General features: G+C 73.1%; 48 protein-coding genes, 1 tRNA gene and 1 riboswitch. Of the genes, 16 read left to right on the top strand and 33 right to left on the bottom strand.

What is annotated here, in order from left to right:
• Positions 1 to 107: 107 nt before the first annotated feature.
• Positions 108 to 350 (bottom strand): DUF5302 domain-containing protein, encoded by a 243-nt coding sequence (locus ACFV46_RS31975; protein ID WP_361925355.1) that lies wholly within the window; start codon positions 348 to 350, stop codon positions 108 to 110.
• Positions 351 to 713: 363 nt separating this feature from the next.
• On the opposite strand from ACFV46_RS31975, the gene ACFV46_RS31980 reads away from it, so the two are divergent.
• Positions 714 to 1,544, top strand: a complete 831-nt coding sequence (locus ACFV46_RS31980; protein WP_385500793.1) for an SDR family NAD(P)-dependent oxidoreductase — start codon at positions 714 to 716, stop codon at positions 1,542 to 1,544.
• 27 nt (positions 1,545 to 1,571) lie between these two features.
• On the opposite strand, the gene ACFV46_RS31985 is transcribed toward ACFV46_RS31980, so the two are convergent.
• The 4 genes from ACFV46_RS31985 to ACFV46_RS32000 form a co-directional block, all read right to left on the bottom strand.
• Complete coding sequence (locus tag ACFV46_RS31985; RefSeq protein WP_385500794.1) at positions 1,572 to 2,450, bottom strand: SMI1/KNR4 family protein; 879 nt, start codon at positions 2,448 to 2,450, stop codon at positions 1,572 to 1,574.
• A complete protein-coding gene (locus ACFV46_RS31990) occupies positions 2,447 to 2,779 on the bottom strand; it encodes a deoxyxylulose-5-phosphate synthase (RefSeq protein WP_376727856.1) in 333 nt (110 codons plus the stop codon). Before ACFV46_RS31990 ends, ACFV46_RS31985 begins: the two co-directional genes overlap by 4 nt.
• A gap of 66 nt (positions 2,780 to 2,845) precedes the next feature.
• On the bottom strand, positions 2,846 to 6,760 hold the full coding sequence (locus ACFV46_RS31995) for a glycoside hydrolase family 2 TIM barrel-domain containing protein (protein ID WP_385500795.1): 3,915 nt from the start codon (positions 6,758 to 6,760) through the stop codon (positions 2,846 to 2,848).
• Positions 6,761 to 6,854: 94 nt separating this feature from the next.
• Positions 6,855 to 8,792, bottom strand: coding sequence for an ABC transporter ATP-binding protein (locus ACFV46_RS32000; protein ID WP_385500814.1), 1,938 nt, complete (start codon positions 8,790 to 8,792; stop codon positions 6,855 to 6,857).
• Between the two features lie 143 nt (positions 8,793 to 8,935).
• On the opposite strand from ACFV46_RS32000, the gene ACFV46_RS32005 reads away from it, so the two are divergent.
• Together ACFV46_RS32005 and ACFV46_RS32010 are read left to right on the top strand one after the other, a co-directional pair.
• Positions 8,936 to 9,700, top strand: coding sequence for a crotonase/enoyl-CoA hydratase family protein (locus ACFV46_RS32005; protein ID WP_385500796.1), 765 nt, complete (start codon positions 8,936 to 8,938; stop codon positions 9,698 to 9,700).
• Between the two features lie 299 nt (positions 9,701 to 9,999).
• On the top strand, positions 10,000 to 11,094 hold the full coding sequence (locus ACFV46_RS32010; protein ID WP_361925344.1) for a mechanosensitive ion channel family protein: 1,095 nt from the start codon (positions 10,000 to 10,002) through the stop codon (positions 11,092 to 11,094).
• A gap of 41 nt (positions 11,095 to 11,135) precedes the next feature.
• On the opposite strand, the gene ACFV46_RS32015 is transcribed toward ACFV46_RS32010, so the two are convergent.
• Positions 11,136 to 12,701 (bottom strand): M1 family metallopeptidase, encoded by a 1,566-nt coding sequence (locus ACFV46_RS32015; RefSeq protein WP_385500797.1) that lies wholly within the window; start codon positions 12,699 to 12,701, stop codon positions 11,136 to 11,138.
• Between the two features lie 245 nt (positions 12,702 to 12,946).
• On the opposite strand from ACFV46_RS32015, the gene ACFV46_RS32020 reads away from it, so the two are divergent.
• Positions 12,947 to 15,166: an NADP-dependent isocitrate dehydrogenase gene (locus ACFV46_RS32020; protein WP_385500799.1), complete on the top strand. Its 2,220-nt coding sequence runs from the start codon at positions 12,947 to 12,949 to the stop codon at positions 15,164 to 15,166.
• A 147-nt stretch (positions 15,167 to 15,313) separates the two neighbouring features.
• Complete coding sequence (locus ACFV46_RS32025; protein ID WP_376727862.1) at positions 15,314 to 16,111, top strand: N-formylglutamate amidohydrolase; 798 nt, start codon at positions 15,314 to 15,316, stop codon at positions 16,109 to 16,111.
• 120 nt (positions 16,112 to 16,231) lie between these two features.
• Here the strand turns inward: ACFV46_RS32025 and ACFV46_RS32030 are convergent, their stop codons facing one another.
• Genes ACFV46_RS32030 through ACFV46_RS32040 form a run of 3 tightly spaced genes read right to left on the bottom strand, consistent with a single transcriptional unit; the run spans position 16,232 to position 18,785 of the window.
• Positions 16,232 to 16,723, bottom strand: a complete 492-nt coding sequence (locus ACFV46_RS32030; RefSeq protein ID WP_376727863.1) for a hypothetical protein — start codon at positions 16,721 to 16,723, stop codon at positions 16,232 to 16,234.
• On the bottom strand, positions 16,720 to 17,295 hold the full coding sequence (locus ACFV46_RS32035) for a sigma-70 family RNA polymerase sigma factor (RefSeq protein WP_361925339.1): 576 nt from the start codon (positions 17,293 to 17,295) through the stop codon (positions 16,720 to 16,722). Before ACFV46_RS32035 ends, ACFV46_RS32030 begins: the two co-directional genes overlap by 4 nt.
• 59 nt (positions 17,296 to 17,354) lie before the next feature.
• Positions 17,355 to 18,785: a S8/S53 family peptidase gene (locus ACFV46_RS32040; RefSeq protein ID WP_385500800.1), complete on the bottom strand. Its 1,431-nt coding sequence runs from the start codon at positions 18,783 to 18,785 to the stop codon at positions 17,355 to 17,357.
• Between the two features lie 146 nt (positions 18,786 to 18,931).
• Between ACFV46_RS32040 and ACFV46_RS32045 the strand changes: the two genes are divergently transcribed.
• On the top strand, positions 18,932 to 21,499 hold the full coding sequence (locus tag ACFV46_RS32045; RefSeq protein WP_361925377.1) for a CHAT domain-containing tetratricopeptide repeat protein: 2,568 nt from the start codon (positions 18,932 to 18,934) through the stop codon (positions 21,497 to 21,499).
• 61 nt (positions 21,500 to 21,560) lie between these two features.
• Here the strand turns inward: ACFV46_RS32045 and ACFV46_RS32050 are convergent, their stop codons facing one another.
• Positions 21,561 to 23,351: a LuxR C-terminal-related transcriptional regulator gene (locus tag ACFV46_RS32050; RefSeq protein ID WP_385500801.1), complete on the bottom strand. Its 1,791-nt coding sequence runs from the start codon at positions 23,349 to 23,351 to the stop codon at positions 21,561 to 21,563.
• A gap of 95 nt (positions 23,352 to 23,446) precedes the next feature.
• Here ACFV46_RS32050 and ACFV46_RS32055 point away from each other — a divergent pair, with 95 nt between their 5' ends.
• A complete protein-coding gene (locus ACFV46_RS32055; RefSeq protein WP_385500802.1) occupies positions 23,447 to 24,532 on the top strand; it encodes a M12 family metallopeptidase in 1,086 nt (361 codons plus the stop codon).
• A 95-nt stretch (positions 24,533 to 24,627) separates the two neighbouring features.
• Here the strand turns inward: ACFV46_RS32055 and ACFV46_RS32060 are convergent, their stop codons facing one another.
• The 8 genes from ACFV46_RS32060 to ACFV46_RS32095 form a co-directional block, all read right to left on the bottom strand.
• Positions 24,628 to 26,040 carry an NtaA/DmoA family FMN-dependent monooxygenase gene (locus ACFV46_RS32060; RefSeq protein ID WP_385500803.1) on the bottom strand — a complete coding sequence of 471 codons (1,413 nt, stop codon included), beginning with the start codon at positions 26,038 to 26,040 and terminating at the stop codon, positions 24,628 to 24,630.
• Between the two features lie 18 nt (positions 26,041 to 26,058).
• Complete coding sequence (locus ACFV46_RS32065; protein WP_385500804.1) at positions 26,059 to 27,243, bottom strand: LLM class flavin-dependent oxidoreductase; 1,185 nt, start codon at positions 27,241 to 27,243, stop codon at positions 26,059 to 26,061.
• 77 nt (positions 27,244 to 27,320) lie between these two features.
• Positions 27,321 to 28,343: an ABC transporter substrate-binding protein gene (locus ACFV46_RS32070; RefSeq protein WP_361925327.1), complete on the bottom strand. Its 1,023-nt coding sequence runs from the start codon at positions 28,341 to 28,343 to the stop codon at positions 27,321 to 27,323.
• A 64-nt stretch (positions 28,344 to 28,407) separates the two neighbouring features.
• Entirely contained in the window at positions 28,408 to 29,193 is a 786-nt protein-coding gene (locus ACFV46_RS32075) for an amino acid ABC transporter ATP-binding protein (RefSeq protein WP_385500805.1), read from the bottom strand.
• Positions 29,190 to 30,173: an amino acid ABC transporter permease gene (locus tag ACFV46_RS32080; protein ID WP_361925323.1), complete on the bottom strand. Its 984-nt coding sequence runs from the start codon at positions 30,171 to 30,173 to the stop codon at positions 29,190 to 29,192. Before ACFV46_RS32080 ends, ACFV46_RS32075 begins: the two co-directional genes overlap by 4 nt.
• 174 nt (positions 30,174 to 30,347) lie before the next feature.
• Positions 30,348 to 30,497 carry a hypothetical protein gene (locus tag ACFV46_RS32085; protein ID WP_192806277.1) on the bottom strand — a complete coding sequence of 50 codons (150 nt, stop codon included), beginning with the start codon at positions 30,495 to 30,497 and terminating at the stop codon, positions 30,348 to 30,350.
• 30 nt (positions 30,498 to 30,527) lie between these two features.
• A riboswitch (SAM riboswitch) is annotated at positions 30,528 to 30,635 on the bottom strand.
• 38 nt (positions 30,636 to 30,673) lie between these two features.
• Entirely contained in the window at positions 30,674 to 31,570 is an 897-nt protein-coding gene (locus tag ACFV46_RS32090) for a glutathione S-transferase C-terminal domain-containing protein (protein ID WP_376727870.1), read from the bottom strand.
• Positions 31,571 to 31,709: 139 nt separating this feature from the next.
• A complete protein-coding gene (locus ACFV46_RS32095) occupies positions 31,710 to 31,808 on the bottom strand; it encodes a putative leader peptide (protein WP_318841309.1) in 99 nt (32 codons plus the stop codon).
• 150 nt (positions 31,809 to 31,958) lie between these two features.
• On the opposite strand from ACFV46_RS32095, the gene ACFV46_RS32100 reads away from it, so the two are divergent.
• Complete coding sequence (locus ACFV46_RS32100) at positions 31,959 to 32,699, top strand: class I SAM-dependent methyltransferase (protein ID WP_361925319.1); 741 nt, start codon at positions 31,959 to 31,961, stop codon at positions 32,697 to 32,699.
• Positions 32,700 to 32,716: 17 nt separating this feature from the next.
• On the opposite strand, the gene ACFV46_RS32105 is transcribed toward ACFV46_RS32100, so the two are convergent.
• The 9 genes from ACFV46_RS32105 to ACFV46_RS32145 all read right to left on the bottom strand — a co-directional run bounded on the left by ACFV46_RS32105 (position 32,717) and on the right by ACFV46_RS32145 (position 41,163).
• Positions 32,717 to 33,175 carry an Rrf2 family transcriptional regulator gene (locus tag ACFV46_RS32105; RefSeq protein WP_062739843.1) on the bottom strand — a complete coding sequence of 153 codons (459 nt, stop codon included), beginning with the start codon at positions 33,173 to 33,175 and terminating at the stop codon, positions 32,717 to 32,719.
• 72 nt (positions 33,176 to 33,247) lie between these two features.
• Entirely contained in the window at positions 33,248 to 34,504 is a 1,257-nt protein-coding gene (locus ACFV46_RS32110) for an acyl-CoA dehydrogenase family protein (protein ID WP_385500806.1), read from the bottom strand.
• 90 nt (positions 34,505 to 34,594) lie between these two features.
• A complete protein-coding gene (locus ACFV46_RS32115) occupies positions 34,595 to 35,749 on the bottom strand; it encodes an LLM class flavin-dependent oxidoreductase (RefSeq protein WP_385500807.1) in 1,155 nt (384 codons plus the stop codon).
• Between the two features lie 43 nt (positions 35,750 to 35,792).
• Positions 35,793 to 36,350 carry an NADPH-dependent FMN reductase gene (gene ssuE / locus ACFV46_RS32120; protein WP_361925313.1) on the bottom strand — a complete coding sequence of 186 codons (558 nt, stop codon included), beginning with the start codon at positions 36,348 to 36,350 and terminating at the stop codon, positions 35,793 to 35,795.
• A gap of 76 nt (positions 36,351 to 36,426) precedes the next feature.
• Entirely contained in the window at positions 36,427 to 37,704 is a 1,278-nt protein-coding gene (locus ACFV46_RS32125) for a sulfite oxidase (protein WP_385500808.1), read from the bottom strand.
• Between the two features lie 54 nt (positions 37,705 to 37,758).
• Complete coding sequence (locus tag ACFV46_RS32130; protein WP_385500809.1) at positions 37,759 to 38,523, bottom strand: amino acid ABC transporter ATP-binding protein; 765 nt, start codon at positions 38,521 to 38,523, stop codon at positions 37,759 to 37,761.
• A gap of 26 nt (positions 38,524 to 38,549) precedes the next feature.
• Positions 38,550 to 39,503: an ABC transporter substrate-binding protein gene (locus tag ACFV46_RS32135; RefSeq protein WP_385500810.1), complete on the bottom strand. Its 954-nt coding sequence runs from the start codon at positions 39,501 to 39,503 to the stop codon at positions 38,550 to 38,552.
• Positions 39,500 to 40,039 carry a GNAT family N-acetyltransferase gene (locus tag ACFV46_RS32140; protein WP_361925306.1) on the bottom strand — a complete coding sequence of 180 codons (540 nt, stop codon included), beginning with the start codon at positions 40,037 to 40,039 and terminating at the stop codon, positions 39,500 to 39,502. The genes ACFV46_RS32135 and ACFV46_RS32140 overlap by 4 nt, the downstream gene beginning before the upstream one ends.
• Positions 40,036 to 41,163: an LLM class flavin-dependent oxidoreductase gene (locus ACFV46_RS32145; RefSeq protein ID WP_361925304.1), complete on the bottom strand. Its 1,128-nt coding sequence runs from the start codon at positions 41,161 to 41,163 to the stop codon at positions 40,036 to 40,038. The genes ACFV46_RS32140 and ACFV46_RS32145 overlap by 4 nt, the downstream gene beginning before the upstream one ends.
• 559 nt (positions 41,164 to 41,722) lie before the next feature.
• Between ACFV46_RS32145 and ACFV46_RS32150 the strand changes: the two genes are divergently transcribed.
• From ACFV46_RS32150 to ACFV46_RS32170, 5 genes are all read left to right on the top strand, one after another.
• Complete coding sequence (locus ACFV46_RS32150; RefSeq protein WP_385500811.1) at positions 41,723 to 42,727, top strand: amino acid ABC transporter permease; 1,005 nt, start codon at positions 41,723 to 41,725, stop codon at positions 42,725 to 42,727.
• Positions 42,724 to 44,700 (top strand): FAD/NAD(P)-binding protein, encoded by a 1,977-nt coding sequence (locus ACFV46_RS32155; protein WP_385500812.1) that lies wholly within the window; start codon positions 42,724 to 42,726, stop codon positions 44,698 to 44,700. Before ACFV46_RS32150 ends, ACFV46_RS32155 begins: the two co-directional genes overlap by 4 nt.
• Positions 44,701 to 45,021: 321 nt before the next feature.
• Positions 45,022 to 46,131, top strand: coding sequence for an ABC transporter substrate-binding protein (locus ACFV46_RS32160; RefSeq protein ID WP_361925298.1), 1,110 nt, complete (start codon positions 45,022 to 45,024; stop codon positions 46,129 to 46,131).
• 41 nt (positions 46,132 to 46,172) lie between these two features.
• Positions 46,173 to 46,970: an ABC transporter ATP-binding protein gene (locus ACFV46_RS32165; RefSeq protein ID WP_361925296.1), complete on the top strand. Its 798-nt coding sequence runs from the start codon at positions 46,173 to 46,175 to the stop codon at positions 46,968 to 46,970.
• A complete protein-coding gene (locus ACFV46_RS32170) occupies positions 46,957 to 47,868 on the top strand; it encodes an ABC transporter permease (RefSeq protein WP_361925295.1) in 912 nt (303 codons plus the stop codon). The genes ACFV46_RS32165 and ACFV46_RS32170 overlap by 14 nt, the downstream gene beginning before the upstream one ends.
• Positions 47,869 to 47,892: 24 nt before the next feature.
• On the opposite strand, the gene glpK is transcribed toward ACFV46_RS32170, so the two are convergent.
• Positions 47,893 to 49,407: a glycerol kinase GlpK gene (gene glpK / locus ACFV46_RS32175; protein ID WP_361925293.1), complete on the bottom strand. Its 1,515-nt coding sequence runs from the start codon at positions 49,405 to 49,407 to the stop codon at positions 47,893 to 47,895.
• A 37-nt stretch (positions 49,408 to 49,444) separates the two neighbouring features.
• Positions 49,445 to 50,212 carry an IclR family transcriptional regulator gene (locus ACFV46_RS32180; RefSeq protein ID WP_361925291.1) on the bottom strand — a complete coding sequence of 256 codons (768 nt, stop codon included), beginning with the start codon at positions 50,210 to 50,212 and terminating at the stop codon, positions 49,445 to 49,447.
• Between the two features lie 146 nt (positions 50,213 to 50,358).
• On the opposite strand from ACFV46_RS32180, the gene ACFV46_RS32185 reads away from it, so the two are divergent.
• Positions 50,359 to 50,781, top strand: coding sequence for an ATP-binding protein (locus ACFV46_RS32185; RefSeq protein WP_385500813.1), 423 nt, complete (start codon positions 50,359 to 50,361; stop codon positions 50,779 to 50,781).
• A 70-nt stretch (positions 50,782 to 50,851) separates the two neighbouring features.
• Here the strand turns inward: ACFV46_RS32185 and ACFV46_RS32190 are convergent.
• Both ACFV46_RS32190 and ACFV46_RS32195 read right to left on the bottom strand, forming a co-directional pair.
• A tRNA-Pro gene (locus ACFV46_RS32190) sits at positions 50,852 to 50,925 on the bottom strand.
• 41 nt (positions 50,926 to 50,966) lie between these two features.
• Positions 50,967 to 51,218 (bottom strand): hypothetical protein, encoded by a 252-nt coding sequence (locus ACFV46_RS32195; RefSeq protein ID WP_361925287.1) that lies wholly within the window; start codon positions 51,216 to 51,218, stop codon positions 50,967 to 50,969.
• 244 nt (positions 51,219 to 51,462) lie between these two features.
• Between ACFV46_RS32195 and ACFV46_RS32200 the strand changes: the two genes are divergently transcribed.
• Positions 51,463 to 51,807, top strand: coding sequence for a cupin domain-containing protein (locus ACFV46_RS32200; protein WP_361925285.1), 345 nt, complete (start codon positions 51,463 to 51,465; stop codon positions 51,805 to 51,807).
• Here ACFV46_RS32200 and ACFV46_RS32205 read toward each other — a convergent pair.
• Complete coding sequence (locus ACFV46_RS32205; RefSeq protein ID WP_361925283.1) at positions 51,797 to 52,801, bottom strand: LacI family DNA-binding transcriptional regulator; 1,005 nt, start codon at positions 52,799 to 52,801, stop codon at positions 51,797 to 51,799. The two genes, ACFV46_RS32200 and ACFV46_RS32205, sit on opposite strands and share 11 nt — an antisense overlap.
• Positions 52,802 to 52,934: 133 nt before the next feature.
• On the opposite strand from ACFV46_RS32205, the gene ACFV46_RS32210 reads away from it, so the two are divergent.
• Positions 52,935 to 54,095 carry a Gfo/Idh/MocA family oxidoreductase gene (locus tag ACFV46_RS32210; protein WP_361925281.1) on the top strand — a complete coding sequence of 387 codons (1,161 nt, stop codon included), beginning with the start codon at positions 52,935 to 52,937 and terminating at the stop codon, positions 54,093 to 54,095.
• A gap of 9 nt (positions 54,096 to 54,104) precedes the next feature.
• Here ACFV46_RS32210 and ACFV46_RS32215 read toward each other — a convergent pair whose 3' ends face one another.
• Complete coding sequence (locus ACFV46_RS32215; protein ID WP_361925279.1) at positions 54,105 to 54,716, bottom strand: TMEM175 family protein; 612 nt, start codon at positions 54,714 to 54,716, stop codon at positions 54,105 to 54,107.
• Positions 54,717 to 54,856: the final 140 nt, after the last annotated feature.

Below are 54,856 nucleotides of genomic sequence, written 5' to 3' on the forward strand. Positions count from 1 at the left end.
CGGGGGGGGCCAAAAATATATATATGGGTCGTCACCGGGGGACATAACGGTGCGGGCGCGCCCCCCACGGCCCGGCCCCCTCTTCGGCTCTCTCCCCGGAGGTGGGATCAGCCGCCGCTCTTCCGGCGGAACGACCGCTGGCTCGCGGCCGGGCCGTGGGCCGAACGCACCTTCGACGCGTTCGCGTGCCCGGCGACCTCGGCCGCGTCGGCCTGGGCACCGCGCCTGCGCGCCAGGGCCTCACGGAACTTGCGCTTCAGGTCGTATGCGCCGTCGTCGTCCGGTGTCAGCGAGGACGTCTCGGCGTCGGCCGGTTCCGAACCTTCCGTGGCGGGCTGCTCTGCGGTCATGGTGACCTCCTGGGTTCGGCGGGACGGGCGGGCCCAGCTTGTCATGCCGGGACGCCGTCAGGGGCGTTCGCGTGGCCGTTCCAGGTGATGCCCCGTCATTCCGGCCACATGGCGGGGGCGTTCAGGCCACGGGCCTCCGCCACGGCCGCCGACGGTCCCGCGCATCACCGCGCAGGCGTACGAGCGGTTCGGCACACCGGGCCGCCTCCACACGTCGCCCACGCGGTGGCCTCGCCCGACGGTCGTCCGTGCGGCGCGCCGCCACGTTTCACCTCCGGCCCGCCGGGTCACCCGGCGCCGGCGGGCGCCCGCTCCGGGAACCCCGCCGGCCCGGCGCCCGGCGACGACGGAGGGATCACACGCATGACATCGCACGACGCACCCGGCACGGCCCTCGTGACGGGGGCCTCCTCCGGGATCGGCTGGGAGTACGCGACCCGGCTGGCCGGACGCGGCCGGAACCTGGTCCTGGTGGCCCGGCGGGCCGAGCGCCTGGAGGCCCTGGCGCGGGACTTGCGCGCGGACGGCGTGACCGGCGTCGAGACGCTGGTGGCGGATCTCGCCGACCCGGACGACCTGGCCCGCGTCGCGGAGCGGGTGTCCGGCGACGACGTGGACCTGCTGGTGAACAACGCCGGCATCAACGGCTACGGACCGTTCGCCGAGGCCGACGCCACCCTCCTCGACCGCGTGCTGAGGGTGAACGTCGTGGCCCTGACGGCGCTCACACGGGCCGCGGTGCCGGGCATGCTGACGCGCGGCCGGGGTGCCGTGATCAACGTGGCGTCCCTGCTGGCGTTCGCCGGCGACCTGCCGCCCGACCCACTCCCCCGGCGGGCCGTCTACGCGGGTACGAAGGGCTACGCGGTGACCTTCACGCGCACCCTCGCCGCGGAACTGGCCGGCACGCCGGTACGGCTCCAGGTCGTCTGCCCCGGTCTGACGGCGACCGAGTTCCACCTGGGCGCCGGGGCCACCCCGGTGAGCGGCGAACGCCGCACCCACGACGAGGGCGGCATGCCGCCGGAGGACGTGGTCACGGCCTCCCTCGCGGCCCTGGAGACCGGCGAGGTCGTCTGCGTCCCCGGCCTGACGGACCCGGACGCGGTGTCCCAGCTGGCCTCGGCGGAACTGGAAGTGCGCAGGGGGTCGGGTGGGCGGGCGGCGGAGCGCTATCGGCGCGGGGCTGCGTAGCCCGGTCCCCCGCGACCCTCCGGCCGGCTAGGTCTCTCTGGGTGTGTCCTCCGTCGCGACCGCTCCCCAGGCGGGAAGCGCCTCACCCCGGGACGCGCTGATCCGGGTCACCTCGCACCGCATCCTCCGGACGGCGGCGAAGAGGCGCCGACCGGCCTCCGGAGCGTCCTCAGGGGGGAACGAGATCCGGATCTGGTGCGGACGGGCCATGTCGTACGTCAGCAGCCAGTCCGTACCGACGGTGGCGAAGTGATCCTGGCCCGCGTCGCCCTGTTCCGATCGCCAGGTGCCCCGGTCCACGGTCGGCGCCAGCGCGTCCCGCAGGATCGCCAGGCGTCGCTCGTGATCGAGGGGGCCCTCCGTGAGGCGCAGGCAACGGTGAAGACGGGGCCGGAACGCGGTGAACCAGGGGGCCGGCCCCGGCTCCATGTCCGCGAGCAGCCGGGAGCTCACGCGTCCCCTGGCCCACTCCTCGATGAACGCCGCGGTACCCATGGGATGCGTCTCGTACCGGCCGTCCCTGCTCCACACCACGACGGGCCAGCGGTCGGGGGTGCCCGTGGTGAGCCAGCAGAGCCGGTCGGCGTCGATCGTGCCGCCCCAGATCAGCAGTCCGCCCGGAGCCGGATGGAGAGGGTACGGGGAGCGTTCCCGGTCCCTCTCCGCCGTACCCGACCGCCTGCCGCTCTGCCATGCCAGACCGTTGTACCGGCTGGTGCCGAACGGGGTGTGGAGCCGGAGGTAGTCGCAGAACTCGCCCCAGCCGTAGGCCGCGACGAGGTGCCTGTAGTCCCCGGGCAGCCGTGTCCCGAGCGCGGCCTCGCCGGCCGGCCAGTCTCCTCGGGCGTCGACGGGCACCGTGGGTGGGGTCACGAAGCGTGCCAGGCTCGCGGCGGTCTCCGTCATGGCACGTCGTAGCGCACGAGCGCACGGGCGAAGGGCTCGCCCGTGCGGCGGGCGTACGTCAGCCGTGCGCGTACCTCCCGCAGCGTGCGCGGACGGAACCCCGGCCCGCCGCAGCAGCTCTTGTGGAAGCGGACGCCCGCGTGGAGCAGGACGCCGAGCACGCGCCACGCCTCGCGGTCCCGGCGTGGCGGCGCGGCGAACGCCGACCCCGCGTGGATCAGCGTCCGCGCACAGCGCGGGCAGACCCGGCGGGGCCGGTCCCTGTCGTAGGGCTGCTTGTACGAAGCCCTGCAGGGGAGGCAGACGAAGGCGGTTTTGCCGTGGGACATGCCGTCAGACTAGGTGTCCGCCCGGACGCACTCGACAGATTTTCCCGGCGGCGCCGCCTCGCCCCGTCACTCCAGCGCGGTGGGCCGCCGCCACGCGCGCATCGCCTCCGACGCGTTCCGCAGCGGGCGCAGGCGGTACGTGTAGGAGTAGTCCCGGTCGGCGAACAGCTTGTACTCGTCGTGCGTGTGCGCGCCCCAGCTGTCGTCGCCGCCGACGCCCATCTGGCGGTGGGCGATCCGCAGGACGGCCTCCTCGCGCGGGGTCAGCTGGTAGGCGTGGCGGGCGCCGGTCGACAGGTCCTCGGGGGTGAAGTGCGAGGCGTTGACCTCGACGAGGGGTTCGCCGGTGACGAGGAGGCCCGGGCCGTGGCCGCCGGTGAGGGCGAACCAGCGGACGTCGGTCCGGTTGCCGTTCTCCTGCGGGCGCAGATAGGGGGTGCCCTGGCCCGGGACGGTGCCCGAGTACAGGCCGACGTCGGTGGCGTCGTTACGGTCCCAGTGGTTCTCCTCGGGGCCGCGTCCGTAGTAGCGCAGCTTCTCCAGCCGGGCCGGCAGGAGGAGAAGGGTGCCGACCTCGGGGATGTACGGGAGTGAGGCCGCGCCCGGGTGGAGGGTGTTGTCGACCTTGATCTCGCCGTTGCCGAAGACGGTGTACGTGGTGGTGTACGTCGACGGGGTGGTGGTGGGCAGGGTGCCGGTGACCTCGATCTCCACCGCCCGGTCCCGCACGGCGCGCACGGTGACGTCCGTGACCTCGCGGTGGGTGCCGGCGTCGCGCCAGGTCTGGTTGCGGGTGTGCTGGCCGTTGCCCCGGTCGTTGTCGGTGGGGGCCCGCCAGAAGTTCGGGGCGGGGCCGGAGACGAGCAGGGGGGCGCCGTCCGCCTCGTACGACGTGATGACGCCGGTCGACTTGTCGATGGTCGCCGAGAAGTTCCGGCCCTTGACGGTGACGGCCTTCTCGCCGTCGGTGTGGCGCACGGCGGGGACGCTCGCGAGCGGGACCGGGGTCACCGCGGGGGCGTCCGCGTCGACCGGGAGCTGCTTCCCGGCGATCTCGAAGCCGGGCTCGGCCCATTTCGTGCGTTCCCGGGTGGTGAACGACAGCCGCAGGAAGTACTCGGTGCCCGGTGCCGGCTTTCTCGGCACGTCGAAGGGGACGGTGATCCGCTTGCTGGACAGCGGTGCCACGTCCAGCTGGGACCGGCTGAGGCGGCCGTGCCGGACGACCTCGCCGTCGGCCACCAGCTCCCACCGTCCGTCGAAGGCACGGAGGTTCGTGAACAGGTACTCGTTGGTGAGGGTGAGCGCGGCGCCGGGCGCGAGCGCCTCGCCGTCGGCGGGGGCGGCGTCGATCGCCTGGTACACCCGCTTGACCTCGGCCGACTTGCCGGTGAGTGTCCGGTCGGCGGTGACGATGCCGTCCCCGGAGAACGCCCCGTCGTTGGGGATGTCGCCCCAGTCGCCGCCGTAGGCGAGGAACGTCTTGTCGCGGGGGCGGCGTTCGGTGACCTGGACGGTGGCCGCGTCGAACCAGAACCGTACGCCGTCGTCGCCGCTCCCCCGTCCCTCGTCGGCCAGTTCGGCGGCGCTCAGGGCGCGGGCGTACACGCGGGCCCGTCGTACGGTGCCGCTGAACTCGCGGGTCGGGTTGTCGACGTCGGTGCACAGGGCGAGCGGCGCGGTGTTGTTCGCGGGGCGGCGGGTGGTGGTGCGGGTGGCGCGGACCTGTCCGTCGACGTACAGGGTGAGGGTGCCGGCGGTCGCGTCGAAGACGCCCGCGACGTGGTGCTCGCGGCCGGTCCAGTCGCCCGGCAGTCCCCAGTTCACCGCGGTCCACTGCCCGTCGGAGTACAGGAAGAACTCCAGGGCCCGGTCGCTCTGTTTGAGGGCGTACTGGGTGTCGCCCTTGGCGATGACCGGTTGGTGGCCGCCGGTGTGGCGGGGGGTGATCCAGGCTTCGAGGGTGAGGGAGCCGGTGAGGTCGAGGCCCTTGTCGCGGGCGAAGACGGTGCCGCCGGAGACGCCCTCGCCGCGGGTGAACGTGCCGGCGGGGGCGACGGTCTCGCCGCGCAGGGCGGCCGGGCCGGACTCGGTGAACAGGGTGCGCGCGGGGGTGGGCCACTCGAGAGCCTGGTCGGCGAAGTCCCAGATCCAGCCGCCCTGGAGGACGTCGTGGCGGCGTACGACGTCCCAGTACTTCTTGAAGTTGCCGCTGGAGTTCCCCATGGCGTGCGAGTACTCGATCATCACGTACGGCCGCCGGTCGGCGGTGTCCGCGGCGCGGGCCTCGACGCGTGCGGGGCTCTCGTACATCGCGGAGCGGATGTCGCTGACGCCGGGCCGGTCGTCGCCCTCGTACTGGATGACGCGGGTGGGGTCGTAGGAGCGGATCCAGTCGTGCATGGCGCGGAAGGTGCTGCCGCCGCCGGCCTCGTTGCCCAGCGACCAGATGACCACGGCGGCGTGGTTCTTGTCGCGGTGGACCATGGCTCGGGCCCGGGCCACGCACGCCGTGGTCCACTCGGGCTGGTCGCCGGGGTAGCGGTCGCGGATGCCGTGGGTCTCCAGGTTGGTCTCGCCGACGAGGTACAGGCCGTACTCGTCGGCGAGTTCGAGCCACTGCGGGTTGTTGGGGTAGTGCGAGGTGCGGACGCTGTTGATGTTGAGGCGTTTGATGACCTCGATGTCCTTGACCATGTCGGCGCGGGTGAGGGCCGAGCCGTGGACCGGGTGCATCTCGTGGCGGTTGGTCCCGCGGAAGGAGACGGGCTTGCCGTTGATGCGCATCAGGCCGTCCTTGAGGGCGAACTCCCGTACGCCGACCCGGTGGGAGAGGGTCTCCACCACCTTGCCCGCCGGGTCGCGCAGGCGGAGCACGGCCGTGTAGAGGTACGGGTCCTCGGCGGACCAAAGCCGCGGGTGGGGCAGGGACTTCGCGGCCTCCACGGTCTTCTCGCCGCCGGCGTCGAGGGTGGCCGTCTGCCGTAGCGGCCGGGACCACACCGGGTGCCCGTCCGCGTCGTACAGCTGGGTCTCCACGGTGTACTCGCCGGCGCCCCGCCCGCCGTAGTCGCGGACGCTCGCGGTCACCGACAGTTCGGCCGCCGTGTAGTCGTCGCTCAGCGGTGTGGTGAGGCGGAAGTCGCGCAGGTGCACGGGCGGCGTGGAGTACAGGTGGACGGACCGGAAGATGCCGCTGAGGCGGATCATGTCCTGGTCCTCCAGCCAGTCGCCGTCGGAGTAGCGGTAGACCTCGACGGCGATCTGGTTGGTGCCCGGCCGCAGATACGGGGTGATGTCGTACTCGGCGGGGTCGTAGGAGTCCTCGTGGTAGCCGGCGAGCTGCCCGTTGATCCATACGTAGTGGGCGGACTTGACGCCCTCGAAGTGCAGGAAGGTCCGGCGTCCCGCCCAGTCGCGGGGGACGGTGAACGTGCGCCGGTACTGGCCGACGGGGTTGTAGCGGGTGGGGGCGGCGGGTGGCTGCGCGTCCTCGCCGAGCCCGTTGGGGCCCCACCAGGGGTAGGTGATGTTGACGTAGATCGGCCGGTCCCAGCCGTGCAGTTGCCAGGCCGACGGGACGGGGATCGTGTCCCAGTCGCGGTCGTCGAGGTCGGTGCGGTGGAAGTCGGTGTCCCGGTCCTCGGGCCGCTCGGCGTACGCGAACTTCCAGGTGCCGTCGAGGCTCAGCCGGTACGGCGAACGGGTGCGGTCGGCGGCGAGGGCCTGCCGGACGTCGGCGTACGGCATGAGCGTGGTGTGCGGGGGCTCGGCGCCGACCTGGAAGAGGCCCATGGCGCCGTTCCATTCGGGCGGTTCGGCGCCGGTGCCGCTCCCGTCGGCCGCGTACGCCGCGGCGGAGGTGCCGGACACGGCGAGCGCGCCGAGCAGGGCGGCGCCGCCCTCCAGCAGACGGCGGCGGCTGACCGGGACGCGGGGCAGGGGCGACGGGCCGGCGGGAGTGGGGGGAGTGATCGGCATCGACGGCGGCCTTCCTCTGGACGACGGTGCGGCGCTGCACGGTGGTGAGGGAGCGTCAGATCATGTGCGGTGCTGTGGGGAAACCGAACGCACCCTAGGTCGCCGACCCGGTGGAAGCAATGATGCTGTCGTTGTCTGTTGGTTCCTGAGGGGTGTGCGGGCCGACCTTGGCCGAAAGCGGTTGCTGGAACTGGGTGCGGTACAGCTCGGCGTAGCGCCCGCCGGCCGCCAACAGCTCCTCGTGCGTGCCGCGTTCGGCGATCCGTCCGCCCTCGACGACGAGGATGAGGTCCGCCGTGCGCACGGTGGACAGCCGGTGGGCGATGACGAGCGCGGTCCGTCCCTGAAGCGCCTCGGCGAGGGCCTCCTGGACGGCCGCCTCGGAGGTGTTGTCGAGGTGGGCGGTGGCCTCGTCGAGGACGACGACGCGCTGGCCCGCCAGGAGCAGCCGGGCGATCGTCATGCGCTGCCGCTCGCCGCCGGACAGGCGGTAGCCGCGCTCGCCGACGACGGTGTCGAGGCCGTCGGGCAGGGACCGGACGAGGCCGTCGAGGCGGGCGCGGCGCAGCGCGTCCCAGAGCGCGGTGTCGTCCGCCGAGGGGCGGGCCAGCAGCAGGTTGGCGCGGACGGTGTCGTGGAAGAGGTGCCCGTCCTGCGTGACCATGCCGAGCGTGGTCCGCAGCGACGCGGCGCTCAGGTCGCGCACATCGACCCCGCCGAGGCGTACGGCGCCCGCGTCGACGTCGTACAGGCGCGGCAGGAGCTGGGCGATGGTGGACTTGCCGGCGCCGGACGAGCCGACCAGGGCGACGGTCTGTCCCGGTTCGGCGCGGAAGGAGACGCCGCGCAGGACCTCGTCGCCGCCGCGGGTGTTCAGGGTCGCGACCTCCTCCAGGGAGGCGAGGGAGACCTTGTCGGCGGACGGGTAGCCGAAGCGCACGCCGTCGAACTCGACGGACACCGGGCCGTCGGGAACGTCCCGGGCGTCCGGCTTCTCCTCGATGAGCGGCCGCAGGTCGAGCACTTCGAAGACGCGCTCGAAGCTGACGAGGGCGCTCATGACCTCGACGCGGGCGCCGGCGAGCGCGGTGAGCGGCGCGTACATCCGGGTCAGCAGGAGCGCGAGGGAGACGACGGCGCCGGCCTCCAGGGTGCCGCGCAGCGCGAACCAGCCGCCGAGGCCGTAGACGAGGGCGAGGGCCAGGGCGGAGACCAGGGTGAGCGCGGTGATGAACACGGACTGGGCGGTGGCGGTGCGCACCCCGATCTCGGCGACGCGGCGGGCGCGGGCGGCGAACTCCTCCGATTCCTGTTCCGGGCGTCCGAACAGCTTGACCAGGGTGGCGCCGGGCGCCGAGAAGCGTTCGGTCATCCGGGTGCCCATCGCCGCGTTGAGTGTGGCCGCCTCGCGCTGCATCCGGGCCATGCGGTGGCCCATGCGCCGCGCCGGGACGACGAAGACCGGGAGCAGGACGAGGGAGAGCAGGGTGATCTGCCAGGAGAGGGTGAGCATGACGGCCAGGGTGAGGACCAGGGTGACGAGGTTGCTGACCACGCCGGACAGGGTGTTGCTGAAAGCGCGCTGGGCGCCGATGACGTCGTTGTTGAGGCGGGAGACCAGCGCTCCGGTGCGGGTGCGGGTGAAGAAGGCGACGGGCATGCGCTGTACGTGGTCGAAGACGGCCGTGCGCAGATCGAGGATGAGTCCCTCGCCCAGCCTGGCCGACAGGCGTCTGCCGAGGATGCCGAGGGCGGCCTCGGCGACCGCGATCACCGCGATCAGCAGGGCGAGGCGGACGACGGCGTCCTCGTCGCCGCCGCGGACGATCGTGTCGACGACGTCCCCGGCGAGGACGGGGGTGGCGACGGCCAGCAGCGCGGTCAGCACCCCCAGCACGACGAACAGCGCGATCCTGCGGCGGTGGGGGCGGGCGAAGGCGGCGATACGGCGCAGCGTGACGCGACTGAAGGGGCGGCGCTCCCGTTCGGCGCTCATGACGCTGTGCAGCTGGGTCCAGGCGGTCGTTTCCATGCTCATGCGGGAAACCTAGGACCTCGAGCAATGTTGAGGTCAAGGCCGACGCGATCCGGGCAGGTGTGCGATCTCCGGTGGTAGGCGGCCGGGCCGCTCAGTACCGTACGAGATCCGTCCAGGGACAGGGAAAGGACCCCGCCATGCCGGTCCGCGTCGAGCGTCAGGGGCACGTCACCACGGTCGTCCTCTCCCGTCCGGAGGTGCGCAACGCCGTGGACGGGCCGACGGCCACCGCGCTCGCCGCGGCCTTCCGCGCGTTCGAGGCGGACGACGAGGCGCGGGTGGCGGTGTTGTGGGGTGAGGGCGGCACGTTCTGCGCGGGCGCGGACCTCAAGGCGATGGGCGCCGGGCGGGGCAACCGGGTCGCCGAGGACGGCGACGGGCCGATGGGGCCGACGCGGCTGCGGCTGTCGAAGCCGGTGATCGCGGCGGTCTCCGGACACGCCGTGGCGGGCGGTCTCGAACTGGCCCTGTGGTGCGATCTGCGGGTCGCCGAGGAGGACGCCGTGTTCGGCGTGTTCTGCCGCCGCTGGGGCGTGCCGCTGATCGACGGCGGCACGGTACGGCTGCCCCGCCTGATCGGTACGAGCCGCGCGATGGACCTGATCCTGACCGGGCGGCCGGTGCCGGCGGCGGAGGCGCACGCCATCGGGCTGGCCAACCGTGTCGTCCCGGCGGGGCGTGCCCGCGCCGAGGCGGAGGAACTGGCCGCCGCCCTGGCCGAGTTCCCCCAGGACTGCCTGCGGGCCGACCGGGCGTCGGTGCTCGACCAGGAGGGGCTCGACGAGACGGCCGCGATGCGGAGTGAACTCCGGTACGGCATGGAGGTGTTGGCGGAGGGCATGGAGGGTGCGGCCCGCTTCGCGGCGGGCGCCGGACGGCACGGGTCGTTCACGGACAGGTGACGAGGCACGGGCGCCGGGCACGCGCCCCGACCGCGCCTCTGTACGACACCGATGCCCCGGTCGCGCCTCGAAGGCGGCGGGCGTTGCGGGGAGAATGCCCGGAAGCGGCCGGTGCGGCCGCCGCCGGGCACGAACTGTTGTGCGCGATACGGCAGGATGAGCCCGCGCGCCGGACACGGGGGACGACGGGGGCGGCGCGACGGCACATCGCGGAATCGAGCAGGGGACAACGTGACGACACCTCATATCGCGCCGCCGGCGGCGCCGCCGGCCACCGCCTTCCACCCCGGGGGTGACCGGTGAAGCGCGCGCTCACGGTGGACGACCTGGTGATGGGCGGGATCGCGCTCGCGGCGGGCCTGCTGGCGGCGCTCGCGCTGCGCGTCCTGTTCCGCTGGCTGCGCAAGCACGCCGACCGCACCCGCTGGAGCGGTGACGACCTGATCGTGGACGTGCTGCGGACCGTGGTGCCGTGGGCGGCGTTCCTCGGCGGCGCTGCCTCGGCGGGTGCGGCGCTGCCGCTCACCCGGACGGTGCAGCGGCACGTGAACCAGTCGCTGACGGTGGTGCTCATCTTCGTGGTGACGCTGGCGGCGGCGCGCGGGATCGCCGGGGTGATGCGGTCGGTCACGCAGTCCCGCCCCGGGGTCGCCGGCTCCGCGACGATCTTCGTCAACATCACCCGGGTGCTGGTGCTGGCCATCGGGTTCCTGGTGGTGCTGCAGACGCTGGGCATCTCCATAGCGCCGATGCTGACCGCGCTGGGCGTCGGTGGTCTGGCGGTGGCGCTGGCGCTCCAGGACACCCTGGCGAACCTCTTCGCGGGCATCCACATCCTGGCCTCGAAGACGGTCCAGCCCGGCGACTACATCCGGCTCGCCAGCGGCGAGGAGGGCTACGTCGAGGACATCAACTGGCGTCAGACGACCGTGCGGGCGCTCTCCAACAACCTGATCGTCATCCCCAACGGGGCGCTCGCGAAGACGAACATGACCAACTTCATGCGTCCCGAGCAGCAGTTGACGATCCTGGTGCAGGTCGGTGTGGCCTACGACAGCGATCTCGACCTGGTCGAGCGGGTGACCGCCGAGGTCGTCGCCGAGGTGATGAAGGACGTCGAGGGGGCGCTGCCGGACCACGAGCCGGTGATCCGCTTCCACACCTTCGGCGACTCCCGGATCGGCTTCACGGTGATCCTCGGCGTCGGCGAGTTCAGCGACCAGTACCGGATCAAGCACGAGTTCATCAAGCGGCTGCACCGGCGCTACCGCCGGGAGGGCATCCGTATCCCGGCGCCCACCCGCACGGTGGCGATCCAGCAGGGCGCGGTGGCCATCCCGCAGCAGCGCCTCGCCGGGGAGGCGGACGAGATCGCTCCCGTCCGCCTCGACTGACGGCGGGGCCGCCCCTTCGGGGTGGCCCTACCGGGTTGCCCTTACAGGGTGGCGGAGTTGTCGTGGCTCCGGGCGGGCGTACGGCGGCCCGGGGCGAGCGAGGCGCTCACCGGGGTGACCGTCCAGTCCGGGTGGCCGGGCATCCGCGGCGTCTTCGTGCCGTACAGCCAGTCCCGGAGGAATCCGCCGAGGTCCTGGCCCGCGACCTCGGAGGCGACGGATATGTAGTCCTCCGTCGACGCCGACGCGTTGCGGTGGCGGGCGAGGAAGGTGCGCTCCAGGGCGTTGAAGGTGGCCTCGCCGACGAGGTTGCGCAGCGCGTACAGCACGAGGACGCCGCCGAGGTAGCGCTGGCTGTCGAACAGGTTGGCGGCGTTCGGGGCCGCGACCGGCCCGGAGGTCCGGCGCCACTGGTCGCCCTGGGCGTAGGTGTTCTTCATCCGGGCCTCCATGGTGGAGAGCCCCAGGGAGTCGGTCCAGCCGCGCTCGTAACGGTAGAGCAGGCCGTAGAAGTCGGCGTGGCCCTCGTTGATCCACAGGTCGGACCAGTCGGCGGGGCTGACGCTGTTGCCGAAGTAGGAGTGGACCAGCTCGTGCATCATGTGCGAGCCGATCTTGGACTCCTCCTGGAGGAGGTAGTTCGGCTTGTACAGGGTGAGGGTCTGGGTCTCCAGGCCGGTGAAGTCGAAGGCGTTCGGGGCGTCCGAGTTGCAGGGCAGCAGCCCGTACGTCTCGAAGGGGTAGGCCCCGAGGCGCGCCTCCAGCCACTCCACCAGGCCGGGCGTCAGCGCGAGGGCCGGCTCCAGCGCGGCGGCGCGGGCGGCGGGGACGACGTCGCGCAGGGGCAGCCCGTGCGGGCCCTGCCGCTCCTTGATCACATAGTCGCCGACGGTGATCTGCACCAGCTCGGTGGCCATGGGCTCGCGCGAGCGGTAGGTGTACGCCGTACGTCCACCGGACAGGGTCTCGGTGCGCACGAGCAGGCCGCTCGCGACGCCGCGCAGCCCGGCCGGGACGGTGACGCGGAAGGTGAAGTCGGCCTTGTCGGTCGGGTGGTCGTTGCAGGGGAAGACGGTGTGGGCCAGGTTCGGCTGGCCGCAGACCGCGAACCCGTCGAGGGTGTCGACCCACCCGGTGAGCGGCTGCGGGATGCGGCGCGGGTCCGCCGAGTACTCCACGCACACGGTCGTCGCGGACTTGTCGGGCAGCGTCCGCGCGGGCGTGACGCGCAGCTTCTCGCCCACCTGCTCGAAGGTGGCCGCGCGGCCGCCGACGCGGACGGAACGGATGTCGAGGCCGAGGCAGTCCAGGGCGAAGCGGGACAGCGCCTGGGTGGTGCGGATCCTCAGGGTGACCTTCGCGTCGACCAGGCGGGTCGCGGGGTCGTAGGAGAAGTCGAGGTCGTACGCGCCGACGCGGTAGCCGTCGTTGCCGAGAGCGGGATAGACGCGGTCGCCGAGGGTCTCCGCCCCCGGGGTGCCGGACTTCTTCGTGGCCGCCGGCTCCCCCGCCGTCGGTGCGGCCTGGGCCGAGGGGGCGCCGGCCAGGGCCGCCGCGGTGCCGATGAGGGCGGCCGCCGGGGCCGTCACTCGGGTGCGATATCTCATGGTCCGCCTTCGCTGGGGCGGCCGGGTGGTCAGGACCGGCCGCCGGTCGGTGATCTCCCTACATGACTGCCGAACCGCGCGATCAGGTTGCACGGAGGCCATCCGTCCGTTTGCGTGGATCCGGACGGGGACCGATCGGGCCCCGCGCGGCATCCGGCGCCCGTGGCCGGACCCCTGTCGAGGACGGGTCGGTCACGAGATATCTTGATGTCGAGCAATGTTGCAGACGTGGAGCGGAGCACCCGGTGACTGACTCGACCATCATCTATACGCACACTGACGAGGCCCCGGCCCTGGCGACGTATTCCTTCCTGCCGGTGGTCCAGGCGTACGCCTCGCAGGCGGGCGTGCCCGTGGAGACGCGGGACATCTCGCTGGCCGGACGCATCATCGCGGTGTTCCCGGAGTACCTGACCGAGGACCAGCGCATCCCGGACGCCCTCGCCGAGCTCGGTGAGCTCGCCAAGACGCCCGCGGCCAACATCATCAAGCTGCCGAACATCTCGGCGTCGATCCCGCAGCTCAAGGCCGCCATCGCCGAGCTCCAGGGCCAGGGCTACGCGCTCCCGAACTACCCGGACGACCCGAGGACCGACGAGGAGCGGGAGATCCAGGCCCGCTACGACAAGGTCAAGGGCTCCGCGGTGAACCCCGTCCTGCGCGAGGGCAACTCCGACCGCCGCGCCCCCGCCTCGGTGAAGAACTACGCCAAGACCCACCCGCACCGCATGGGCGCCTGGACCCCCGAGTCCAAGACCAACGTGGCGACCATGGGCGAGAACGACTTCCGCTCCACCGAGAAGTCCGTCGTGATCTCCGAGGCCGGCGCGCTGCGCATCGAGCACGTCGCCGAGGACGGCACCACCACCGTCCTGCGCGAGTCGGTGCCCGTCCTGGAGGGCGAGGTCGTCGACGCGTCCGTGCTGCGCGTGGCCGCGCTGCGCGAGTTCCTCACCGCGCAGATCGCCGAGGCCAAGGCCGAGGGCGTGCTGTTCTCCGTGCACCTGAAGGCCACGATGATGAAGGTCTCCGACCCGATCATCTTCGGTCACGTGGTGCGTGCCTTCTTCCCGAAGACCTTCGAGCGCTTCGGCGCCGCCCTCGCCGCCGCCGGCCTGTCCCCGAACGACGGCCTGGGCGGCATCTACAAGGGCCTGGAGTCGCTGGCCGACGGCGCCGAGATCAAGGCGTCCTTCGACGCCGAGCTGGCCGAGGGCCCGGCCCTGGCGATGGTCGACTCCGACAAGGGCATCACCAACCTGCACGTGCCGTCCGACGTCATCGTCGACGCCTCCATGCCGGCCATGATCCGCACCTCCGGCCACATGTGGGGCCCGGACGGCCAGGAGGCCGACACCCTCGCGGTGCTGCCGGACTCGTCGTACGCCGGTGTCTACCAGGCCGTGATCGACGACTGCCGCGCCCACGGCGCCTACGACCCGTCGACGATGGGCTCCGTCCCGAACGTCGGCCTCATGGCGCAGAAGGCCGAGGAGTACGGCTCCCACGACAAGACCTTCGAGGTCAAGGCCGCCGGCACGGTCCGCCTGGTCGACCAGGGCGGCGACGTGCTGATCGAGCAGCCGGTCGCCGCGGGCGACATCTTCCGCGCCTGCCAGACCAAGGACGCGCCGATCAAGGACTGGGTGAAGCTGGCCGTCACCCGCGCCCGCGCCACCGGCGACCCGGCCGTCTTCTGGCTGGACGAGACCCGCGCGCACGACGCCAACCTGATCGCCAAGGTGAAGCAGTACCTGCCGGAGCACGACACCGAGGGCCTGGACATCCGGATCCTCGCCCCCGTCGAGGCGACCAAGCTGTCGGTGGAGCGCATCCGCCGCGGCGAGAACACCATCTCGGTCACCGGCAACGTGCTCCGCGACTACCTGACCGACCTCTTCCCCATCCTGGAGCTGGGCACCAGCGCCAAGATGCTGTCGGTCGTCCCGCTGATGGCGGGCGGCGGCCTGTTCGAGACGGGCGCCGGCGGCTCCGCGCCGAAGCACGTCCAGCAGCTGGTCAAGGAGAACTACCTGCGCTGGGACTCCCTCGGTGAGTTCTTCGCGCTGGTGCCGTCCCTGGAGCAGTTCTCGACGGCGACCGGCAACGCCAAGGCGAAGGTCCTCGCCGACACCCTCGACCGCGCCACGGCGACCTTCCTCAACGAGGACAAGTCCCCGACCCGTCGCGTCGGCGGCATCGACAACCGCGGCAGCCACTTCTACCTGTCCCTGTACTGGGCGCAGGAGCTGGCGGCCCAGACCGACGACGCCGACCTCGCCAAGGCGTTCGCCCCGCTCGCGGAGACCCTCGCGGCGAACGAGCAGAAGATCGTCGAGGAGCTGAACGCGGTCCAGGGCGAGCCGGTCGACATCGGCGGCTACTACCAGCCCGACCCGGCCAAGGCCGCCGCGGTCATGCGCCCGTCCGCCACGTGGAACGAGGCGCTGGCGTCCCTGAGCTGACGCCTTCGCCGCACGATTCCGCCCCGGCCGGTCCTTCCGGCCGGGGCGGAGCCGTGTCCGGACCGTCCCGCGTGCGCCGGGGCCGTTGTCAGTGGCGTGTGGCACCTTGATCGTCGTACCTCACCGACAGCACCTTCGGAGCAGCGCATGAGCGTCGTGCCGCCCTCGTTCGACCACCTTCCCGGCGACCCCGCGTCCCCGGTGATCCTGCACGTGCCGCACTCGTCGCGGGAGATACCGGCCGGGGTGCGGTCCGGGATCGTCCTGGACGACGCCGCCCTGGAGCGGGAGCTGGACCACATCACCGACGCGCACACCGCGTCGATCGCCGAGGAGGCGGCCCGGGCGGCCGGGGTCACCCCGTGGCGGTTCGTGAACCGGCTGTCCCGGCTCGTCGTCGATCCCGAACGGTTCCCGGACGACCGGGAGGAGATGCTGGCCGTCGGGATGGGCGCCGTGTACACGCGGACCACGCACCGGGAGCCGCTGCGCCCCGACGGCACCGACCCCGAGCCGCTGGTCGAGCGCTACTTCCGGCCGTACGCGCAGGCCATGACGGAGGCCGTCGCGGACCGGCTGGCGGCCACCGGACGGGCCGTCGTCGTCGACGTGCACTCCTACCCGGCGGACCCGCTGCCGTACGAGCTGCACGCCGACGGCCCCCGGCCGCCGGTGTGCCTGGGCACCGACTCCTTCCACACACCGCCCGCGCTGCTCGCCGCCGCGCGCGAGGCGTTCGCGCCGTGCGGGGAGACCGGGCTGGACAGCCCGTTCGCGGGGACGTACGTGCCGCTGGAGTTCTACGGCGCGGATCCGCGGGTGTCCGCCCTGATGGTCGAGATCCGGCGGGACACCTACATGACGGAGCCGGGCGGTCCGGCCGGTCCCGGACTCACCCGGCTCGCGGGCGCGCTGGCGGCGCTGGTGGACGCCGTCACCCGCTGATCCCGGGTCGTGTCCGCGAAGTCCCGTCGTTCGCCCGCAGGGCGGGCCGAACGGTGTCCGGGGCGTGCCCTGGGGAGCGTGCCGGGCGCCGGGAGCCCGGCCTGATCGACAAGACGCCCCCTAGGCCCGCGTCCACTCCGTGACGACGACCTCCGCGCCGGTCCGCAGCCGCAGGGCGAACGGGCCGGTGAGCGGGGCGTCGCTGGAGAAGCGGCCCATGGCGTCGGCATCGACCGCCACGGCCGTCTGCGGCCCGCCCAGCACCTCGACACGGACGGGCCGCGGCGGCAGCACCTGCCCCATGAGGCCCTGCGCGGTCACCTCCACGTCCACGGTCACCTCGCCGGCCCGGAAGGTCAGCATCCGGGGGACGTCCTCGGCCCCCCTCACCGGGATGGCGTCGACCACCGAGTCGAAGGTCAGCTCGGCGATCCGGGCGTCGAGGTCGTGCAGCGCGAAGGCGGCTACGGCGATCTCCCGCAGCTGCGCCGGGACGGGGTCGAGGATGGCGGCCGCCTGGCGCAGCTCCGCCTCCAGCGGCTCGCCGTCGAACCCGTCGTCCTCGAAGGGCTCCCGGCCCTCCGGCGTCTCGTCGTGCAGGTCGTCCGTCACAGCGCCCCCCGTGCGTCGAGCCGCGCCCGCAGTCGGCGCAGACAGCGCTGGCGCAGCGGTCCGATACTGCCGACGGCGATGCCCAGCGCGGCCGACACCTCCTGGTAGCTCGGCGGCGGCGTCGCCATCAGCACCCGCAGCAACTGGCGGCAGCGCTCGCCCAGTTCCTCGAACTCCTGCCACATCCAGCGGATCCGTTCGCTCTCGGCGGCCGCCTCCTCCGCGTCGAGGACCGACTGCTCGGGCGTGCGCTCCTCGCTGACCCGGTCGAGCAGCTGCGGATCGCTCGTCACGGTCAGCCGCCGCAGACTCTTGAGGACCTTCAGGCTCTCGTGCCGCGCGGTGCTGGCGAGCCAGGAGCCGGCCTTCTCCGGTTCCCGGATCCGCCCCAGGTTCTGGGCGAAGCGGAACCACACGGTCTGGTACACCTCGTGGGCGTCGGCCTCCCCCAGCCGGTGGGCCCGCACCACCGACCACACCAGGGGGCTCAGCCCTTCCACGAGCGCCTTCCAGGCCGCCGCGTCGCCGTCCCCGGCGGACCGGACCAACGCGCCGACGTCTGCACGGTCCACAACCCCACCCCTCGTGTACGACACGTCATCGTACGCCGCGGAGGGGGCCGTTCCGACCGTCATGACCCGGCGGCCGGAGCGCCGACGGGCACGGGGCGCCAGGTCGTGGGGCGCAGGGCCGGCACATGCGCCCCGCGCACCTCCGCGAAGCCCGACGAGGCGGCGAGCATCTTGTACCGGGCGACGCGCGGGTCGTTCTCCGCCTGCGCGGACATGTGCGCGGAGATCATCCCGGCGACGAGCGGGGTCGCGAACGAGGTGCCGCTCCAGTGCGCGTGGCCGTCGAACGTCACCTGGTCCGGCTTGGCGCCGGGGTCCTGCTCGCTGAGCACCCCGGTGTGGCGCGGCGACTGGCAGGTGCAGGAGTAGCCGAAGCCGTAGCGGCAGGCGTCGTAGGTGGAGTGCTGGTAGACGTACGGCACGGGCCGCTCGAAGCCGGTGAGGACACTGGTGAGGCGCTCGCCGGGGGCGTACACCTTCACCCAGGCGCCGTGGTTGCTGAAGCAGGCGCCGAACTCGCCGTCGGCGCGCAGCGCCCCCACCGACAGCACCGCGTCCTGGTAGTCGGGCAGGTCGGCGTAGGCGGCGGGCCAGAAGGGCGTGGCGCTGCCGTTGTTGCCGGCGGCGGCGACCAGCAGGGTGCGCTGCCCGCGCAGTTCGCGCATGAACGCCTCGATGCCGAGCAGTCCGTCGGTGCGGCCGTTGGAGGTGCCGGCGGAGAGGCTGAGGATGTCGGGCCAGCCGCCCTGGTCGACGGCCTCGAAGAGCTTCTCGCCGAACTCGGACTCCAGGATGGCGCCGGCGTCGTTGAGGGTGTTGCGCACGGTGATGGAGGTGTTGGGTGCCACGGCGGCGACGAGTCCGGCGATGAACGTGCCGTGTCCGACGTACTGCTGGAGGACGCCGTCGTCGTCGCACTCCTGGAGCTGAAGGTCGCCGTCGGTGTGGGCGAGCAGCGGGGAGGACCGGAAGTCGTTCATGAGCCCGGTGTCGACGACCAGGACGCCGACGGCGCTGTCCGCGTCCCAACCGCCCTCGACCGGTGCCGGGTTGAGCCCTTCGCCCTGACCGACGGGAACGGGTTCGTCGCCGGGGCAGGAGTTGACGGCGATCGACACCAGGTGGTTGCGGCTGACGAGCCGGCGCCCTGCGCGCCCCTCGACCTCCCGCAGGGCGCGCAGGGCGTGCGCCACGGGCCGGTCGCCGCCGCGGTCGCCCTCCCCGGGGTCGCCGACCTGGATGCGGGTGATGCCGGAGCGGTTGGTGCGGGGGCTCGCGCGGCGCACGTGGTCCTGCACCAGTTCGGGCTGGGCGGTGAAGTGGGCGCGGACGGTGTCCTCGACGAGGGCGGCGTCCTCGCCGTCCCGGACCAGCACATAACCCTTCTCGTAGATGAACTCGGCCGAGTCGTCCGGTCCCATCGCGAGGGGGGTGTCGGGCATGGAGCGCTGGATCTGCTCGAACTGCTCGTGGAATCGCTGTGGTGCCATGGATGTCCTCCCGATGGGGCGACGGTCGTCAATCAGAGCCGTGGGACGCCTGATTGATACAGCGACAAACCGTGTGGCACGGTTCCGGGGCAACTACCATCCGTGGAGTGACAGCGGGAAGCGAATCGGTTCTCGAACTGCTGCCGATGGTGTTCGCCGCCCCGAACGACGCGCTGGCGAGGGCGGAGGGCGTGCTCGACGCCGATCCGTCGCCGTTGCACGCCTCCGTGGCCCATCAGGTGATCGGCATCTGGCAGCGCGACTGGGGCGACATGCGGATCGCCCTGCACCATCTGCGGCGTGCCCGGGATCTCGCGGCCCGCGCGGAGTCGGCCGAGCGGGAGGCCGACGTCCTGGCGGCGCTCGGGGTCGCCTTGGTGCACGCGGGGCGCACTCAGCAGGGGCTGGCCGCGCTGGAGCGCGGGGTGGAGCGCGTCAGCGGGCATCCGCGCGCCCGCGTGCTGTTCCGGCGTGCCTACGCCCGCTGGGTGCTGGGGCACCACCGGGAGGCGCTGGAGGACGTCCGCCGGGCGATCCCGGTGCTGCGGCAGGCCGATGACGTGATCTGGACGGCGCGGGCCCTGACGCTACGGGCGACGGTGCACCTGGCGCTCGGCGCGGTGGACCGGGCGGACGCCGACTTCACGGCGGCCGGGACGCTGTGGGACACGACGGGCCAGGAGCACGACAAGGCGGACGCCGTGGAGAGCCGTGGGCTCGCGGCGTTCCGGTCGGGTGACATCCCGGCGGCGCTGCGCCTCCTCGACGAGGCCGAGGAGCGCTACGCCAAGCTCGGCACCCCGACGTTCATGCTCAGCATCCGGCGCTGCGAGGTGCTGATGGCCGCCGGTCTGGCACCGGAGGCGCTCGCCGAGGCGGACGCGGCGATCGCCGTCCTCGACCGGATCGGCGGCCAGTCCACCCGGAAGGCCGAACTGCTGCTGGCGGCCGCGACGGCGGCCCGGCTCGCAGGGGACGCGCACACCGCGATCGCGCGCGCCGACATGGCCGTACGGCTGTTCACCGGACAGCGGCGGCCCTGGTGGGAGGCCCACGCCCGGCTGGTGCTGATCGAGGCGCGGGTGGCCGCCGGGCGCGGCTCGGGCCGGCTGGTCGCCGACACGGCCGCGGTCGCCGAGCGGCTGGCCTCCTTCGGCGCGCCCGCCGCACCGGAGGCGTCGCTGCTCGCGGGCCGGATCGCACTCCGTCTCGGCTGGCGGGCCGACGCCGAACGGCACCTGGCGCTCGCCGCCCGCAGCCGGCGCAGCGGGCCGCCGCTGGCCCGGATGACGGGCTGGGCGGCGCAGGCGCTGCGGGCCCGGGCGGCCGGGTCGGGGCGCGGGGTGCTGGAGGCGTGCCGGCGGGGACTGGACGTGCTGGACGCGCACCGGATGACGCTGGGCGCGTCCGAGCTGCGGGCGCGGGCGAGCGCGCAGGGCGCGGAGCTCGCGGCGCTGGCGCAGCAGGCCAGCCTGGAGACCGGCGGCCCGCGGCGGCTGCTGGTGTGGAGCGAGCGCTGGCGGGCGACGGCCCTGTCGGCGCCCCCGACCAGACCACCGGCCGACCCGCAGCTCCAGAGCGACCTCACGGCGTTCCGGGAGATCGCGGCACGGGCCGAGGCCGCCCGGATGGACGCCCGTCCGGTACCGGCGCTGGAACGCGAACAGCGGCGCCTGGAACGGGAGATCCGCGCCCGGACGCTGCACATGCGGGGCGACGCCCCGGGCGACGGGCACCGTTTCGAGCCGGGGCGGCTGCTGGACCGGCTCGGGGACGACGTACGGCTGGTGGAGCTCGCCGTGCTGGACGGGCGGGTCCAGGTGCTGCTGTGCGGGCAGGGACGGGTGCGCCGGTACGAGGCCGGGCTGCTGGCGGAGGCGGAGGTGGAGGCCGAGCACGTCCAGGCCGGGCTGCGCCGGCTCGCGCATCCGGGGGCGGAGGCGCGACTGCCGGTGGTCGAGGCGGCCGGGCGGCGCCTTGAGGAACTGCTGCTGGGGCCCGCGGCGGCCCAGCTGGGCGACGGTCCCGTGGTGGTCGTGCCGCCGGCCCGGCTGCACCGGGTGCCGTGGGCGCTGCTGCCGTCGCTGCGGGAGCGGGTGGTGAGCGTGTCGCCGTCGGCGACCAGCTGGCTGCGGGCCCGGGAGACCGAGCCGCCGCCGCGGGGCCGGCATGTGCTGGTCCGCGGGCCGGGGCTGGCGACGGGCGGTGCCGAGGTGCCGCACCTGGCCGTCCGGTACGGCGGCGCGGTCGTCCTGGAACACGCCGACGCGCGGGTGCCGCGGGTGCTGGAGGAACTGGACGGGGCCGAACTGGCGCACATCGCGGCGCACGGCGCGTTCCGGGCCGACAGCCCGCTGTTCTCGTCGCTGCGGATGGCGGACGGCCCGATCGTCGTGCACGACTTCGAACGGCTGGACCGCTCCCCGTACCGGATCATCCTGTCCTGCTGCGACACCGCCCGGTTCGCGTCGGTCGGCGCGGACGAACTTCTGGGCCTGGTCACGGCGTTGCTGCCGCTGGGCACGGCGGGCGTGGTGGCGTGCAGCGCGCCCGTGAACGACGCGGCGGTGGTCCCGCTGATGCTGGCACTCCACAAGGGCCTCGACGCCGGCCTGTCCCTCGCGGAGGCCCTGCGCGACGCGAGGTCGGCCCTCCCGGCCGACGCGCTGCACCGGGCGACCGGCTGGGCGTTCACGGCGTTCGGGGCGGCTTGAGGGGCGACGGGGCCCAAGTACGCTCGCCTGGACGGCGTTCGGTGGACTGGGACGGGGTTCGTCAGACCGGGCACGTGTCCTGGGTGGACAGCAGCCAGGGGAGGGCGCCCCGGTCGTTCGCGCCGAGGCGGGCGTAGGCGCTGTACAGGTGGTTGCCGACGGTCCGGACGGACAGGGTGAGTTTCTCGGCGATCTCCCGGTTGCTCAGGCCGACGGCCGCCAGGTCGACGATCTGCCGTTGCCGGGCGGTGAGTTCACCGACGGCCAGACCGGACAGCGCGGGCGTGCGGGCGCCCTGGCAGCGGCGGGCGAGCGCGACCGCGCGGGTGCGGGACGTGCGGGCGGCGCGCGGATCGCGGTGCGCGCGGGCCGCCTGCGCGTGCGCCTCGGCCGCGAACAGCAGGAAGCCGCGCGCCCCGAGCTGCTCGGCCACCCGGTCCAGGGCGTCGCCGTCTCCGCGTGCCAGGGCGTCGGCGTGCGCGGCGAAGACCCCGGTGAGGCGGCCGGCGGCACGCCCGGGGGCGCCGAGGCGGACGGCGTCGTACGCGTCGTCCTCCGTCGACGTCGGCCGGGTGACCGCCCCACCCCCGTGAGGGCGGCCACCCGAGATCGTGGGCACGGTCGGGGCGTCGCCCGACTGTGCTGTGGCAAGGGCCAGTTCGCGGCGGCAGGCGGTGTCGCCGGTGCCGTCGCGGAGCCCTTCCCTGGCCCAGGCCGCGGCCTCCCGCAGCTCACCGCGCAGGCGGGCGTAGCGGGCGCGTACGGCCGCGTACCCGGCGGGCGGCGGTGCGCCCTGCGCGACCAGCCACTCCCCCACGGGCGCGGCCACGGTCCGGACGTCCGCCCGTTCGATCCGGCCGAGAAGCGCGGTCCGCTCGGCCTCCAGGGCGGGGCCGCACCGGTCCGGGGTACGGGACAGGCGCCGCGCCCTCAGCCGGCCCGCCGTCGCCCGCAGGACCGGGCCGTGCAGGGGGTGCGCGAGCCGGACGGCGCCCCGGTCGTCGACGCGGACGAGGCCGTCGGCCTCCAGTCGCTCCAGCGCGCGCAGGTCGAGCGCGTCCCGCTCCGGGTCGACGGGCAACGGCTCGGCGAACGCGAGGCGTTGCAGCGTCTCGCGCTCCGCGGGGCAGGACCGGTCCAGGAGCCGGGCAGTGCGTTCGCGCACGGTCGCGGTGACCGGCAGCGGCCCGCGCCACGCCCAGCCGTCCGTGCCGTCGACCCGGCTGAGCAGCCCCCGCTCGCGCACCGCGTCGACCAGGTCGCGCAGCAGGCGCAGATCGCCCTGGCACAGGCGGTGCAGCCGGTTCACGGTGAGCGGCTCCAGGCCGGCGGCGCCGGGTACGCCCGCCAGCAGGTGCGCGGTGTCCTCCCGGGACAGCGGCTCCAGGGTGAGGCGGGGCAGCAGGTCGCCGGTCCAGAGGCGGGAGACGGCGGCCGGGGCGGGTGCCCCGTCGGTGGTGACGACGACGAGGCGGGTGCCTCCGTGGACGGCCAGCTGGTGGACGAGGGCTGCGGAGGCGTCGTCGAGCAGATGCGCGTCGTCGACCACGAGCAGCCGTACGTCGGACAGGTGCCGGCAGGCGTCGTGCAGGGAGACCGTCCCGGGGACGAGGTGGGCGAACGCGGCGAAGCGGAGGCGCCGGGTCTCGGGAGTGCCGGCCACCCGGGCGCACCCGGTCCCGCGCGTGGCCTCGGCGACGAGCCGGGACTTGCCGCAGCCGACCGGTCCGGTGACGACGACGCCGTCCCGGCCCGCGCCCAAGGAGGCGCGCACGACGTCGAGTTCGCCCTCCCTGCCGGTGAACGGCCAGGGCGGATCCAGGGTCCTGACCGCGCGTTCGTAGCTCGTCACGGTATTAGGAGCACGGTGACTCAGGTCTGATACACCGGTACTTGAGTAGCCCTCGACTCAGGCGTGCGGGGCGCCGCGACGGCACCCTTGGGGGCATGACCGCTCGCTACTGCTCCCTCCCGCAGCAGTCGGCGCCGGCCTTCGCACCGGGGCTGGCCGCCGGGCGGCTCCACGCGCTCGTCTCCGGCCACCGTATGTGGGTGAACGGCACCGTCCTGCACTACTGCTTCTTCGACCGGGACACCGACACGTCCGTGATCGCCGGCCCCGGTACGGGCCGGACGCGGGCGGTGTCGTGGGTGGGCGGCAAGGAGCAGCGGGACGTTGTGCGCGAGTGCTTCCAGGAGTGGGGCGACCTCGGGATCGGGCTGTCGTTCGTGGAGGTGGACGACCGGTCGGAGGCGGAACTGCGGATCGGCTTCCAGACCGGCGACGGCTCCTGGTCCGCCGTCGGCCGGGACGCGCTGCGCGTGGGTCTCGACGAACGCACCATGAATGTCGGCTGGGACCTGACCGCGCCCGGGGAACGCGGGACGGCCCTGCACGAGATCGGGCACGCGCTGGGCATGCTGCACGAGCACCAGAGCCCGTTCGCCGGGATCCACTGGGACGACGAGGCGGTCTACACGGACCTGGCGGGGCCGCCGAACTTCTGGAGCCGGGACACGACGTGGTTCAACGTCCTGCGCAAGCTGGACGCGCACGAGGTGAACGGCTCCGTCTGGGACCCGCACTCGATCATGGGGTACCCCTTCCCGGCGGGGCTGATCCTGGAGCCCGAGCAGTTCCGCGTGGGCCTCAGCCCACCGGGCGTGCTGTCGTCCGCCGACAAGGACTTCGTCCGCCGCTGGTATCCGCCGGACCCGGTGCGAGAGCCCCGCGAACTGGTGCCGTTCCGTTCGGTGCCCCTGCGGCTCGCGCCCGGCGCCCAGGCCGACTTCACGATCGAGCCTCCGGAGACACGCACCTACACGGTGGGCACCTTCGGGGACGCCGACACCCTCCTCGTGCTCTTCGAGGAACGGGACGGCCGCCCCCGCTACCTCGCGGGAACGGACGATGGTGGCACCCCGCACAACGCCACGGTGCGGACCCGTCTGATCAAGGGCCGCCACTATGTGGTCCGGGTCCGTATGTACTCCACCTGGGGCTCTGGCGAGACAGCGGTCATGTGCTGGTGACCCATAGGTGAACCACCCACAGTCCAGCGCCGGGGGGACGGGCCGGACGCCGCCTTCGGGGGAGGGCGACGTCCGGCCCGACCGTGCCGGGCGGGTCAGGACGCCCGGCGCCGCTCCCCCTCCGCGTCCGGGTGGGACAGGCCCAGGTGGTCGCGGAGGGTGGGGCCCTCGTAGTCGGTGCGGAAGACGCCCTGGTCCTGGAGGAGCGGGACCACCTTGTCGGCGAACTCGTCCAGGCCCGTCGGGGTGAGGTGCGGGACGAGGATGAAGCCGTCGCTCGCGTCGGACTGGACGTACTCGTTGATCGTGCGGGCGAGTGTCGCCGGGGAGCCGACGAAGTTCTGCCGGTTGCCGGTGTGGATGACCAGGTCGCGGATGGACCAGTTGTTCGCCTCGGCCAGGGCGCGCCACTCGCGGGCGGTGGCGATCGGGTCCCGGTACATGCGGACCTGGGCGCGGCCCTGGGCGATGTGGCTCTCGGTGACGTCCGGGTCGACGTCGGGCAGGGGGCCGTCGGGGTCGTAGGCGGAGAGGTCGCGGTTCCAGACGAATTCCAGGTGCCGTAGGGCGGTGGCTCCGCTGACCTGCTGGCGGCGTACCTCGCGCGCGAGTTCCTCCGCCTCGGCGTCGGTGTCGGCGAGGGCGAAGGTCGCCGCGGGCAGGATGAGCAACTGGTCGTTTCGGCGGCCGTACTTGGCGAGGCGGGACTTGACATCGGTGTAGAAGGCGCGGCCCGCCTCCAGGGTGCCGTGCCGGCTGAAGATGGCGTCCGCTTCGGCGGCGGCGAACTCGCGGCCCTCGTCGGAGTCGCCGGCCTGGAAGATGACGGGCCGGCCCTGCGGTGGGCGCGGGACGTTGAACTGGCCGTGGATGTCGAAGTGCTGCCCGGTGTGGGTGAAGGAGCCGGCCTTGGCGTCCTTGAGGAAGGTGCCGGTGGCCTGGTCGGCGACGATCTCGTCGCCGTGCCAGGAGTCGAGGAGTTCCTTGACGGTGGCGAGGAACTCCTTGGCGCGGGAGTAGCGCTCCTCCTGCGGCAGGAAGCCGCCGCGGCGGAAGTTCTCGCCGGTGAAGGCGTCCCAGGAGGTGACGACGTTCCAGGCGGACCGTCCGCCGGAGAGGTGGTCCAGGCTCGCGAACTGGCGGGCGACCTCGTAGGGCTCGTTGAAGGTGGAGTTGATGGTGCCGGTGAGTCCGATGCGTTCGGTGACGGCGGCGAGCGCGGTGAGCACCGTGAAGGTGTCGGGGCGGCCCACGACGTCGAGGTCGTAGATCGTCCCGCCCTGTTCGCGCAGCCGGAGGCCTTCGGCGAGGAACAGGAAGTCGAACTTGGCGCGTTCGGCGGTCCGGGCGAAGTGCGCGAAGGAGCTGAACTCGATGTGGCTGCCGGCCCGGGGGTCGCTCCACACGGTGGTGTTGTTGACGCCGGGGAAGTGGGCTGCCAGGTGGATCTGCTTCAGGGGCTTCGAAGGGGTCGGAGAATCCTTCGCCGGGTTCGGGGGCTTGGTCATGGCGAGCGTCCTTCCGGCTCAGGCGGCGTAGCGGTTGGCGGGCCGGGCGAGGCCGAGCAGGCCGCGCAGGGTGCGGGCCTCGTAGGCGCGGCGGAAGACACCGCGGCGTTGGAGCTCGGGCACCAGGCCGCGGGTGATCGCCGGCAGGTCGTGGCCGGCGACGGCGGGGCGCAGCCGGAAGCCGGTGAGCCCTGCGGCGTGGAACTCCTGCAAGAGGTCGGCGAGTTGGGCGGGGCTGCCGGTGAAGATCGGTGCGTCGCCGGTGTACGGCTCTCCGGCGAGCGCGTCGAGCCGTTCCCGGCGGGCCCGCGCGGCGGCCGGGTCGTCGTCGAGGAACACGACGAGGTCGCCGAAGACGTGCAGCGGCTCGTCGGCGCGGCCCGCCGTGCGCTGTTCGGCGCGGATCGCGGCGACCACGGCCCGGGCCTCGCCGGTGTCGTGCGGGGTGACGTAGCCGATGTCGGCGGAGCGGGCGACGAGCCGGTAGGGCACGGTGTCGTGGGCGAGGGCGCTGACGACGGGCTGCCCCTGTGGCGGCCGGGGGGTGATGGAGGGGCCCTTGACGCTGAAGTGGCGGCCTTCGAAGTCGATGTAGTGGAGCTTGTCCCGGTCGATGAAGCGTCCGGTGGCGGTGTCGCGGATCTCGGCGTCGTCCTCCCAGCTGTCCCAGAGCCGGCGGACGACCTCGACGTGGTCGGCGGCCTCGTCGAAGAGCTCGTGGACGGCGGGCGTGTCGTAGTGGTCGATGCGTGCGATCGTGCGGCGGCCGAAGTGGGCGGCCTCGTTGGGTCGTGCGGTGATCTGGACGCGCAGGCCCGCCCGGCCGGAGCTCACATGGTCGAGGGTGGCGATGGCCTTGGATATGTGGAACGGCTCCGTGTGCGTGGCCACCACGGTCGGCACCAGTCCTATGTGGTGGGTCAGGGGGGCGACGCGGGACGCGATGAGGACGGCGTCGAGCCTGCCGCGGACCTGGTCGGTGCGTCCGTCGAGGTCGAGGAAGTGCGAGGACTGGAGGCCGAGGCCGTCCTCGATGGTGACGAGGTCGAGCAGGCCGTGCTCGGCCTCGGTGACGAGGTCGGTCCAGTAGGCGGCGGTGAACAGGTCCCGGGGCCGGGCGACCGGCTCGCGCCAGGAGGCGGGATGCCAGCCGGTGCCGTCCAGGGCGACGGCGAGATGCAGGGGGGTGGGGTGTGGGGACACGGTCGGTGGCCTTCCTGTGGTCCGTACGACGGCGCCGGGCCCTCCGCCGGGGAGGGCCCGGGCCCGGTGTGGGGTCGTCAGGAGTTGTCGAGGGGCAGGCCGGGCGGGTTCACCTCCGCCTTCTCCACGGCCTCGCCGGAGAGGTTCCACGCGGCGAGCCACTTGGCGTACTGCCCGTGGTCGATCAGGTGGTTGATGGCCTCGGCGAGGGGCTCGGCGAGTCCGCTGTCCTTCTTCGCGGTCGCGGCGATCAGGCCCTGCAGGGTCGCCCCGGCGCCGGAGAACCGCCCGGCGATCCGGGTCGGGTCGGGCGAGCCGCTCGTCTGGGTGACGTGGTAGGAGAGGTTGGGGCTGGGCCCGAAGTAGGCGTCGATCTTGCCGCTGTGGAGGGCCAGATAGGTGCTGTTGGTGTCCTGGAAGTACTTGACCGTCAGCTTCTCGCCCTCCTTCTCCAGGCGGTTCTTCCACTCGAGCAGGATGCGTTCCTGGTTGGTGCCGGCGCCGACGGAGACGGTGGTGCCGGCGAGCGTCCTGTAGTCGCCGTCGAAGCGGAACCCGGAGTCCTTCGGCGCTTCGAAGGCCAGGTCGTCCTTGCGGTAGGAGGCGAACTCGTACTTCTGCTTGCGTTCCTCGGTGTCGGTGATGTTCGAGAAGCCGACGTCCACCTTGCCGCTGTCGATGCCGACGAAGAGGTTCTCCCAGGTGAACCGCTTGACCTCGGGCTTCAGTCCGAGGACGGCGGCGACCAGGCGCGCGAGGTCGATCTCGGAGCCGGTGAGGGTCTTCTGGTCGCTGCCCACGAATCCCAGGGGTGGCGCCCCGGAGGGCAGCGTGCCGGAGCCGATGACGAGCCGTCCGCTCTTCTTCAGGCCGGCGGGCAGCTTGGCGCTGATGGACTTCACCTCGGACACCTCGAGGGTGGTCTCCTTGGCGGCGCCGTTGGAGAGCCGGCCGACGGTGACCGTGCCGGCGCTGTCCTGCGTCGAGGTGGCGGCGTCGCTGTCGCCGCCGCAGGCGGTGAGCCCGGTGGCGAGGGTGGCGGCGGCGGTCGCGGCGGTGATGCCGCGGAGCAGGGCACGTCGGGTGATGTGGGTGGGCATGGCCGTCCTTGGGTGTGCGGGGCGGGTCGTGGGCGGGCGTGGGGGGAAGCGCGAGGGAGGGGGGTCAGAGGACCTTGCTGAGGAAGTCCCTGGTCCGTTCGTGCCGGGGTGCGTCGAGGACCTCGGAGGGCGGGCCCTGTTCGACGATCCGGCCGCCGTCCATGAAGACGACGCGGTCGGCGATCTCGCGGGCGAAGCCGATCTCGTGGGTGACGATGAGGAGGGTGGTGCCGCTGGTCGCCAGGTCCTTGATGACGGCAAGGACTTCGCCGACGAGTTCCGGGTCGAGGGCGGAGGTCGGCTCGTCGAAGAGGATGACGCCGGGGCGCAGCGCGAGGGCGCGGGCGATGGCCACGCGCTGCTGCTGCCCGCCGGACAACTGCCGTGGGTAGGCGGTGGCCTTGTCGGCGAGACCGACGCGGGCGAGCAGGTCGCGGGCGAGTTCCAGCGCGGCGGGCTTGGCGAGCCGGCGGGTGGCCACGGGGGCGGCGGCGACGTTGTCGAGGACCGTCAGGTGCGGGAACAGGTTGAAGTTCTGGAAGACGAAGCCGATCCTGCCGCGCTGGGCGAGGATGGCCCGCTCGCCGATCTCCTTGAGGCGACCGCCGTGCCGGCGTACACCGATCGGTTCGCCGTCGAGGCTGACGTACCCGATCTCGGGCTTCTCCAGGTGGTTGACGACCCGCAGGAGCGTGGACTTGCCGGAGCCGGACGGGCCGAGGATCACGGTGACCTCGCCGGGCCGCACGGTCAGGTCGACCCCGTTGAGCACGCGGTGGGCGCCGTACCACTTGTGCACGTCGTGCACCTCGACGGTGGCGGGCGCGTGGTCGTCGACGGCGGTGCTCATACGGCGGCCTCCCGGCGTGCGCGGGCCGTCAGCTCGGTGACGGAGGCCCGCAGTCTCTGGAGCGGGGTCGGCGGCAGGGAGCGTGTGGCGCCCCGGGCGTAGTGCCGCTCGACGTAGAACTGGACGACGGAGACGACGCTGGTCAGGACGAGGTACCAGACGGTGGCGACCATGAGCAGCGGCACGATGTCGCCGGGGTAGGTGGAGCCCATGGACTGCGCGGCGCCGAACAGGTCGAGCAGGGACACGTAGAACACCAGCGAGGTGCCCTTGATCAGGCCGATGAGCTGGTTGACGTAGTTCGGCACGATGGACCGCAGCGCCTGGGGGAACACGATGCGGCGGAACTGGTAGCCCTTGGGCAGCCCGAGCGCGGCGGCGGCCTCGTGCTGGCCCTGGTCGACGGAGAGGATGCCGGCCCGGACGACCTCGGCGGCGTACGCGGACTCGTGGAGGCTGATGCCGACGACCGCGATGACGAGGTCGGTGGCGAGCTCCGACTCGTCGAAGGTGAGGAAGGCGGGGCCGAAGGGGACGCCGAGGCTGAGCGTCTTGTAGAGGGCGCTGAAGTTGTACAGGAACAGCAGGACGACGATGAGCGGGATGGAGCGGAACGCCCACACGTACACCCAGCTGACGGCGCGCAGCACGGGGCTGCGGGAGAGCCGGGCCAGCGCGAGCAGGACGCCGCCGAGCAGGCCCAGGACGGCGCTGTAGGCGGTGACTTCGAGGGTGACGAGGAGTCCGTCGACGATGGTGGGCCGCAGGAACCAGTAGCCGAAGCGGTCCCACTGGTAGAAGGGGTTGGTGACCAGGCCGTGGACGAACTGGGCGGTGAGGACCAGCACGGCGGCGGTGGCGATCCAGCGGCCGGGGCGCCTGAGCGGCAGCACGCGCTGGGCGGTGAGCGGTCCGGACGGGGTGGCTGCGGGCGGCGGCGCCTCGGCCAGGGAGACGGCGGCGCCTGGGGGTTCACTCATGGTGGGCTCCGGCTGGAGTCGGACGGGCCCGGGGGACGTGGACACCTCGGCCGCGGGCACGGCCGGTCGACGGCGGGGCCGGGGAGGTGGGGACGCACGGTCACCGGGGCGGGGCGGGGGACGGCACACCGCTGCGGCGGTGGGCGTCGGGGGTGCGGTGCCGCGGAGGAGAGGTCAGCCGCGGCGGCGGGCGCAGCCCGGTGCGGTACACAGTGCGCTGTTCACGCGGAGCAGATCGACGGCCCGGTCCGCGGCGAACAGGGTGGCGTACGCGTGGACGCGGCCGCGAGGGCGGCCGGTGGCCGTCCTGGGGGCTGCGTCCATGGCGTCACTCACTCTTCCGGCCGCTGGCGGCCTGCGCGCTTACCGAAGTCATCCGGTCCGGTCGTCACCTGGGGCACCCCACCGCGATGCGAGGGTTGCCGGTCAGCAAGCCAGGGCTTGTCGCTGACACTCATGACCGATCTGGGCCGTAGTCAATCCAGTGGAACGGGGGAATGTCAACGGTGGTCCACGGAGCGGGACGGCTCCGCGGTCCGGGCGGTGTGCGCCGCCCAGTCCAGGATCTGCACGGCGGCGCCGGCGGCCTCCAGCCCGCGGCAACGGGCGTGGTGGCGGCGGGAGATGGCGTCCAGGTCGAGGTGGGCGCCGAACGCCGGGTGGGCGGCGAGCCGGCGGGCGTATCCCCACAGGGCGGTGTGGGCGGCGATCCGCTCGACGGCGGCGGCGTCCAGGTGGTGCCGGTGCACGGTGTCCAGTTGGACGAGGGTGACCCACAAGTCGACGTCGGCGGCGGTGATCTGATCGCGGATCATGTGGGTGCGGCCGGTCAGCCAGCGGTCGAGCGCGCCGAGGGAGCGCAGCAGGGTCTCCAGGGCCGCCTCGCGCTCGGCACGGCCGGCGCCGGCCGTGCCCGCGTTCTGCGCGGCGTCCTCGACGTCCTGGGCGCACATCCGCTCCACGGCCTCGATCTCGGACTCGGCGCCGCAGGGGTACAGGGACGCGTGACAGCCGCCGAAGTGCCGGTCGAGGTCGCGCATGATGTCGGGGGCGTGCGTGCTGACGATGCGCCCCGACCAGTCGTCGCTGAGCACCGGGGCGAGGGCGGGGCCGGGGTAGCGGTGGGCGCTGGCCTCGTACAGCGGGCGCAGCGCGGTGTGTCCGCCGTCGGGGCAGTCGGGGACCGCGGGCAGGAAGGCGGCCGGGCAGACGTCGCCGAGCTGGAGCAGGCTGTGGGCGACGGCGATGCGCAGGCCGTCGGGGCAGGCGGTGGAGAGGTGGAGGCGGTAGCGGCGCGGCACGGCGTAGTGGCCGCTGCGCGCGTCGCTGCCGATGCGGCCGCGGAAGGCGGGGGCGGTCCGGATGGACGGGTGTGCGGCCGACGGTGCGACGGTCATGGCTCTCCCCTGGGCAGGCGTGTGGGCATACGGCGGGGCCGGCGGGTGGCGTCCGGCGGGCGTGGGCATGCGGCGGAGTGCGGTGTGCGGGCATGCGGACCAACGCGTGGCGGGGGGTGGCGGGTGCCGCGCTCAGCGGTCAGATCGCGCTGCAGACGCGCTGCAGGTCGATGTGGCGGCGGGAGGTGAGGAGGGGCGTACGGGTCACTCGTCCGGTGACCGTCCCTGCGCGCCCCATGCTTCCCTACCTTTTCACTAGGAAACCTATGGTGAGTGTCGGTCCCCGCGCGCCCGGCGTCAAGAGGGCGTCCGCGGATCGGGCGCCGCGCCCGCTGCCCCGTGGAAAACCGTGTGCAGTGCGGCGGTTGCCGGCAGTACGGTGCCCGGCGTGATCGATGACGACGGATACTTCGGAGAACCCATCGCGGCCCGCTACGACACCACGTCGGCGGACATGTTCCGTCCGGAGGCGGTGGACCCGGCGGTCGACCTGCTGGCGGAGCTGGCCGGCGACGGCGCGGCGCTGGAACTCGGCGTCGGCACCGGCCGGATCGCCCTGCCGCTGGCCGCGCGGGGCGTGCCCGTGCACGGCGTCGACATGTCCCGGGCGATGGTGGCGCGGCTGCGCGCCAAGCCCGGCGGCGACGCGGTGGGCGTGACGATCGGCGACTTCGCGACGACCCGGGTGCCGGGCGAGTTCGCCGTCGCCTACCTCGTGTTCAACACCATCAACAATCTGACGACGCAGGACGCCCAGGTCGACTGTTTCGCGAACGTGGCCGCGCATCTGCGTCCCGGCGGCCGCTTCGTCGTCGAGGTCGGCGTGCCCGAGCTGCGGCTGCTGCCGCCGGGGCAGAACGCCGTGCCGTTCCGCATCAGCGACTCCGGCTGGGCGTTCGACGTTCTCGACCCCGCCACGCAGGCCATGAGCTCGAACTACGTGACCATCGTCGACGGCCGCGCGGAGCACCGCTCCATCCCGTTCCGGTATGTGTGGCCGGCGGAGCTGGACCTGATGGCGCGGCTCGCCGGGCTGCGGCTGCGGGACCGGTGGGAGGACTGGAACCGGACGCCCTTCACGGGCGAGAGCCGCACACACGTGTCGGTCTGGGAGAAGCCGGCGCTCTGATTTAGGGTCGCACCTCTCTAGGGGTTGGTCCACGCCTCGGGGTCGTCCGCGAGGTGCAGGACGTCGTCGGGGAGCTTCGCCGCGGCCACGTCGGCCAGGGTGACCTCTCCGAGGATCTTGCGGACGTTGGCGCGGACGGCGATCCACAGCGGCAGGAGCGATTCGGCGGGTCCGATGTAGGAGAGGTCGGGCGGGCGGACGCCGCGCACGGAGACGAGGGGGCCGTCGGCCACCCGGATGACCTCGGCGATGGCGATGGCGTCCGCCGGGCGGGCGAGCCGGTAGCCGCCCTTGCCGCCGCGCTGGCTGACGACGAGGCCGCCGCGGCGCATGTCGCCGAGGATGCCCTCGAGGAACTTGTGCGGGATGCCCTGGGCGTCGGCGATCGCCTCGGCCTTCAGGGACGTGTCGTCGCCGGCCGCGGCCAGCTCCAGCGCCGCCCGCACCGCATAGTCCGCCCTGGCCGAGATCCGCATGCGCTGATTATCCCTCACGTGCTTCCCGCGCTCACCCACCGGTCCAGGGTGCCGTGAGCGGGGGGCGGGAGGTCAGGCCGGCAGGTGGAACGGCGGGTGGGCGCCGTTGAGGAAGTAGTCCCCGATCTCGCGCAGCCGGTGGGCGACCGGCTCGCGCAGGGTGTGGGTGCGGGTGTCGCGCCAGAACCGGTCGAGGCCGTGCCGGGTGAACGCGGCGGGGGCGCCGATCGCCTCCAGGGCGCGGCTGGTGATCTCCTGCGCGGCCCGGGAGGCGGCGGCCTCGGCGGCGCCGGCGAGCACGGCGATCTCCGCGCACTCCTCGTCGTCGAGGTCCTCGCCCCGGCCGAGGCCGGTGACCAGGGCGTCGACCGCCTGGTCGGCGAGGGCGGACGCGGCCCGCGCGGCGACCGTGAGCTCGCCGTAGGCGGTGAGCGCGTACGGGTCCTGGGGCGGGCCGCCCGGCCAGGGCTGGGCCGAGAACGGTTGCCAGGGCGCCCGTACGACCCGTCCGTGCTCCCGGACCTCGCCGAGCAGCCCTTCGGCGACGCCGAGACAGAAGTGGGCGGAGACCAGGCGGGCGGTCGGCACGGACAGGCCGGCGAAGGGCGACAGCGCCCCGTCGTCCGGGGAGAGCGACCCGAGTATGTCGTCCGCCCCGACGGGGACCGCGTCGAAGCCGACGCCGCCGCCCGCGGCGAGCCGCTGCCCGAAGGTGTCGCCGGCTCCCGCGCCGAGGACTCCGGGGTGGGCCGGGTCGACCAGGACGGCGACCGGTTCACCGGTGCCGGGCACGGCGGCGCGGACGACCAGCCGGTCGGCGACGCCGACTCCGGTGTCGTAGCGCTGGTGACCGTCCAGCAGATGCCCCTGCGCGGCCGGCGTCAGCATCAGCGGGGGTTCCTGGGAGGCGATGCCGCCGCCCCAGCACCACTGGCCGTCCGCGAAGGACCGCTCGATCCGGGCGGCCCGCTCGGGTCCGCCGAAGAAGCGGGCGGTGGAGGACAGGAAGTAGTGGCTGCCGAGGAGCCGGCCGATGGCCCCGTCGGCGGCGGCGACGGTCCGTACGACGGCGTAGGCGGTGCGCCAGTCCGCTCCCCCACCCCCGAGCGCGGCCGGGACGAGCAGGGTCAGCAGCCCCGACTCGCGCAGCCGGGCCACCTCGTCGTGCGGCGGCTTGCCCGCCTGCTCGCGCTCGACCACGTCGGTGGCGAGGTCGTCCGCGAGGTCGCGCGCGATGTGCCGCCAGCCGGCGGGGGCCGGGGCCGGTGCGGAGGTGTCCCGCCCGGCGTGGCCGGACACGGCGGCCGGGTCCGGTGGGGCGATCGTCATGGCGTCATCCTCACTCGCTCCACGGACCACGGTCAACACTTCCCTAGTAATTCGATAGGAATTCTAGGGAACGTGTCTCGATCCCGTCGCTCACCGCCCCGCGAAGGGGACTTGAGCGGCCGGCACCACGGCCGGGGCGCCGTGGAACGGGTGCCTCCACAGCCCGCGCGCCGCCAGCCGCGGCAGCACGTTCTCCCCGAACCAGTACGCCTCCTCCAGGTGCGGGTAGCCGGAGAGCACGAACTCGTCGATGCCGAGCCGGTGGTACTCCTCGATCCGCTCGACGACCTCGTCGTGGCTGCCGACCAGCGCGGTGCCGGCGCCGCCCCGCACCAGCCCGATGCCCGCCCACAGATTGGGGTGGATCTCCAGGTCGTCCGCACGGCCGCCGTGCAGGGCGAGCATCCGCCGCTGCCCCTCGGACTCGCTGCGGGCGAGCCCGGCCTGCACGGCCCGCACGGTCTCCGTGTCGAAGCCGTCGAGCAGCCGCCGCGCCTCGGCCCACGCCTGTTCGGCCGTGTCCCGGGTGATGACGTGCAGCCGGATGCCGAAGCGCGGCTCACGGCCCTGCGCGCGGGCCAGTCCCCGCACCCGAGCGATCTTCTCCGCGACGGCGGCGGGCGGTTCGCCCCAGGTGAGGTAGACGTCGGCGTGCCGGGCGGCGACCTCCACGGCGAGGGGCGAGGAACCGCCGAAGTACACCTCGGGGACCGGGTCCGGTACACGGGCCAGCTTCGCGTCCTCGACCTGGAGGTGCTCGCCGACCAGGTCGACGCTCCCGCCCTCCAACAACCCCCGGACGATCTGCAGGAATTCGCCGGTACGGCGGTAGCGGTCGTCCTTGTCGAGGAAGTCGCCGTAGGCGCGCTGCTCCCGGCTCTCGCCGCCGGTGACCACGTTCAGCAGGAGCCGGCCGCCGGTGTGCCGCTGGAAGGTGGACGCCATCTGCGCGGCGAGCGTCGGGGAGACGGCACCGGGCCGGAACGCGACCAGGAACTTCAGGCGTTCGGTGTGCCGGCTGACCATGGCGGTCGTCAGCCAGGCGTCCTCGCACCAGGCACCCGTGGGGGTGAGGGCCCCGCTGAAGCCCAGGTCCTCGGCGGCGCCCGCGATCCGGCTGAGATAGGCGACCGACGGCGGCCGGTCGCGGCCCGAGGCCGTGGCGGGGCTGCCGTGGCCGCCGCCGACGACATGGCGGCTGTCGCCGTTGGTGGGCAGGAACCAGTGGAAGGTGAGGGGCGGCACGAGGGTCTCCGTTCGTGGTGGGCGGGTGGGGCGGGGCGTGGCGTCAGCCGGTGGCCGCCAGCACCACGGGGCGTCCGCCGAGTGCGAGCGAGAACTGGTCGGTGACCTGGGCCAGGGCCTCGGCGGAGGCCGGGGCGACGGTGAGCGTGCCGTCGTCGGCCGCGGTGATGTCCTTGTCGAGGGTGAACCAGCCCGGAGTGATGTGGGCGGGACCCATGGAGTTGAGAACGGGGCGCAGGGCGTAGTCGATCGCCAGCACATGGGCGGTGGTGCCACCCGTGGCGAGCGGGAGGACGGTCTTGCCCGCGAGGGCGTACTGCGGGAGCAGGTCCAGCAGGGACTTCAGCAGACCGGAGTAGGCGGCCTTGTAGACGGGGGTGCCGATGACGACCCCGTCGGCCCGCTCGAACAGCGCGGCGGCCTCGACGATCGCCGGGTGCGCGAAGTCGGCGTGCAGCAGCGCCTGGGCCGGCAGGGTGCGCACGTCGAGCGGGATCACCTCGTGCCCCTGGGCCCGCAGCCGGTCGTCGAGCAGGCGCAGCAGCCGGGCGGTGCGGGAGGTGGCGGACGGACTGCCGGAGACGGACAGGACGGTGGCCATGAGGGGACCTTTCGGTGGTGGGGCGGGTATACGGTCGGCGGTCCCGGTCCGGACTGCCGGTCCGGGGCCGGGGCGGTCAGATCACGGTCACCGGGTGGCGCACCACCGCGTCGAACAGATAGCCCTGCGTGTTGGGCACGGAGACGTCGGGCTGGCGCCGGCCTGCGGTGTCGGTGGCCCGGGCCAGCAGGTGGGTGGCGCCGCGGCCGGTGGGCCGCCAGGGGACGGACCAGCGGGTCCAGGTGCCGGCGCGGGGCCGGTCGTGGAGGTCGGCCCGCCGCCAGGTCGCCCCGCCGTCCGTACTGACGTCGACCCGTGCCACGCCGCCGGCGCCCGACCAGGACCGGCCGTGCAGCACATGGCCGCGTCCGGCGGCGAAGGTGGCGCCGGACGCCAGCTCGAACGCGCTCTTGAGGGTCTGCCGGGTCAGCGGGGCGCTGCCCTGCGGCGGCTGGGCGGGCCCGAACAGCCGGTAGAAGGTGGTGTTCCAGGGCGAGTACAGCGGCTGTGCGGACACCTCGATGTCGCCGACCCACTTGATGGACGCGATGCCCACCCAGGAGGGCACGAGGACCCGCACCGGGTATCCGTGGTCGTACGGCAGCGGCTCGCCGTTCATCTCGTACGCGAGCAGGACGTCGTCGAGGGCTTTGGCGAGCGGCAGCGGCCGGCGGACCCGGCCGAGGCTCTCGCCCTCGCTGACGTACTCGGCGTCCAGACCGCGCGGCTGCACGTCCACGGCGTGCCGGGACAGTCCGGCGCGGCGCAGGACGTCGGCGAGGCGGACCCCGCGCCAGCGGGCGACGCCGATCGCGCCGAGGGTCCAGGCGGTACCGCTCACCGTCTCGCCCTGCTGGGTCGTGTAATGACTGCGTCCGTTGCCGGCGCACTCCACGAACGCGGTGCGGGTGACGGACGGCAGGGCGCGCAGGTCGTCGTACCCGAACTCCACCGGCCGGTCCTCGGCGGGGGTGCCGCGCAGGCCGCTGCCCCACAGCCGCAGCCGCCAGTCGGCGGCGTCCAGGACGGGGGTGGCGGTGTGGTTGCGGACGAAGAAGCGCTCGTTGGGGGTGTGGTGGCCGGTGCCGCGCAGCGCCTCCCAGCGGGTCTCGGCGTTGGTGCCGCGCTGGATGAACCACTCGGGAGGCAGCGGTTTCACGATGGGTCCGGCGGCGTGGGCGGTGCGCGGCGCGGGCAGCGTGGTCGCGGCGGCGGTGGCGGCGAGCAGGGTGAGCAGACGGCGCCTGCTGACGCCGTCCGCTCTGGCGTCACCGGCCAGCCACTGGCGCAGTCTGCGGCGGTCGTAGGCGGCCTCGTCGAGCCGGGCGGCGGGGGTGGTGCCGGGCGGGATCATGGCGGGTCCTCCTCGAAGGGACGCGAAGGGGAGCGAAAGGGCGGGGCGGACGGGTCAGAGGACCTTGGACAGGAAGGCGCGGGTGCGTTCCCGCCGGGGCGCGTCGAGGACGGCGGCGGGGGGTCCCTGTTCCACGACGAGTCCGTCGTCCATGAACACCACGGTGTCGGCGACCTCGCGGGCGAAGCCGATCTCATGGGTGACGACGACCATCGTGGTGCCCGTGCCGGCCAGGTCCTTGATGACGTCGAGGACCTCGCCGACGAGTTCCGGGTCGAGCGCGGAGGTCGGCTCGTCGAAGAGCAGCACCTTCGGTTCCAGGGCGAGCGCGCGGGCGATGGCCACGCGCTGCTGCTGGCCGCCGGAGAGCTGCCGGGGGTAGGCGCCGGCCTTGTCGGCGAGACCGACCCGGTCGAGGAGCCGGCGGGCCGTAGCGACCGCCGTCGCCCGCGGTACGCGCCGCGCGGAGACGGGGGCCTCGACGAGGTTGTCCAGGACCGTCAGATGCGGGAACAGGTTGAAGTTCTGGAAGACGAACCCGATGCGGGTGCGCTGCCGCAGGACCTCCTTCTCCTTCCGTTCGTGCAGCTTGTCGCCGACGCGGCGGTATCCGACGAGTTCGCCGTCGACGCTGATCCAGCCCCGGTCGACCTTCTCCAGGTGGTTGATGGTGCGCAGCAGCGTCGACTTGCCGGAGCCGGACGGGCCGAGGATCACGGTGACCTCGCCTTCCCGGACCCGCAGGTCGATCCCGCGCAGGACGTCCAGCGGCCCGAAGCTCTTGTGGACGTGGTGGACGTCGATCATGACGTCGCTCATGTGTCCTCCCTGTCTCCGCGGGCCGGTCAGGTGTGTTCGGGCGGGTTGATGCGCGACGCGTCGATCGCGGAGGCGGTGGTGCCCCACTTGGCGAGGATGCGCCGGTAGGTGCCGTCCTCGATGAGATGGTCGACGGCGGCGCGGAACGCCGTGGTGAGCGGGGAGCCCTTCTTGAACGCGAAGCCCACGTCGAGGCGGTGGTACTCGCCGAGGAAGCGGGTGTGGGAGGCGGGCCGGGCCGCCTGGTACCGCAGTCCGTTGATGGTCGACATGATGACGTCGATCCGGCCCTGCTGGAGTGCGGTGAGGGTCGCGGCGTTCTCCGAGTAGACCTTCACGTCGTACGGCTTCTTGCCGGCCTCGGCGCACACGTCCTTCTGCGCGGTGAGGGTGGCCTCGAAGGTGGTGCCGGCGCCGGTGCCGATGGTCAGCCCGCACAGCTGGGTCAGGTCGGTGACCTTCTGGGTGAGGGAGTTGTTGTCGTCCTTCACGGCGAAGCCCTGGCCGTCGTTGATGTAGGTGACGAAGTCGATGGTCCTGAGGCGTTCGCGGGTGACGCCGAAGTTGCCCGTACCGACGTCGTACTTGCCGCTGCCGAGGGCGGGGAGGATCGTCTCGAAGGAGGCGTCCTGCCGCTCCGGCTTGAGGCCGAGCACCTTGGCGACGGCGTCGGCGAGGTCGATGTCCTGCCCCGCGGGCGCCTTGTCGGTGCCGTTCGGGTAGTACGCGCCGGGCGGGAAGCCTATGGAGCTGCCGATCGTGAGCGTCCCGGACCTGCGGACGTCCGCGGGCAGCAGGGCGGCGACGGAGTCCACCTCGCGGACGGCGGCGACCGGGTCGTCGGTGGGCGCGGGCGAGCCCTGGGCGCCCACGGCCGCCGCGCCGGTGTCGCCGGAGCCGCAGGCCGTCAGCGTGAGCAGGGGCAGCAGGGCGAGGGCGGCGGTGGCGTGGGGCCGTGTGCCGAGGGGGCGGAGGGTCACTGGTCCTGTGCCTTTCCGGGGTGTTCCGGCGCGGTGAGGTGTTCCTCGAAGGGCGCGGTGAGGTGTTTCTCGAAGGGCAGCGGGCCGATCGTCTCCGGGTCGGCCCGGGTGTCGAACAGCGGTGTGTAGCCGGTGGCGAGGTAGAGACCGCGGGCCTCCGGCTGGCGGGGTCCTGTGGTCAGGTGGATCCGCTCGTATCCGCGCTCGCCCGCCTCGCGTTCCAGTTCGGCGACGACCCGGCGGGCGAGGCCGCGACGGCGGTGCGCGGAGTGCGTCCAGATCCGTTTCAGCTCGGCCGTGGTGGCGTCGTAGCGGCGGAAGGCGCCGCCGGCGACGGGTTCGCCGCGTTCGAGGAGCAGCAGGAGCAGGCCGCCGTGTGCGGGGGTGAACTCCTCGTCGGGGTAGCGGGAGATCTCGGCGTGCGCGTCCTTGCCGTAGCGCGTGGAGTACTCGTGGACGAGTTCGCTCAGCAGGGGTCTGACGCGCGGGTCGGAGACGGGTACGTGGACGACGGTCAGTTCGGGGGCGGAGGTCATCCGGTCACCGCCGTGAGGGCGCGGGGTCCGCGGGCGGTGCGCTCGGCGTCGCGCTTGGCGACCTCCTCGCGGACGATCGGGATGACGTACCGGCCGAAGTCGATGGCGTCGTCGAGCAGGTCGTAGCCGCGCGCGGAGAGGATGTCGACGCCGAGGTCGTAGTAGTCGAGGAGGGCCTGCGCGACCGTCTCGGGCGTGCCGACGAGGGCGTTGGAGTTGCCCGCTCCCCCGGTGGCGGCGGCGGTCGGGGTCCACAGGGCGCGGTCGTAGCGCTCTCCGGCCTCGGCGATGGCGATGAGCCGCTGGGAGCCGGTGTTCTCGGGTGCCTCACCGCGGTGGTGGCGGACGACTCCGGACGCGCGGCGCTCCCGGATGGCGCCGACGGTGCGGTGCGCCTTCTCCCAGGCCAGTTCCTCGGTGGGCGCGATGATCGGGCGGAAGGCGACCTGGATGCGGGGGACGTCCGTGCGGCCGGCGGCCCGGGCGGCGGCCCTGACGTGCTCGATCTGCTCGGCGGTCTTCGCGAGGGGTTCGCCCCACAGGCAGTAGACGTCGGCCTCGGCGCCGCCGGCCGCGTACGCGGCCGGGGACGAACCGCCGAAGGAGACGCCGGGGCGGGGCTGCTGGACGGGGAGGACGTCGCTGACGAAGTCGTGGAAGCGGTAGTGCTCGCCCTCGTGGTCGAAGGGTTCGCGGGTGGTCCAGATCTTCTTGACGATCCCGATGTACTCGCGGGTGCGGGCGTACCGCTCGTCCTTGGTGAGGGTGTCGCCCTCGCGGCCCTGCTCGTGGTCGTTGCCGCCGGTGATGAAGTGGACGGTGAGCCGGCCCTCGCTGATCTGGTCGAGGGTGGCGAACGTCTTGGCGGCGAAGGTCGGGTAGGAGACGTTGGGCCGGTGGGCGAGGAGGATCTGCAGGCGCTCAAGGCGGCTCGCGATGAAGGCGGCGGCGGGCGCGGGGTCGGGCGATCCCGATCCGTAGGCGAACAGCACCCGGTCCCAGCCGTGCTCCTCGTGGGCGCGGGCGAGCCGGAGCGTGTAGTCCTTGTCGAACGCGGGGCCGGAGCGCGGTGTGGTTTCGGATCCGTCGTGGGTGGCGGCGATGCCGAGGAACTCCACGGGCATGGCAGGGGTGCCTTTCAGCGTGGGCGGCGGCCTGCGGGCATGCGGAACTGCCCTGCGGCGGCGCGCGGGTGAGGAGCCGTCAGATGACGGCGGGGTACGGGCGTGACGACGACGGACGTCGGTTCAGGAGGAGCTGCGGCAGCGCGCGTGAGAGGAGAGCTCGGCCCGCGACGGGGTCACCGAGGGAGGGAAGGGCCGGTCAGGCGGCCCGCTGCCGTGTCAGGCGCAACACGCCGCGGACCACACCCGACCGAAGTCGATGTGATCGCGCGTGACCAAGCGCTGCTGGGCAGTCATGGGGACCATTGAGCAGTACATCGTCCGGCCCGTCAAGCAGCGCCCGTATGCCGGACCGGGCCGGACCCGTGCGTCGCCGCCCTGTTGACAGGGCGACGTCAGGGGCACATACGATCGATGGCGGACCGGCTGTGCGCTGTGCGGCAGCCTCTCCGGCCGCGTTGAGGGACGCGGCGAGCGTGACGACACCGGACGACCCCGGCACCCCGTGCGTGCCGCGGGGTCACCCACGCCCGCGTTCCCTCCTCCGGAGAGCCCTTCCATGGTCACCTCGCCCGACGTCTCGTCCCTGCCCGCCGCCAAGAGTCCCCGCGCGTCCGGTCCTCCGGGCGCCGAACCCCGGATCGTGCCGCGCCGGCACACCGGCCGGTGGCTGACCGCCGCCGTCGCGCTGCTGCTGTTCGCGATGGTGGTGAACTCCGTCGTCCGCAACGACGCCTTCCAATGGGGCGTGGTGGGACGGTACTTCACCACGACCGCCGTCCTCGACGGGCTGCTGCTGTCCCTGTGGCTGACCGCCGTGGTCATGGTGCTGGGCTTTCTGCTCGGGACCGTGCTCGCCGTGGCGCGGCTGTCCGCGAACCCGGTGCTGCGCACGCTGAGCTGGGGCTATGTGTGGATCTTCCGGTCCACGCCGCTGCTGGTGCAGCTGCTGTTCTGGTTCAACATCGGCGCGCTCTACCCGACGCTCGGCCTGGGCATCCCCTTCGGCCCACAGTTCGTCACCGTCAAGACGGTCAATCTGCTCGGTCCCACGCTGACCGCCGTCATCGGCCTGACCCTGCACGAGTCCGCGTACGCGGCCGAGGTGGTGCGCGGCGGCATCCTGTCCGTCGACGCCGGACAGACGGAGGCCGCCCAGGCGCTCGGGCTGAGCAGGGCCCGTACCCTGCGGCGGATCGTCGTCCCGCAGGCGATGCGCTCGATCGTGCCGACCGCCGGGAACATGCTGATCGGCACCCTGAAGGGCACCAGCATCGTCAGTGTGCTCGCCGTGCACGACCTGCTGTACTCGGTACAGCTGATCTACAACCAGACGTACCAGATCATCCCGCTGCTCATGGTCGCCACGCTGTGGTACATCGCCGTCACGACGGTGCTCGGCGCCGGGCAGTTCTACGTCGAGCGGTACTACGCGCGCGGCAACTCCCGCGCCCTGCCGCCCACTCCGCTGCAGAGGACGCGGGACCAGCTGCTTCTGCTGCGGCGCCGGCTGGGTGCGGCGACCGCGTCCGACGCCCGTCCCGTGATCGGCGGTGACCGGTGAGCGCGGACTCCTCCCCGCCGGTCCTGGTCGTCGTCGGCGCGGGACCCCGCGCGACGGGACTGCTGGAGCGCATCGCCGCCAACGCCGGCGAACTGTGGGGTGACCAGGACAGGTTGCACGTCCATCTCGTCGACCCGCACCCGCCGGGGCCCGGCCGTATCTGGCGCCAGGAGCAGTCCGCGCTGCTGCGGATGAACTCCATGGCGGAGGACGTCACCATGTTCACCGACGAGTCCTCCACCATCGACGGGCCCGTGCGGCCGGGGCCCTCGCTCGCCGAGTGGGCCGCCCAGTTCTCCGGGCGGGGTCCGCGCCACGCGCCGTACGCCGAGCCCGCCGACCCTGACGTGCTGGCCGAGCTGCGGGAGCTGACCGGCTCCGACTTCCCCACCCGGCGGGCTCAGAGCGCGTACCTGGACTGGGTGTTCCGCCGGGTGCTGGCCGAACTGCCGCCGGGGATCACCGTCGAGTGGCACCGGACGACCGCGACCGCCGTCACCGGTCCGCCCGACGGGCCGCAGGAGGTGCGTCTGGCCGGCCGCGCCGATCCGCTCGTCGCGGACCTCGTGGTGCTGGCGCAGGGCCACCTCGAATCGGCACCGGACGCCGGGCACCGCGCGCACGCGGACTTCGCGCGCCGCCACGGGCTCTTCCATCTGCCGCCCGCGTTCTCCTCGGACGCCGACCTGTCCGCGCTGCGGCCCGGCGAGCACGTCGTCCTGCGCGGCTTCGGCCTGGCGTTCGTGGACCTGGTGTCCCTGCTGACCGAGGGCCGCGGGGGCGTCTTCCGCACCGGGGCCGACGGCACGCTCACCTATGTGCCGTCCGGCCGTGAGCCGGTCCTGCACGTGGGGTCGCGGCGCGGGGTGCCGTACCACTCGAAGACGCGCTACCGGCTCCAGGGGCCCCGGCCGCCGCTGCCCCGGCACTTCGGGCCCGAGGCGGTCGACGCGCTGCTCGCCGAGGGCCGCCCCCTGGAGCTGCGGCGCGACGTGTGGCCGCTGATGGCGAAGGAGATCGGGTTCGGCCACTATCACGAGCTGTTCCACGCCCACCCCGAGCGCACGGCACTGCCCTGGGCCGAGTTCTCCGCGGCTTACGACCGGCTGGGCTGGTACGACGACTCCCTGACCGCCCTCGTCGCACGGGCCGTGCCCGATCCGGCGGACCGGCTGGACTTCGAGGCGCTGGACCACCCCTTGGACGGTGTGGCGTTCCCGACGGCCGAGGCGTTCCAGGAGCATCTGCGCGACCATGTGGCCGCCGACGTCGCCCGCCGCGAGGACCCGGCGTTCAGCGCCGACCTCGGCGCGTTCCACGCCCTGCTCTCGGTGTACGGGCAGCTGCCGCGCCTGGTCGCCGCCGGACGGCTGTCGGCGCGGTCCCTCGCCACGGAGCTGGACGGCTGGTGGCACGGGTTCTTCAGCTTCCTGGCGTCCGGGCCGCCCGGCTTCCGGCTGCGGCAGCTGCTGGCCCTCTCGCGTGCCGGGACCGTCCGCTTCCTGGGCGCCGGCGTCTCGGTCGGCACCGACGAGGAGACCGGCACGTTCACGGCGTCCAGCCCCACGGTGCCCGGTCATGTCGTCCACGCGAGCGCCCTGATCGAGGCGTATCTGCCGGGCCCCAGCCTGGAACGGACCGAGGACCGGCTGCTGCGCGGGCTGTACCGGGCGGGCGCGCTGACCGAGGAGGTCGTCTCCGACGCCGGGTACCGGCACCGCTCGGGCCTGCTGGCCGTCGTCCCCACGGACGGGCATGTCCTCGACCCGTCCCTGGGCGGTCCGCACCCGCGCCGGATCGCGCTGGGCGCCCCGACCAACAGCCGGGCCGTCGCCGCGTTCGCCCGTCCCCGCACGGACGCGCCCGGTTTCCGGCAGAACGACGCCGTCGCGCGCGCTCTTCTGCGCGCCCTGCGCGCCGCCCCCGCGACCTGCGACATCTCGGATGGCGAGAAGGAAGTGTCCATCATATGAAAAGCCTCTTGGGGTAGCGCCCACCTTCTGCCACGATCCCCATCAACCAGGTAGGAAAACTATGGATCTGCGGGGTGGGGTGGCCATGAGTGCGCGTGACCACGCAGACCTGTGCCGTCCGCTGCTGACCTCGCGTCGGCACATCGACTTCGCCCGCACGTCCAGCGCCATCTGTCGGGGCCGCTGACGCCCGCGCGGGACCTGTCCGCACCGTTCCTGGGTCACCCCCGCCGGCACCCTCCGTGCCGGCGCTCCGCCGCGGCGCACGCGTGTGCGCGCCGCCGCCCCTTCCTGCTCACTCATCCCTGAGAGGACACCTCCGTGTCTGCCGCTCGCCCGCTCACCGCCCTGCGCACCGCCGCCGTCGTCGCGGCGCTCCCCCTGCTGCTGACCGCCTGCGGCTACGGCGCCGACTCCTCCGACGACGACGGCAAGAAGGCCGAGGTCGCGGCGGACGCCAAGAAGCTCTCCACCGACACGGTGAAGATCGGCTACTTCCCCAACCTCACGCACGCCACCGCCCTGGTCGGCGTCCAGGAGGGCCTGTTCCAGAAGGAGCTCGGTGGTACGAAGATCGTGCCGTCGACCTTCAACGCCGGCCCGTCCGAGATCGAGGCGCTCAACTCCGGCTCCATCGACATCGGCTGGATCGGCCCCTCCCCCTCCATCAACGGCTACACCAAGGCGCAGGGCAAGAACCTGCGGATCGTCTCCGGTTCGGCGTCGGGCGGCGTCAAGCTCGTCGTGAACCCGAAGAAGATCAAGTCCCTCAAGGACGTCAAGGGCAAGAAGATCGCCACCCCGCAGCTGGGCAACACCCAGGACGTGGCGCTGCTCAACTGGATCTCCGAGCAGGGCTGGAAGGTCGACGCCGAGAGCGGCAAGGGTGACGTGTCCGTCGTCCGCACCGACAACAAGATCACCCCGGACGCCTACAAGTCCGGTTCGATCGACGGTGCGTGGGTGCCCGAGCCGACCGCGTCCAAGCTGGTCGCCGACGGCGCCAAGGTGCTCCTGGACGAGTCCGACCTGTGGCCCGACAAGAAGTTCGTGATCACGAACATCATCGTGTCGCAGAGCTTCCTCAAGGACCACCCGGACGTCGTCGAGGCCGTGCTGCGCGGTTCGGTGAAGACCAACGCGTGGATCAACGCCAACCCGGACCAGGCCAAGGCGTCCGCGAACAAGGCGCTGGAGAGCCTCTCCGGCAAGGCCCTGCCCGCGAACGTGCTCGACCCGGCGTGGAAGTCGATCGCCTTCCTGGACGACCCGCTGGCGGCGACCCTCGACACCCAGGCCGAGCACTCGGTGGCGTCCGGCCTCCTGGACGAGACGGACCTCAAGGGCATCTACGACCTCCGTCCGCTGAACAAGGTCCTGAAGGCCGAGGGCAAGGACGCGGTCGACGACGCCGGTCTCGGCGTCAAGTAACCGCACCACCGCATCCGTTCAGTCCCCAGGAGGTGACGACCATGGCCACCACGACGGCCACGACCGAGAAGGTCGCCGAGGACGCCGCACCGGCGCCCCGGGCCGCCCGGATCGAGCACGTCTCGAAGTCCTTCGCCGGCCCGGCCGGGCAGCAGCTCGTCCTCGACGACATCACCCTCGACGTCGCCCCCGGCGAGTTCGTCACCCTCCTGGGGGCCTCCGGCTGCGGCAAGTCCACCCTGCTCAACCTGGTCGCCGGCCTCGACCGCCCCAGCGCGGGCACCATCACCACCGACGGCCGCCCCGCCCTCATGTTCCAGGAACACGCCCTGTTCCCCTGGCTGACGGCGGGCAAGAACATCGAACTCGCCCTGAAACTGCGGGGCCTGGGCAAGGCCCAGCGGCGTGAGCGCGCCGAGGAACTGCTGGAGCTGGTGCGGCTCAAGGGCGCGCACGGCAAGCGGGTGCACGAGCTGTCCGGCGGTATGCGCCAGCGCGTCGCCATGGCACGGGCGCTGGCCCAGGACAGCCGGCTCCTGCTCATGGACGAGCCGTTCGCCGCCCTGGACGCCATCACCCGCGACGTGCTCCACGACGAACTCACCCGCATCTGGCGGGAGACCGGCGTCTCCGTGCTGTTCGTGACACACAACGTCCGCGAGGCCGTGAAGCTCGCCCAGCGGGTCGTGCTGCTGTCCTCGCGCCCCGGCCGCGTCGCCCGGGAGTGGACCGTCGGCATCCCGCAGCCCCGCCGCCTCGAGGACACCGCGGTGGCCGAACTGTCCGCCGAGATCACCGAAGAACTGCGTGGGGAGATCCGCCGCCATGGCCGGCACTGACAACGGAGTCGACACCAAGGTCGACACCAGCAAGAGCGGCACCGAGGACCTGGCGGGGCTGGAGGCCGGGCTCGACGCCCTGGACTCGGTGCAGGTCCGCCGTACCCCGCTGCGCGAGACCCTGATCCGCAAGGTGCTGCCGCCCGTCACCGCGGTGGCGCTGGTGCTGGCGGTGTGGCAGGTGCTCGTCTGGGCGGAGGTCGTTCCCGCCTACAAGCTGCCCTCCCCGTCCGAGGTCTGGGGCGAGGTGCGCGACGCCTGGCTCAAGGGCACCCTGCTCGACTACATCTGGACGTCGGTCTCGCGCGGTCTGCTCGGCTTCCTGCTGGCGCTCGCGATCGGCACCCCGCTCGGTCTGCTGGTCGCCCGGGTGCGGTTCGTGCGCGCCGCGATCGGCCCGATCCTGTCCGGGCTGCAGTCGCTGCCGTCCGTGGCCTGGGTACCGCCCGCCGTACTGTGGCTGGGCCTGAACAACTCGATGATGTACGCCGTGATCCTGCTGGGCGCGGTGCCCTCGATCGCCAACGGGCTCGTCGCCGGCGTCGACCAGATCCCGCCGCTGTTCCTGCGGGCGGGCCGCACCCTGGGCGCCACCGGGCTGCGCGAGGCGCGGCACGTGGTGATGCCGGCGGCGCTGCCCGGCTATCTGGCCGGTCTGAAGCAGGGCTGGGCGTTCTCCTGGCGGTCCCTGATGGCCGCGGAGATCATCGCCTCCTCCCCCGACCTGGGCGTGGGCCTCGGCCAGCTCCTGGAGAACGGCCGCAACAACAGCAGCATGTCCCAGGTGTTCCTGGCGATCCTGCTGATCCTGCTCGTCGGCATCGCCATCGACCTGCTGATCTTCAGCCCGCTGGAGCGCCGGGTGCTGCGCGGCCGGGGCCTGCTGGTCAGCCGCTGACGACGGGGTGCGCGCCTCTCGGGCTCACGGGTGCCGGGGGGCGCGGACCCAGCCGAGCGACCGCTCGACGGCACGCTGCCAGGACTCGTACTCCCACTCCCGCCGCTCGGCGTCCATGTCGGGCAGCCACTGCGCGGCCCGGTGCCAGTTGCGGCGCAGGACCGCCAGGTCCGGCCAGTACCCGGCGGCGAGCCCGGCCGCGTAGGCGGCGCCGAGCGACACCGTCTCGGCGACCAGCGGCCGTACGACCGGGACGTCGAGGACGTCGGCGAGGATCTGCATGAGCAGGTGGTCGGAGGTCATGCCGCCGTCGACCTTGAGCTGTTTCAGGGCGAGGTCGGAGTCGGCGTTCATCGCGTCCACGACCTCGCGGGTCTGCCAGCCGGTGGCCTCCAGGACGGCCCGGGCGAGGTGCCCCTTCGTGATGTACGAGGTGAGGCCGACGATGACGCCGCGGGCGTCGCTGCGCCAGTGCGGGGCGAACAGGCCGGAGAACGCGGGCACGATGTAGCAGCCGCCGTTGTCCTCGACGGTACGGGCCAGCGTCTCGATCTCGGGGGCGCTGTGGATCAGGCCCAGCCGGTCGCGGAACCACTGCACCAGGGAGCCGGTGACGGCGATCGGGCCCTCCAGCGCGTAGACGGGGGGCTGCTCGCCGATCTTGTACGCGACCGTGGTGAGCAGCCCGTGCTCGGAGCGCACGAGGTCGGTGCCGGTGTTCATGACCAGGAAGCTGCCGGTCCCGTACGTGCACTTCGCCTCGCCCGGCGCGAAGCAGGTCTGGCCGAACAGGGCCGCCTGCTGGTCGCCGAGGGCGGCCGTGATGGGGACGCCGGGCAGCACGGTGCGGGCCTCCCCGTAGCGCTCGGCGGAGGAGCGGATCTCGGGGAGCATGGTGGGCGGCACCCCGAAGAAGTCCATGAGCGCCCGGTCCCAGGTGAGCGTCCGGATGTCCATGAGCATGGTGCGGCTGGCGTTGGTGGCGTCGGTGATGTGCAGTCCGCCGTCCTTGCCGCCGGTGAGGTTCCAGATCAGCCAGCTCTCGATGGTGCCGAACAGCACCTCGCCGTCCCGGGCGCGCCGCTCGAGTCCGTCGACATGGTCGAACAGCCAGCGGATGCGGGGCGCGGAGAAGTAGGTGGACGGGGGCAGCAGGCAGTGGTCGAGGAAGAAGTCGTCGCCGGGGTCCCGGCGCAGCTCCTCGACGAACGGGGCGGTGCGGGTGTCCTGCCAGACGATCGCCCGGCCCAGCGGGACGCCGGTGCGCGGGTCCCACAGGACGGTCGTCTCGCGTTGGTTGGCGATGCCGATGGCGGAGATCTGGTCCGGTGCCACCTGGGCGTTGGCCAGGGCCTCGGGGACGACGCGCTGGAGGTTGCGCCAGATCTCGACGGCGTCGTGCTCGACCCAGCCGGGCTGCGGGAAGTACTGCTGGTGCTCGCGCTGGGCGACCGACACCAGCCGTCCTCCGTGGTCGAACAGGATGCACCGGGTGGAGGTGGTGCCCTGGTCGATGGACATCACATACCGCTCCACCATGATCGGCCCTCCTTCCGGTGTGTCGTGGGGTGCCCGCCTACCAGCGGGCCGCGCCGAGGTCCCTGGAGATCGCGCGTGCCGCCTCGCGCAGCACGGTGATCAGCGCCGGCTGGGGCCGGCCTTTCGTGTCGCAGATCCGCTCGACGGCACCGGACACGCCGATCGCTCCCACGACGAGCCCTCCCTGGCCCCGGATGGGCGCGGCGATGCCGGCCTCGCCCATGCTCATCTCCTGCACCTCGGCGCCCCATCCCAGGTCCCGTATCTCGGCGAGCGCCCGGTGCAGGTCGGCGAAGTGGACCAGGGTGTGCCTTGTGTACGCCTCCGGGACGTCCTCGAGGAGCGGTTCGACGGGGGCCGCGCCGAAGGCCAGCAGGACCTTGCCGAGCGAGGAGGCGTGCAGGGGGAGCAGCGCGCCGACGTCCAGGGTCTGCAGGGTGTCGTCGGGCCGGAAGACATGGTGGATGACGAGCACCCTGCCCTCCAGGGGGGTGCCGAGCCGGACGGCCTCACCGCTGCGGGCGGCGAGCGCGTCGGCCCAGTTGATCGAACGGGACCGCAGTTCGTTGACGTCGAGGTAGCTGGTGCCGAGGTGCAGCAGGGCCGCCCCGAGCTGGTACTTGCCGGTCGCCGGGTCCTGTTCGACGAAGTCGACGTGCTGCAGGGTGCGCAGGATGCCGTGGGCGGTCCCCTTGGCGAGGCCCAGGGAGGAGGCGACCTCGCCGAGGCCGAGCCGCCGGGAGCCGCCGGCGAGCAGTCGGAGGATCGCCGCGGCCCGCTCGATGGACTGGACGGGGCCGGCCATGACACGAGCCTAGTCCGATTCACCCCTTTAGGGACTCTCGTTCGGTAATGCCGACCCGGATTCGTTGACCGGGTCGGTCGGCCTTCCTACCGTTTCTCCTCTGGGCCCGGCCTTCCACCGGCGGGGCTCCCCCAGGAGGAGGACCGATGATCACTGCGCAGCTCCGTGCCGCGCCTCAGGGGGAAGTCGAGCACCTGTTCAGCCTGCCGCACGCGCCGGAGGCGGCGGGCGGCATACGCCGCCGGGTGCGCGGCGTGCTGGCGGGCTGGAACCTGACGGCGGACGCCGCGGCGGACGTCCTGCTGGTGGTCTCCGAGCTGGTCACGAACGCGATCGTGCACGCCCTGCCGCCCGCGACCCTGCGGGTCTCCCGCGACCGGGGCGAGACATGCGCGGCGGTCCGCGTCGAGGTGACCGACACCGGTCCCGCCACCTCGGCTTCCGCCGTCGACCCGGACGAGCACGGCCGCGGCCTGGAGATCGTCAGCACCCTGTCCGAGCGCTGCGGGGTGCGGGTGCAGCCGGGCGGGACGTGCCGGTGGGCGGAGCTGCGGGTGACGGAGGCCTGACGCGGCCCTCGGTACGGAAGTACGCGAAAGGGCCTTCGCGGACTGCCGTCCGCGAAGGCCCCGCGCACCGTCGGGACGACAGGATTTGAACCTGCGACCCCTTGACCCCCAGTCAAGTGCGCTACCAAGCTGCGCCACGTCCCGGTGCCCGCACACGGCGAACCGTGTGATCACGCAGGTCAACCCTACCTCATGGGCGGCGCGGCTCCGACGGGCGTCTCGGCCGGGGACACGCTCGCATCCCGGTCGGCCATGGGGTGCGCGGGTCGGCCCTGCGGACCCCGGGCCGCTCGGCCGCACTGCCCCCGTCCGGGACTCCACGACATGCCCCCGACGAACCCCGCCATCAACACGGTCACCAGCGCGACCACCCACCACGGCAGGCCCGCCGTCGCCATGAAGGCGACGACCGCCATCAGCGCGAGAAGTGCCACCACGTCCCGCTCCCCCCTTCACCCCATACCTCATGAGCCCCCGGCATCACGGGAGCAGCCACGCGTCACAGCGGGCATATGACGCAACAATACGCGAGACCGTCGTACAACCCACTTCGGACCATCGGTACATATGACAGAACGGTTCATATGACGGGGCGCCCCGACGGAGTGTCCGTCCGCCCCCTCCACCACCCCACACTGTGTCCAGACCGGACCGCCGTTGCCCCCGGCTAGGGTCGGCCGCATGACGCACAGCTTCGCTCTCCACATCCCCGACGCCGAGCTCGAACCCGAGCCCCTGGCCCCGGAGCAGATCGTCTCCGGGACGCCCGAGGTGACCGGGAAGGTGGTGTGGGAGTCCGCCGACGGACGTCAGGTGCGGGGCATCTGGCAGATCACGCCGGGCGTGGTCACCGACACCGAGGCCGACGAACTCTTCGTCGTGGTCAGCGGTTCGGCCACCATCGAGGTCGAGGGCGGCACCACGCTGAAGGTGGGGCCGGGCGACATGGCCGTGCTGCGCGAGGGCGACCGTACGACGTGGACGGTGCACGAGACGCTGCGCAAGGCGTACGCGATCACTCTGTGAGCGGGCGGCCCGTCGTGCCCCGGATCTCCAGCGCGGGCGCGGCGAGCCGGACCCCGCCCGCTCCCCCGGTGCCGGCGAACCGGTCCAGCAGACACCGGGCGGCGCGCCGGCCCACCTCGTAGCCGGCGTTGTCGACGGTGGTCAGCCAGACGTGCCGGAGCCGGGCGATGCTGGTGTTGTCGTAGCCGACGACCGACAGGTCGCGCGGCACCCGCAGCCCCGACTCCTCGGCCGCCGACAGGGCGCCGATGGCGCAGATGTCGTTGACCGCGAAGACGGCCGTCGGGCGCCGGGCGCCGCTCAGCAGCCGGACCGTCGCCCGGTAGCCGCCCTCCTCGGTCATGTCGCCGCTCTCGACGAGCGCCCCGTCCGCCAGGCCGTGCTCGCGCATCACCGTCTCGAAGCTGCGCCGGCGCAGTTCGCCGACCGCCCCGTAGCCCGCGATGTGCGCGATACGCCGGTGCCCGAGGCCGATCAGGTGCTCGGTGACCAGGCGCGCGCCGCGCTCGTCGTCGTTGGCGACCACGTCCACGCCCGCCGGCGCCGGTTCACGCGCCCCGGCGACCACGACCGGCAGCCGCTCGGCCGCCTCGGCGAGCGCCGCCGGGTCGGGCAGGGTGCCGACGACGACCAGCCCGTCGACGCGCAGGTCCAGCAGCGGGCCCGCCGGGTCCTGGCCGGTACGGCGGTTGAGGCGGGCGTCGGCCAGCAGCATGTGCAGGCCGTTGTCGTGCAGCAGGGAGTTCAGGCCGTCGAGGAGGTCGACGAACCAGGGGTTGCGCAGGTCGTTCAGCAGGACGCCGACCGTGCGGGTGCGCTGTTCGCTGAGGCTGCGCGCGGCCGCGTTGGGCCGGTAGCCCAGCTCGCGCACGGCGCGCAGGACGGCCTCGCGCTTCTCGGGGCGCACCTGTTCGGAGCCCCGCAGCACCAGGGAGACCAGCGACTTCGAGACGCCGGCGTGGTCGGCCACGTCGCGGATGGTCGGCTGCCTCATGGGCATGGACCGTTCCAGGCGTCCGGGGCGCTTGTCAAAGGCGGGCACCGGGCGGGACGGGGGTTGACACCGGTGAAGGCGGCGACCCATGGTGGCCCGGACAGAGAATGGACCGGTCCAATGAGGGGCTGCAATGGTGGACACGCTCGGCGTCGCCGTCGTCGGATTCGGCTGGATGGGGCGCGTGCACACGCAGGCGTACGCCCGCCTCGCGCACCACTACCCGGACCTGCCGTTGCGCCCGGAGCTGGTGGCCGTCGCCGAGGAGGTGCCCGGCCGGGCCGAGGAGGCCGCCGCGCGCTTCGGGTTCGCCTCGGCGACCCGGGACTGGCGCGAGGTGGCCGCCGACCCGCGCGTACGGGCGGTCAGCGTCACGGCGCCGAACTTCCTGCACCGGGAGATCGGTGTGGCGATGGCCGAGGCCGGCAAGCACCTGTGGATCGAGAAGCCGGTGGGGCTGACCGCCGGGGACGCCCGGGCCGTGGCCGATGCCGCCGCGCGGGCCGGCGTGCGCTCCGCCGTCGGTTTCAACTACCGCAACGCTCCCGCCGTCGAGAGGGCCCGCGACCTCGTTGCGTCCGGTGACCTCGGCACCGTGACCCATGTGCGCGTCCGCCTGTTCAGCGACTACGCCGCCCACCCGCAGGGCGCGCTGACCTGGCGGTACGAGCGTGAGCGCGGCGGAAGCGGCGTGCTGGGCGACCTCGCCTCGCACGGCGTGGACCTCGCCCGCTTCCTGCTCGGCGACATCGCCGCGCTGACCGCCGACACCGCGATCTTCGTCCCCGAGCGGGCCCGGCCGACCGGCGCCACCGCCGGGCACACCCTCGCGACCGGCGAGCTCGGCCCGGTCGAGAACGAGGACTACGTCTCCTGCCTGCTGCGGTTCGCCTCCGGGGCGCGCGGCGTGCTGGAGGCCTGCCGGGTCTCGGTGGGCGAGCAGAACAACTACGGCTTCGAGGTGCACGGCACCCGGGGCGCGGTGTCCTGGGACTTCCGCCGGATGGGCGAGCTGAGGGTCAGCCGCGGCACCGCGTACCAGGACCAGCCGGTCGCCACGGTCCACGTGGGTCCCGGCGATGGCGAGTTCGGCGCGTTCCAGCCGGGCGCGGCGAACGCGATGGGCTACGACGACCTCAAGGTCGTCGAGGCATACCGGTTCCTGCGTTCGATCGCCGAGGGCACCGCGTACGGGGCCACGCTGGAGGACGCGGTGCGCAGCGCGGCCGTCCTGGACGCGATGGTGCGCTCGGCGGCCGACGGCACCTGGGTGGACGTGGCGGCGCAGGGCTGAGGGCCCGCGTCAGCGCGCCCGTTGCGCGCGCCGGCCGATGGCCACCTTGAACGGGGCCATGACCAGCCAGAGCCACATGGCGGCCTGGCCGTACGCCAGGGCGAGGGGCACGCTGGCGGTGAACACCACCACCGTCACCGCGAGGTCGACGGCGTAGAGCCGGAAGCCCTCCGGCGGTCCCGCCGGACCGCGCAGCCAGGGGCGCCGGGCCAGCAGGAGGACCACCGCGAGGTCGGCGGCGCCGAGCGCGGCGACCGTCGCCGCGTACGCGGCGACCGACTCGGGCTGCCTGCCGTACTCGGAGAGGAGCTTGGTGGGGAAGGGCAGCAGGGCCGCGACGCCCAGGCCCAGGATGGACAGCGTGATCAGCTGCCCGTCGACCTGCCGGACGTAGCCGAAGATCCGCCGGTGCTCCCGCCAGAACGCGCCGAGGACCAGCACGCTCAGCGCGTACGCCCCGAAGTTCGGCAGGAGTTCGCGCAGGGCGTCGTCGTAGTCGGCCGCGTCGAGGTCCCGGGGGACGGAGAAGTCCAGGACGAGCAGGGTGAGGGCGATGGCGAACACACCGTCGGCGAGCGCCACCAGCCGGTCGGGCCCGCCGTCCGGGATCGATTTCCACATGCGCACGACCGTAGGGAGCCGGGGCCGGCCCGGGCGGCGTACACGCCCGGGCCGGCCCGGCGGGCCGCACCCCCAGGGGGGCCGCCGTGTGTTAGGGGGGAACACCCGGGTCGCCCCCCGCCACGGGGGGCCCCCCCCGG

The sequence above is a fragment of the Streptomyces sp. NPDC059852 genome (assembly GCF_042731455.1).
In the GTDB taxonomy this organism is placed as follows: Bacteria; Actinomycetota; Actinomycetes; order Streptomycetales; family Streptomycetaceae; genus Streptomyces.

Bases quoted from the DNA above. Each gene is read 5' to 3' on its own strand.
- ACFV46_RS32210 (WP_361925281.1), top strand. From the start codon at position 52,935: ATGGTGGACACGCTCGGCGTCGCCGTCGTCGGATTCGGCTGGATGGGG.
- ACFV46_RS32145 (WP_361925304.1), bottom strand. From the start codon at position 41,163: ATGCCCGTGGAGTTCCTCGGCATCGCCGCCACCCACGACGGATCCGAA.
- ACFV46_RS32015 (WP_385500797.1), bottom strand. From the start codon at position 12,701: ATGAGATATCGCACCCGAGTGACGGCCCCGGCGGCCGCCCTCATCGGC.
- ACFV46_RS32005 (WP_385500796.1), top strand. From the start codon at position 8,936: ATGCCGGTCCGCGTCGAGCGTCAGGGGCACGTCACCACGGTCGTCCTC.
- ACFV46_RS32025 (WP_376727862.1), top strand. From the start codon at position 15,314: ATGAGCGTCGTGCCGCCCTCGTTCGACCACCTTCCCGGCGACCCCGCG.
- ACFV46_RS32125 (WP_385500808.1), bottom strand. From the start codon at position 37,704: ATGATCCCGCCCGGCACCACCCCCGCCGCCCGGCTCGACGAGGCCGCC.
- ACFV46_RS31985 (WP_385500794.1), bottom strand. From the start codon at position 2,450: ATGACGGAGACCGCCGCGAGCCTGGCACGCTTCGTGACCCCACCCACG.
- ACFV46_RS32040 (WP_385500800.1), bottom strand. From the start codon at position 18,785: ATGGCACCACAGCGATTCCACGAGCAGTTCGAGCAGATCCAGCGCTCC.
- ACFV46_RS32150 (WP_385500811.1), top strand. From the start codon at position 41,723: ATGGTCACCTCGCCCGACGTCTCGTCCCTGCCCGCCGCCAAGAGTCCC.
- ACFV46_RS32000 (WP_385500814.1), bottom strand. From the start codon at position 8,792: ATGGAAACGACCGCCTGGACCCAGCTGCACAGCGTCATGAGCGCCGAA.
- ACFV46_RS32085 (WP_192806277.1), bottom strand. From the start codon at position 30,497: ATGGACGCAGCCCCCAGGACGGCCACCGGCCGCCCTCGCGGCCGCGTC.
- ACFV46_RS32170 (WP_361925295.1), top strand. From the start codon at position 46,957: ATGGCCGGCACTGACAACGGAGTCGACACCAAGGTCGACACCAGCAAG.
- ACFV46_RS32110 (WP_385500806.1), bottom strand. From the start codon at position 34,504: ATGACGATCGCCCCACCGGACCCGGCCGCCGTGTCCGGCCACGCCGGG.
- ACFV46_RS32205 (WP_361925283.1), bottom strand. From the start codon at position 52,801: ATGAGGCAGCCGACCATCCGCGACGTGGCCGACCACGCCGGCGTCTCG.
- ACFV46_RS32055 (WP_385500802.1), top strand. From the start codon at position 23,447: ATGACCGCTCGCTACTGCTCCCTCCCGCAGCAGTCGGCGCCGGCCTTC.
- ACFV46_RS32165 (WP_361925296.1), top strand. From the start codon at position 46,173: ATGGCCACCACGACGGCCACGACCGAGAAGGTCGCCGAGGACGCCGCA.
- ACFV46_RS32075 (WP_385500805.1), bottom strand. From the start codon at position 29,193: ATGAGCACCGCCGTCGACGACCACGCGCCCGCCACCGTCGAGGTGCAC.
- ACFV46_RS32060 (WP_385500803.1), bottom strand. From the start codon at position 26,040: ATGACCAAGCCCCCGAACCCGGCGAAGGATTCTCCGACCCCTTCGAAG.
- ACFV46_RS32180 (WP_361925291.1), bottom strand. From the start codon at position 50,212: ATGGCCGGCCCCGTCCAGTCCATCGAGCGGGCCGCGGCGATCCTCCGA.
- ACFV46_RS31980 (WP_385500793.1), top strand. From the start codon at position 714: ATGACATCGCACGACGCACCCGGCACGGCCCTCGTGACGGGGGCCTCC.
- ACFV46_RS32185 (WP_385500813.1), top strand. From the start codon at position 50,359: ATGATCACTGCGCAGCTCCGTGCCGCGCCTCAGGGGGAAGTCGAGCAC.
- ACFV46_RS32090 (WP_376727870.1), bottom strand. From the start codon at position 31,570: ATGACCGTCGCACCGTCGGCCGCACACCCGTCCATCCGGACCGCCCCC.
- ACFV46_RS32070 (WP_361925327.1), bottom strand. From the start codon at position 28,343: ATGCCCACCCACATCACCCGACGTGCCCTGCTCCGCGGCATCACCGCC.
- ACFV46_RS31990 (WP_376727856.1), bottom strand. From the start codon at position 2,779: ATGTCCCACGGCAAAACCGCCTTCGTCTGCCTCCCCTGCAGGGCTTCG.
- ACFV46_RS32200 (WP_361925285.1), top strand. From the start codon at position 51,463: ATGACGCACAGCTTCGCTCTCCACATCCCCGACGCCGAGCTCGAACCC.
- ssuE (WP_361925313.1), bottom strand. From the start codon at position 36,350: ATGGCCACCGTCCTGTCCGTCTCCGGCAGTCCGTCCGCCACCTCCCGC.
- ACFV46_RS32105 (WP_062739843.1), bottom strand. From the start codon at position 33,175: ATGCGGATCTCGGCCAGGGCGGACTATGCGGTGCGGGCGGCGCTGGAG.
- ACFV46_RS32140 (WP_361925306.1), bottom strand. From the start codon at position 40,039: ATGACCTCCGCCCCCGAACTGACCGTCGTCCACGTACCCGTCTCCGAC.
- ACFV46_RS32095 (WP_318841309.1), bottom strand. From the start codon at position 31,808: ATGGGGCGCGCAGGGACGGTCACCGGACGAGTGACCCGTACGCCCCTC.
- ACFV46_RS32045 (WP_361925377.1), top strand. From the start codon at position 18,932: ATGGTGTTCGCCGCCCCGAACGACGCGCTGGCGAGGGCGGAGGGCGTG.
- ACFV46_RS31995 (WP_385500795.1), bottom strand. From the start codon at position 6,760: ATGCCGATCACTCCCCCCACTCCCGCCGGCCCGTCGCCCCTGCCCCGC.
- ACFV46_RS32215 (WP_361925279.1), bottom strand. From the start codon at position 54,716: ATGTGGAAATCGATCCCGGACGGCGGGCCCGACCGGCTGGTGGCGCTC.
- glpK (WP_361925293.1), bottom strand. From the start codon at position 49,407: ATGGTGGAGCGGTATGTGATGTCCATCGACCAGGGCACCACCTCCACC.
- ACFV46_RS32080 (WP_361925323.1), bottom strand. From the start codon at position 30,173: ATGAGTGAACCCCCAGGCGCCGCCGTCTCCCTGGCCGAGGCGCCGCCG.
- ACFV46_RS31975 (WP_361925355.1), bottom strand. From the start codon at position 350: ATGACCGCAGAGCAGCCCGCCACGGAAGGTTCGGAACCGGCCGACGCC.
- ACFV46_RS32130 (WP_385500809.1), bottom strand. From the start codon at position 38,523: ATGAGCGACGTCATGATCGACGTCCACCACGTCCACAAGAGCTTCGGG.